The 47,666-nt window shown below is 63.0% G+C and carries 38 protein-coding genes and 2 pseudogenes; 32 read left to right on the top strand and 8 right to left on the bottom strand.

Translation table 11 applies throughout. The features are described 5' to 3' along the window. The 4 genes and pseudogenes from B9A12_RS17405 to B9A12_RS15020 all read left to right on the top strand — a co-directional run. Nucleotides 1–561: pseudogene (locus B9A12_RS17405) on the top strand (hypothetical protein); the annotation flags it as partial. Beyond that, on the top strand, nt 558–965 hold the full coding sequence (locus B9A12_RS15010) for a hypothetical protein (protein WP_084057432.1): 408 nt from the start codon (nt 558–560) through the stop codon (nt 963–965). The pseudogene B9A12_RS17405 and the gene B9A12_RS15010, both read left to right, overlap by 4 nt. Before the next feature lie 421 nt (nt 966–1,386). Further along, nucleotides 1,387–2,973, top strand: coding sequence for a hypothetical protein (locus B9A12_RS17095; protein WP_170920455.1), 1,587 nt, complete (start codon nt 1,387–1,389; stop codon nt 2,971–2,973). 13 nt (nt 2,974–2,986) lie between these two features. After that, nucleotides 2,987–3,214 (top strand): hypothetical protein, encoded by a 228-nt coding sequence (locus B9A12_RS15020; RefSeq protein ID WP_084057430.1) that lies wholly within the window; start codon nt 2,987–2,989, stop codon nt 3,212–3,214. 376 nt (nt 3,215–3,590) lie between these two features. Here B9A12_RS15020 and B9A12_RS15025 read toward each other — a convergent pair whose 3' ends face one another. Then, a complete protein-coding gene (locus tag B9A12_RS15025; protein WP_245802466.1) occupies nt 3,591–3,974 on the bottom strand; it encodes a winged helix-turn-helix domain-containing protein in 384 nt (127 codons plus the stop codon). A 125-nt stretch (nt 3,975–4,099) separates the two neighbouring features. On the opposite strand from B9A12_RS15025, the gene B9A12_RS15030 reads away from it, so the two are divergent. After that, a complete protein-coding gene (locus B9A12_RS15030; RefSeq protein WP_084058922.1) occupies nt 4,100–5,344 on the top strand; it encodes a molybdopterin molybdotransferase MoeA in 1,245 nt (414 codons plus the stop codon). A 106-nt stretch (nt 5,345–5,450) separates the two neighbouring features. Here B9A12_RS15030 and B9A12_RS15035 read toward each other — a convergent pair whose 3' ends face one another. Together B9A12_RS15035 and B9A12_RS15040 are read right to left on the bottom strand one after the other, a co-directional pair. Further along, nucleotides 5,451–6,062 (bottom strand): UpxY family transcription antiterminator, encoded by a 612-nt coding sequence (locus B9A12_RS15035; RefSeq protein ID WP_084058923.1) that lies wholly within the window; start codon nt 6,060–6,062, stop codon nt 5,451–5,453. 340 nt (nt 6,063–6,402) lie between these two features. Next, nucleotides 6,403–9,309, bottom strand: a complete 2,907-nt coding sequence (locus tag B9A12_RS15040; protein WP_084058955.1) for a DEAD/DEAH box helicase — start codon at nt 9,307–9,309, stop codon at nt 6,403–6,405. A 174-nt stretch (nt 9,310–9,483) separates the two neighbouring features. Between B9A12_RS15040 and B9A12_RS15045 the strand changes: the two genes are divergently transcribed. The 8 genes from B9A12_RS15045 (at nt 9,484) to thiD (ending at nt 17,119) form a co-directional block, all read left to right on the top strand. Beyond that, on the top strand, nt 9,484–10,113 hold the full coding sequence (locus tag B9A12_RS15045) for an MBL fold metallo-hydrolase (RefSeq protein ID WP_084058924.1): 630 nt from the start codon (nt 9,484–9,486) through the stop codon (nt 10,111–10,113). A 75-nt stretch (nt 10,114–10,188) separates the two neighbouring features. After that, on the top strand, nt 10,189–11,118 hold the full coding sequence (locus tag B9A12_RS15050; protein ID WP_245802467.1) for a radical SAM protein: 930 nt from the start codon (nt 10,189–10,191) through the stop codon (nt 11,116–11,118). Nucleotides 11,119–11,467: 349 nt separating this feature from the next. Then, the gene (locus tag B9A12_RS15055; protein ID WP_084058926.1) at nt 11,468–12,094 is read left to right on the top strand and encodes a metallophosphoesterase family protein; all 627 of its coding nucleotides are present in this window, start codon (nt 11,468–11,470) and stop codon (nt 12,092–12,094) included. A 51-nt stretch (nt 12,095–12,145) separates the two neighbouring features. After that, nucleotides 12,146–13,228 carry a type IV pilus twitching motility protein PilT gene (locus tag B9A12_RS15060; RefSeq protein WP_084058927.1) on the top strand — a complete coding sequence of 361 codons (1,083 nt, stop codon included), beginning with the start codon at nt 12,146–12,148 and terminating at the stop codon, nt 13,226–13,228. Nucleotides 13,229–13,279: 51 nt separating this feature from the next. Next, nucleotides 13,280–14,449 carry a type IV pilus twitching motility protein PilT gene (locus B9A12_RS15065; RefSeq protein WP_084058928.1) on the top strand — a complete coding sequence of 390 codons (1,170 nt, stop codon included), beginning with the start codon at nt 13,280–13,282 and terminating at the stop codon, nt 14,447–14,449. A 19-nt stretch (nt 14,450–14,468) separates the two neighbouring features. Continuing rightward, nucleotides 14,469–15,128, top strand: a complete 660-nt coding sequence (gene thiE / locus B9A12_RS15070) for a thiamine phosphate synthase (RefSeq protein ID WP_084058929.1) — start codon at nt 14,469–14,471, stop codon at nt 15,126–15,128. A 20-nt stretch (nt 15,129–15,148) separates the two neighbouring features. Then, nucleotides 15,149–16,204, top strand: coding sequence for a thiamine-phosphate kinase (gene thiL / locus B9A12_RS15075; RefSeq protein WP_170920650.1), 1,056 nt, complete (start codon nt 15,149–15,151; stop codon nt 16,202–16,204). Nucleotides 16,205–16,306: 102 nt separating this feature from the next. Further along, the gene (gene thiD / locus B9A12_RS15080; protein WP_084058956.1) at nt 16,307–17,119 is read left to right on the top strand and encodes a bifunctional hydroxymethylpyrimidine kinase/phosphomethylpyrimidine kinase; all 813 of its coding nucleotides are present in this window, start codon (nt 16,307–16,309) and stop codon (nt 17,117–17,119) included. A 300-nt stretch (nt 17,120–17,419) separates the two neighbouring features. On the opposite strand, the gene B9A12_RS15085 is transcribed toward thiD, so the two are convergent. Both B9A12_RS15085 and B9A12_RS15095 read right to left on the bottom strand, forming a co-directional pair. Continuing rightward, complete coding sequence (locus tag B9A12_RS15085; protein ID WP_084058931.1) at nt 17,420–18,277, bottom strand: PAC2 family protein; 858 nt, start codon at nt 18,275–18,277, stop codon at nt 17,420–17,422. Between the two features lie 363 nt (nt 18,278–18,640). Then, nucleotides 18,641–19,393: an HAD family hydrolase gene (locus B9A12_RS15095; RefSeq protein WP_139796673.1), complete on the bottom strand. Its 753-nt coding sequence runs from the start codon at nt 19,391–19,393 to the stop codon at nt 18,641–18,643. 128 nt (nt 19,394–19,521) lie between these two features. Between B9A12_RS15095 and B9A12_RS15100 the strand changes: the two genes are divergently transcribed. From B9A12_RS15100 to cobA, 7 genes are all read left to right on the top strand, one after another. After that, nucleotides 19,522–20,532, top strand: coding sequence for an aminotransferase class IV (locus B9A12_RS15100; protein WP_084058934.1), 1,011 nt, complete (start codon nt 19,522–19,524; stop codon nt 20,530–20,532). 5 nt (nt 20,533–20,537) lie between these two features. Next, nucleotides 20,538–21,170 (top strand): D-sedoheptulose-7-phosphate isomerase, encoded by a 633-nt coding sequence (locus B9A12_RS15105; RefSeq protein ID WP_084058935.1) that lies wholly within the window; start codon nt 20,538–20,540, stop codon nt 21,168–21,170. A gap of 20 nt (nt 21,171–21,190) precedes the next feature. Continuing rightward, nucleotides 21,191–22,186: a GSU2086 family protein gene (locus tag B9A12_RS15110; RefSeq protein ID WP_139796674.1), complete on the top strand. Its 996-nt coding sequence runs from the start codon at nt 21,191–21,193 to the stop codon at nt 22,184–22,186. 9 nt (nt 22,187–22,195) lie between these two features. Beyond that, nucleotides 22,196–22,573, top strand: coding sequence for a cyclophilin-like fold protein (locus tag B9A12_RS15115; RefSeq protein WP_084058937.1), 378 nt, complete (start codon nt 22,196–22,198; stop codon nt 22,571–22,573). 56 nt (nt 22,574–22,629) lie between these two features. Next, on the top strand, nt 22,630–22,866 hold the full coding sequence (locus B9A12_RS15120) for an FmdB family zinc ribbon protein (protein WP_084058938.1): 237 nt from the start codon (nt 22,630–22,632) through the stop codon (nt 22,864–22,866). Nucleotides 22,867–23,016: 150 nt separating this feature from the next. Beyond that, a complete protein-coding gene (gene hemC / locus B9A12_RS15125) occupies nt 23,017–23,946 on the top strand; it encodes a hydroxymethylbilane synthase (RefSeq protein WP_084058939.1) in 930 nt (309 codons plus the stop codon). A gap of 158 nt (nt 23,947–24,104) precedes the next feature. After that, on the top strand, nt 24,105–25,634 hold the full coding sequence (cobA, locus tag B9A12_RS15130; RefSeq protein WP_084058940.1) for a uroporphyrinogen-III C-methyltransferase: 1,530 nt from the start codon (nt 24,105–24,107) through the stop codon (nt 25,632–25,634). A 227-nt stretch (nt 25,635–25,861) separates the two neighbouring features. Here cobA and B9A12_RS15135 read toward each other — a convergent pair whose 3' ends face one another. Genes B9A12_RS15135 through B9A12_RS15145 form a run of 3 tightly spaced genes read right to left on the bottom strand, consistent with a single transcriptional unit; the run spans nt 25,862 to nt 27,863 of the window. Then, the gene (locus B9A12_RS15135; RefSeq protein ID WP_084058941.1) at nt 25,862–26,074 is read right to left on the bottom strand and encodes a hypothetical protein; all 213 of its coding nucleotides are present in this window, start codon (nt 26,072–26,074) and stop codon (nt 25,862–25,864) included. A gap of 25 nt (nt 26,075–26,099) precedes the next feature. Beyond that, nucleotides 26,100–27,068, bottom strand: coding sequence for a calcium/sodium antiporter (locus B9A12_RS15140; RefSeq protein WP_084058942.1), 969 nt, complete (start codon nt 27,066–27,068; stop codon nt 26,100–26,102). A gap of 24 nt (nt 27,069–27,092) precedes the next feature. After that, the gene (locus B9A12_RS15145; RefSeq protein ID WP_084058943.1) at nt 27,093–27,863 is read right to left on the bottom strand and encodes an MlaA family lipoprotein; all 771 of its coding nucleotides are present in this window, start codon (nt 27,861–27,863) and stop codon (nt 27,093–27,095) included. Between the two features lie 191 nt (nt 27,864–28,054). Between B9A12_RS15145 and B9A12_RS15150 the strand changes: the two genes are divergently transcribed. The 12 genes and pseudogenes from B9A12_RS15150 to B9A12_RS17905 form a co-directional block, all read left to right on the top strand. Next, nucleotides 28,055–29,629, top strand: coding sequence for a DUF4301 family protein (locus tag B9A12_RS15150; protein ID WP_084058944.1), 1,575 nt, complete (start codon nt 28,055–28,057; stop codon nt 29,627–29,629). A 33-nt stretch (nt 29,630–29,662) separates the two neighbouring features. Next, nucleotides 29,663–31,186: a sigma-54-dependent Fis family transcriptional regulator gene (locus B9A12_RS15155; protein WP_084058945.1), complete on the top strand. Its 1,524-nt coding sequence runs from the start codon at nt 29,663–29,665 to the stop codon at nt 31,184–31,186. A gap of 13 nt (nt 31,187–31,199) precedes the next feature. Beyond that, a complete protein-coding gene (locus B9A12_RS15160) occupies nt 31,200–32,840 on the top strand; it encodes an NAD+ synthase (RefSeq protein WP_084058946.1) in 1,641 nt (546 codons plus the stop codon). Nucleotides 32,841–32,844: 4 nt separating this feature from the next. Further along, nucleotides 32,845–33,183, top strand: coding sequence for a P-II family nitrogen regulator (locus tag B9A12_RS15165; protein ID WP_084058947.1), 339 nt, complete (start codon nt 32,845–32,847; stop codon nt 33,181–33,183). Between the two features lie 492 nt (nt 33,184–33,675). Beyond that, entirely contained in the window at nt 33,676–36,279 is a 2,604-nt protein-coding gene (gene glnD / locus B9A12_RS15170; protein ID WP_170920651.1) for a [protein-PII] uridylyltransferase, read from the top strand. Nucleotides 36,280–36,631: 352 nt separating this feature from the next. Continuing rightward, on the top strand, nt 36,632–38,044 hold the full coding sequence (gene glnA, locus B9A12_RS15175) for a type I glutamate--ammonia ligase (protein WP_084058949.1): 1,413 nt from the start codon (nt 36,632–36,634) through the stop codon (nt 38,042–38,044). 280 nt (nt 38,045–38,324) lie between these two features. Beyond that, a complete protein-coding gene (locus B9A12_RS15185; RefSeq protein WP_084058951.1) occupies nt 38,325–41,042 on the top strand; it encodes a [protein-PII] uridylyltransferase family protein in 2,718 nt (905 codons plus the stop codon). A gap of 186 nt (nt 41,043–41,228) precedes the next feature. Further along, entirely contained in the window at nt 41,229–42,359 is a 1,131-nt protein-coding gene (locus B9A12_RS15190; protein WP_084058952.1) for a class II glutamine amidotransferase domain-containing protein, read from the top strand. Continuing rightward, nucleotides 42,323–43,957, top strand: a complete 1,635-nt coding sequence (locus B9A12_RS15195; protein ID WP_084058953.1) for a glutamate synthase-related protein — start codon at nt 42,323–42,325, stop codon at nt 43,955–43,957. Before B9A12_RS15190 ends, B9A12_RS15195 begins: the two co-directional genes overlap by 37 nt. 38 nt (nt 43,958–43,995) lie before the next feature. Next, entirely contained in the window at nt 43,996–46,323 is a 2,328-nt protein-coding gene (locus B9A12_RS15200) for an FAD-dependent oxidoreductase (RefSeq protein ID WP_084058957.1), read from the top strand. Between the two features lie 416 nt (nt 46,324–46,739). Further along, complete coding sequence (locus B9A12_RS15205; RefSeq protein ID WP_084058958.1) at nt 46,740–47,048, top strand: Arm DNA-binding domain-containing protein; 309 nt, start codon at nt 46,740–46,742, stop codon at nt 47,046–47,048. A gap of 10 nt (nt 47,049–47,058) precedes the next feature. Continuing rightward, a pseudogene (locus tag B9A12_RS17905) lies at nt 47,059–47,304 on the top strand (hypothetical protein); the annotation flags it as partial. Between the last annotated feature and the right edge of the window lie 362 nt (nt 47,305–47,666).

Genomic DNA, 47,666 nt, shown 5'->3' on the forward strand with positions numbered 1-47,666 from the left:
GGGCCTCACCTACTTATATTAAGCCGGCGGGGCGATACGTTTTCTTTTACATACGAAGACAAAACGGTAGATATAACCATTCCAGAATTTGCTGATGTAAAACTAGCGTTGTTCGCAGCGGTGCGGAACGTCGGGGACTCCATCGACGCCCGCTTCAAGCACGTGTTGATCTTTCCACCCGCTGATCCAGAGCCATTAATAACGGCGTCCATCTTCTTAGAAAAGGCAGGCTCGCCCGCACTTGACCAAGCCTTAATCTCCCCAACTTTTCGGTCTATCCGGCTCGTTTGGAACAAAACTCTCGCTGTCCCGGCGCGCCGGGGCGCCGGTGTTATCCAGGGCACTGTACTTGTGGCGGGCGAACCGGCCCATCGACGGGTAACACTCTTTGATCGGCACACCATGCGACCCTTAGCCATTACCTGGAGCGACCCGACGACGGGAGAATATCGGTTCGACGGGTACGACCCGCGGTTCAATTATCTTGTTGTGTGCGGCGACTACACGCAGTCCTACAACGCAGCCGTTGCCGATTGGGTGCGGCCGGAGGTGTCCGAATGATTGCGCTGAATCCTACTGTGCAGGATGCCATGCTGCAGGCGGTGGCCGATGCCATCGATGCCGGATCGCCCAGCCCCGGGCTCATCCGCATCTACGACGGCACGGCGCCGGACCCTCCCGGAGCCGACGTGACCACGCAGACGCTACTGGCCGAACTGACGTGCAGCCTGCCCTGCGGGACCGTAGCCGATGGGACGCTGACCCTATCGCCCATCGCCGAAGAAGGCAACGCACCCGCCACGGGGACAGCTGGCTGGGCGCGCATCGTGGACGGGGCGGGCGCCTGGGTGGCGGATCTCGACGTGGGCACGACGGGCAGTGGGGCGGCCATCGAGCTGAATGCGGTGGAAATATACCAGGGCGGCATCGTGCGCATCACGCAAGCGACCCTGAGTGCGGTATGAGGCGATGGGCTATGATCTCCAGCTATACCGCCGGCTCCCCGCATCGCTGGACCTGGACCTGGCGGCGCCCACCGGCGGCATCCTGTTGGTCCTCCGCGAGCCGATCCCGGAGACACCGGATTTCCATCTCGGAGCGCAGGACGCACCGCCTCCAGAATTGCGAGTCGGGGCCCTCGCCGCTTCCGTCGGCATGCTGGGAGACTGGATCGGCGCCACAGGCCTGCGAGGCCCATTGCAGGCGGCCGTGCAGGGGATGGCGGCGATCGTCGGGCAGCAGGGAGTCGGCGGGTTCATTGCCGAAGGCGTCCCCACAGGTGTGGCGCCTGCGATCACGGGCGAGTGGGACCCGAACACGTGGCGCGGGCCCGGAACACAGCCCGCCGAGCGATATGCTCCAGGATCGCCCGCGCCGGCAGATCGGGTGGGCATCGCGTGCGGATGGCATTATGGAGCGCCTCGAAAGCCAGCGGCACGGGAGCGATGGCAGGACGCCACGCACTCCTCCTCCGCGGTGCGAGCGCCTCACGTCTATCTATCCCGCACGAGAATCGGGGCAGGCATCTCCTGGGGGGATGGCACGCCGGTCAGTGCCAGGGCGTGGTCAGCCTACGTGGCGGCCTACCGTCGGCATACCGCCCGCGGGGCGGCGTGGGTGGAAGGATCACCGGTGCGGCTCCTGTGGGGCGTGCCGTGGATCCGGCTCTGGCCGCGCCAAAGGGGGTATGAACACCCACACGATGAGGCCACGCGGACGCGTAGGGCCTGGACGTGTCCCTCTGCCTATGGACGCAAGCTCCCCGGCCTGCTGGCCAAATACTGGGCTCCGTGGGAGGAGGCCATGCGGCCCCCTTTTATCTGGCCGCCGCCTGAACCTCCCGAGCCGCCCGTCGAGCCCCCGTTCGTCCCGGACCTCGACCTGGTGCTGGAGTGCCGGCTGCCGGTCCCGCTGTGGGGCCCGGTGGCTTTTGACTTGTGGATCGATACATGCGACCGGGCCCGGCACGCAGGGCTGGAGATCCCCACACATCGGAGGGTTATCGTCGTGGTCCATACCCTGACCATCACCACCATTCCCGACGGCACACCCATTCCGTGCGCGGCCCTGGAAATCACGTCAGACAGAGACTCGTGGTGCTGGCGCTGGCGGGCGACGGTCATCGGTGCGGCGACCGAACTGGCCGAGGAGCAGCGCGAAGTGCTGATATCCATCGATGGGCTATCTTGGTCCGGCATCGTGGAGAGCTCGTCGATGACCCGCAGGCACGGGGCGTCGACCACCACGGTGGGCGGTCGGAGTCTTTCTGCTCAGCTATCCACACCCTACGTGGCGCCCAGGAGCCGCCTGGAGGCCGCGGATCGGACTGCGGTGCAATTGGCGGAGGACGAACTCTATAACACCGGCTGGACGCTGGACTGGCAGACGGTGGACTGGCTCGTTCCTGGCGGTGTCTTCTCGTATGACCGGTTAACGCCCATTGGTGCCCTGGTCCGGATTGCCCAGGCTGTCGGCGCATGTGTGCGGTCCCACACGCAGCAGCAGATACTCACGGTCTATCCCAAGTATCCGGTGCCCACGTGGGATCTGGGTGGCGCCACGCCGGATATCATTATCCCGGGCGATATCATCCTGGAGATGGGGACGCAATGGCGGCCGGAGGCACTCCATCGCGGTGTCTGGGTGGCTGGCAAGACAGCTGGCGTGTCGGTCCGCGTCTATCGCTCCGGAACAGACGGCGCTCCCTATGCCCAGATGGTGGTGGATGACTTGATCACCCATATCGATGCGGCCCGCGAGCGCGGCCGCCAAATCCTATCGGCTGGAGGCAAGCGGGCCGATGTGCGCCTGTCCATGCCCCTCACCACCGACACGGGCCTGATCCTGCCTGGCCACATCGTGGACGTGACCGACCCGGCCATGCGGGGCTATGCCGACGCCATCTCCATCAATGCCTCCAGTGCGCGCGTCATCCAAGCTGTTACGATCGAGCGCGTGGACGAAACACCATAGGGAGGACGTGCACATGGCTAACGTCTGGACGCAATTCCGGCGCCTGCTGCCCAGCGAGGCGCTTCTGGCCGGCCAGGTCACGGCCCACAATTCCGACGGCACCAGCACCATCAGCCTCCCCGACGGGGCCACACTAAGAGCCCTGGGCCAGTCGGTGGCCGTCGGTGCGCGTGCCCTCGTCCGCTCCGGCGAGATCGTCGGCGAGGCCCCCGACCTCCCCACCTACGACGCCGAGGTGTGAGCCCATGCCCACCCCACCCTCTGCCCCTCCCGCCTCCCTCATGATCACCTTGACCCCGTGTACGGCTCCCCTAACTTTCGCATTTTACCTGCAAATGTTTCCCATTTTACATGGCAGCTTACAGCGAAAAGGGGTATGATGAGCTCAGTGAGGGCTACAGTGACTGGTTCCGGGGGTGATGCCGGCAAGTAGTGTAACAGAGCTTCCGCCTGCACCCGCTACCTTTTGCTCAGCCGTGATATGGCGTCGTCACTTTGCCATCTCGTTTTCCTCCTCTCTGTCTGTGTAATTAACGGATCCAGAGGCAAACTATAAATCCGTCTGGAGTTTAGCCCATTAGGTGGGATTTTTTTGCTCTCAAACCGCTCAGTTTAGGCTAGTCTTTCTTTGTCTGGTTTTCCGGCATATCCCGTGTGAAGACGTCTTCGAAGAGGCGGTCGGCGGCGGCTTCGGTGAGCGCCTGGAGGGTGCGGTACCGTTGGGCCAGGGCCTTGGCGAAGGGAGTCAGGTCGGAGCCGCCGCCCCGGCTGCCGCCGATCTTTTTGGTGAGCAAGGGGCGGCCCAGGCGCTGCTCGGTGGCCGGGATCTTTCCCCACACGGCCCGGTAGCTCATCTGCAGTTCCTTGGCGGCGGCCAGGATGGACCCGGCCCGATCGATGGCTTCCAGGATGCGAAGGCGCCCGGCCCCGAAAACCACCTTGCCTTGCTCATCCACGATCCAGATCTTGGATCGCACGGACAGCCTGCCTGTGGGTTTCATTGCTTCTCCTGCATCCATGACTTGCCCACTCCCCCTTGCCTTTTGGCCGGTGGCTCGGTAAAAGCCATCTTCTCACAGCCATGGATGGTGGGTCAATGAAGCCGCCCTTTTAAGGAGATGGAAGCATGCCGGAATTCCTCAAGGTCAAGACCGCCGAAGAGATCCTGGAAGTCATTGAAAACATTGCCCCCTTGTCCGCGCAGACCGTTTCCGTCCAGGAAGCGTCCGGGCGCGTCTTGTCCGAAGAGGTGAAGGCGCCTGAGCCCGTGCCCCACTTCGCCCGTTCCACCATGGACGGTTATGCGGTTCGGGCGCGCGACACTTTTGGAGCCGGCGAGTCCCTGCCGGCCCTTTTGGAGGTGATCGGAGAAGTGGCCATGGGCCAAGGGGCCCAGGTGGCGGTGCGTCCTGGAACGGCCGTGGCCATCCCCACGGGAGGTGCGCTTCCGGAAGGGGCCGACGCGGTGGTCATGGTGGAATACACCCAGCCGCTGGATGAGACCGCCATCGAAGTGACCCGTCCGGTAGCCCCGGGTGACAATGTGCTTGGGATCGGCGATGACGTGGCGGCGGGCGAAAAGGTGTTGGAGCGCGGATGGAAACTGCGGCCCCAGGACGTGGGACTGCTGGCGGCCATGGGTATGGAGGAAGTGCGCGTTTTCCGGCGCCCGCGCGTGGCGGTTGTCTCCACCGGGGATGAGATCGTGCCGCCCGAGACCCGATCTCTTCCGCCGGGAAAGATTCGGGATATCAATACCTATGTGGTGGCCGCCCAGGTGGCGGAGGCGGGCGGCCAGGTGGGAACGGTCCGGGTGGTGGCCGACGACCTGGACGCATTGGAAGCGGTGTGCCGGGAAGCGCTGGCCGGCCACGATGTGGTGATCCTTTCGGGGGGCAGTTCCGTGGGCATTCGCGATTTCACCATCCGGGTGCTGGAACGGTTTCCCGGATCGGAACTGCTGGCCCACGGCGTGGCCATCCGACCCGGAAAGCCCACGATCCTGGCACGGCTGGGGGAAAAGGTCCTGTGGGGCCTGCCGGGGCAGCCGGCATCCGCCATGATCGTCTTCACCGCCTTTGTGCGGCCCAGTCTTTTGCGACTCCAGGGTGTGGAAGGGGTTCAGGAACTGGAAACCAATGTGCGCCGGGCGGAACTGGCCCAAAACATCCCGTCGGTCCATGGACGGGCCGATTACGTGCGGGTGCGGCTGACGCGCCACAAGGGGCGGCTTGCCGCCGAGCCCGTTTTCGGCAAGTCGGCCATGATCAGCACCCTTTCCAAGGCGGACGGCTATGTGATCGTGCCGGAACACGTGGAGGGGCTCGAAGCGGGATCCCTCGTCCACGTCCACCTCTTTTCCACTCCCTGATGGGCGGGATGGATGCGCCAACGGGGGGCACAAACAAACCGTACACCGTAATCCAGAAGCCGAAGTGTGAGAACCGGCCGGCCTGCGGGGGGTCCGGCCCAGGGATTCAGGGCTTTCGGCCGGATTGGGGCGGATCGATCCGAATCACGTCCTCCATGTCCAGCTCCACGCTGGCCGCCTTTTGGATCACGTCCACGTTGATAACCAGCTTGCCCCTTTTGGGGTTGAGGCGCACCAGCAAGCCCACGCACCCCACCAGGGGCCCACGAACCACCTGGACCCAGTCGCCTTCCTTCAGGTACGGATGCACGGTGAGATCCTGGGCTCCGGTCAGCATGGTGCGCAGGGATTCCACCTGATAGGTGGGGATGGGCATGGGCCCGTGCTGGTTTTTCAGGATGTAGACGCTTCCCGGAATCTTGAGGATCTCCACATGGGTGGGGTTGTCCAAGGTCGCATGGACAAAGAGGTAGCCGGGGAAGATGGGCACCTGGATGCGCAGGCGTCGGTCCCGCCGCTTGCTCCACTTTTCCACCAGAGGTAGAAAGCAGTCGATCCGCTTTTTGACCAGCATCTCGGCCACCTTCTTCTCGTGGTTCACCTGGACGTAAAGGGCGTACCAGGCGGCAATGTCTTCGCGGAAGGGCTCCGGCCCTTCGGGGATCTGGACGAGCTTTCCTTCCCTCCGGTTGGTGCCTTTCATATCGGTCGCTGGCATCTTCCTTTGGACTTCCTTCCTTCCCATGCTTGGATGGGGTGGCGCCCGCTCAAAATGGGCCCCTGGGAGCTTGTCCGATAATGGCCTTTCAGCCTCTCGGGAGGTTTCTAACTAGTTGCAATTCCACTGTGCCCTGTGGCCCTTTTGGAGCCTTGGTGGGGCAGGTTCGGAACCGGCCCCTACCGCTTAAAGCCCAAGCCGGCAGCACGGACCCGCCTGGTGGTCCCAACTTTGCGTCCGTACAAGAAGGGAGCAACCTGGGCGTTCTCGGACAGTCTCTTGGCTGCCTATTGTGATGCCTCCCGGCGGAAGGCGTCAAGAGGTGCCCATCCCTTGTGACTCATCCCTTTGCGAGCATCTTTTCCAGGTCCCACGAGGTGACGATCCGAAGCCGGTTTCCGGAACGGTCTTCGTAGATCAGGTAGCCCTTTTCCAGGGCGAACTGGAACAGATCCCGCGTGAGGGCCACGTCTTCCTTGCAATAGTGGATGAGCGGGTCCCAGGCCCCTTGCCGGAACCAGCGAACGGCCTGGAGGCCGTCGGCGGTCTTTCGGCGTCCCAGGGTCTTTTCGCCCAGGTGGTCCAGGCTCAGGCGAAAGCCCAGCTGGGCGTGCACGGCTTCCAGGATGTCGAAGGTGGGGAGGCGTTTGAGCGGATAGGGCGTGTAGGCCTGCAGGACGCCGTAATCGAATCGCTTGATGTTGAACCCCACCACCAGGTCCAACTCCTGGAGCCGTTCGATGAGTTTCGGAATGTCTTCTTCCCGGTACACGTGGAAGTCTCCGGACCGGGAATCGTAGAGGACGGCCACAGAGACGCGCATCAGGTGCTTGTTGCGCCAGCCTCCCACTTCCTGGGCGAGACGTTGGGTTTCCAGGTCCAGGTACCCGATGGCGGGGCTCGGCGGTTCCGGATCGGGTTCCGCTTCCCGGGGCGGCAGCTCCAGGGCCTCCTCCACCGTTCCGGAAAGGTCTTCGTCAAACAGGGGCCGGCGTCCCAGCAGGTATTCGAGCACCCGGATGCAGGCCCCCTTGTCCAGCGGGGTGTTTCCCGCCCCGCACTTGGGCGAATGGATGCAGGCGGGGCATCCTTCTTCACAGGAACAGCCTTCCACCAGCTCCAGGGTCTTTTCCAGAAGCGAGTCCACCATCCGGTAGCCGCAGGCTGCCAGGCCGATGCCGCCCGGATGGCCGTCGTAGATGAAGACGGCGCTCTTTTGGAGCTGGGGATGGAAGGGGATGGAGATGCCCCCGATGTCGTTTCGGTCGCTGAGGGCGAAGAGGGGGAACATGCTGATGGCGGCGTGTTCCATGGCGTGAATACCGCCCATGAAGTGCAGGTCCGCCCGGCGGATCTTGTCCACGATGGCCTCTTCGATTTCCAGCCAGAAGCCCACGGTCTCGAAGACCTGCTCCGGCAGGTCCAAGGGCGTGAAATCCAGCACCTCTTGGGTAAAGAGGCGTTTTTTTTCGTAGCCGGTGATCTTTTCCCGCACCCGCAGGCGGCCCAAGCGAGCCACGAAGTTGGCGCAGGGCTTGGACGCCAGCACTTCCAGGATTTCCGTCTCCTTTTCGCTCTTCACCCACGTAAAGTAATCGGCGTCCTTGAGGCGGGCGTGGACCACCCGCTTTTCCAGGTCCAGGGATTCCACCACGTAGGTCTGTCCCCTGTGGAAATAGACGGCCCCCGGGTGGCATTCCTTGAGGGCCCTGATCCCCTCGTTGGTGCCCAGAGGAACCCAGCTCCCCTTCTTGGATGGGGCGGGGGCGAGGATGGTATAGGACGGCCCCACGCTGCGGATGTCCACGTGGCGATGCGGTCGGGCGGAGGGGGAAAACCACCGCGTGCCGTCTTCCGACTGCAGAAGCGCTCCCCGGCGCGTCAGTTCCTCCAGAGCCCGGCGCCTCGTCTCCGGCCACGCGTCCACTTCCTGGCGGGTCAGGGGAAGTTCCGCCGAAGCGCACGGAAGATGGGCCTGCACGATGGCCTCGTTTTCCGGGTCCACCACGGCTGTTTCATACCGACTTGCCAGCAGGACCTCCGGATGATGCACGATGTACTGGTCCAGGGCGTCGGGCTGGGGTATGAGGATGATGGCGCTTTCCCGGCCGCTTCTCCCAACGCGTCCCCCCCGCTGCCACGTGGTCATGACCGTACCCGGGTAGCCCACCAGGATGCACACGTCCAGGCCGCCGATGTCGATGCCCATCTCCAGAGCGCTGGTGGAAACCACTCCGGCCATGCGTCCGGAAGCCAGCGCCTGCTCGATGTGACGCCGCTCGCTGGGCAGGAACCCGGCCCGGTAGGAACTCACCCGCGGGGCCAGGTCCGGCGCCGAACGGCTCAGGGCCATGTGCACCAGTTCGGTCATGCGCCGGGACTGGGTGAAGACGATGGTCTTGAGACCCCGACGGAGGGCCAGGGTGGCGATGCGCGCCGCCAGGCCCGACAGGGACGCCTCCGATTCCATGAAAACGAAGTGGCGCTTGGGGCGGGGGGACGCGGCTTCGTTCACCACCTGGGCGGGGCGCTCCATGAGCCGCTCGGCCAGTTCCGCCGGGTTGGCGATGGTGGCCGAAAGGAAGATGAATCGGGGCTCGGATCCGTAATGGCGGCAGATGCGCTGCAGGCGGCGAAGGATTTGGGCCACGTGGCTTCCGAAGATGCCCCGGTAGGTGTGCATCTCGTCCACCACCACGTGGCGCAGCGTGCGCCAGAAGGATTCCCATTTGTCATGGTAGGCCAGCAAGGCGTAGTGGAGCATGTCCGGGTTGGTGACCAGCACGTGGGGGGGGGCCTTGCGGATCTTGGCCCGCTGATGGGACGAGGTGTCCCCGTCGTAGACCTGGGCGGTGAAGGGAACCTGGCTGGGCACCGCCTGGAAGAACCGGTGGAGGGTTTCCAGCTGGTCGCGGCTCAGCGCCTTGATGGGAAAAAGGTAGAGCGCGTGGCCCGCGGGATCCTCCAAGAGCGATTCGGCCACGGCCAGATTGTAGACGAGCGATTTGCCGCTGGCCGTGGGCGTGGCCACCACCACGTCCCGCCCGTCCCGGATCGCTTCCAGGGCCTTTGTTTGATGGCTGTAGAGACGCCGGATGCCCAGCGACTCCAGCGCCTGGGTCAAGGCGGTCGGCAGAGGTCGCGCCAGGCGGCCGTAGCGGGGCTTTTGGGAGGGGATGACACTGTGGTGAGCCACCCGGGCGGTTTTCCAATCGCGGGTGAGGAGCGTATGGAGAAATGGATTCATGGATGTGGAGTCACTGACCTCGTGGAGAAACCGGCTCCGCCCCTGGGCCATGAATCCGCAACGTTGACAGGGTGGAAAGGGGCCGGTTAGGTCTCTACAATCAAGGGATTTCCGTTTCTTTCATCGCCACCTGCCCGGGCCCGTTCGGGGGCCTCAGGGCGTAAGGAGGGAGCCATGAACCTGCAAGACGTACTGCCACGGATCCACTGGCTCGGCCATGATAGCTTTCGCATCGATGGAAGTAAAGTTGTCTACTTTGATCCCTACGAGCTCTCCACCGCCGTCCCGGCCGACATGATCTTCATCAGCCACGAACACTTCGATCACTGTTCGCCGTCGGACGTGGACCGGATCCGAAAGGATTCGACGGTGATCGTGACCGACCAGGCCTCGGCCAAGAAGCTTTCCGGGGATGTGCGGGTCGTCCGGCCGGGCGATCGGCTGGAGGTGAACGGGGTGGACGTGGAGGTGCTTCCCGCCTACAACACCACGAAGAAATTCCACCCCAAGACGGCGGGCATGCTGGCCTTTGTGGTCACGTTGGACGGGGTGCGCTACTACCATGCGGGCGACACCGACTTCATTGAGGAGATGGAGGGCCTGGAGGTGGATGTGGCCTTCCTGCCCGTGTCGGGAAAGTACGTGATGGACGCAGACGAGGCGGTGCTGGCCGCCCGGGCCATCCGTCCCAAGGTGGCCATCCCCATGCACTACGGGGCCATTGTGGGATCCAGGGAGGATGCCGAAAGATTCCAGAAGGCCTTGGAAGGCCAGGTGCCGGTGGTGATTCTGGAAAAGGAATGAGGCGGGTGCCGGGGGAAAGGGACACGGGATAAGGGCGGAAGGGGCAACCTCTAGCGCAGTGAAGGACCGATGATCATGGAACCGCTCTACCTGGAGGCGTACCGGTCGGGACGGCTGAAAAGAAGGGCCGAAAGGGCGCTGGGCTGGCTGAAAAAGTGCGTCCTGTGCCCCAGGCTGTGCCGCGTCAATCGTCTGGCGGACGAACGCGGCACGTGCCGCACGGGCCGTTATGCCGTTCTGGCCAGCTTTGGGCCGCACTTCGGCGAAGAGGACCCGCTGGTGGGACGAAACGGCTCGGGCACCATCTTCTTCGCCCATTGCAACCTTCTGTGCCTGTTCTGCCAGAATTTCGATATCAGTCACCAGGGCCATGGGGTCCCGGTGGGTCCGGAACAGCTTGCGGACGTCATGGTGGAGCTTCAAGAGCGGGGGTGTCACAACATCAATTTGGTCACCCCCACCCATGTGCTTGCCCAGATCCTGGAAGCCATGCCCCTGGCGGTGGAAAAGGGGCTGCGGGTGCCTCTGGTCTACAACTGCGGGGGTTACGAGCGGGTTGCGGCCCTGAGGCTTCTGGAGGGCATCGTGGACATCTACATGCCCGATTTCAAGTTCTGGGATCCTTCGGTGGCTCAAAGGCTGTGCGATGCGGCCGACTATCCCGAGAGGGCCCGGCAGGCCCTGCTGGAGATGCACCGTCAGGTGGGGGAGTTGAGACTGGATCCATCGGGGATCGCCCAGCGCGGGCTTCTGGTGCGCCATTTGGTCATGCCGGAAGGCATGGCGGGAACGGAAGCCATTTGTCGCTTTATTTCCAGAAGGATTTCGCCGAATACCTATGTGAACATCATGGACCAATATCGACCGTGCGGGCGGGCGCGGGAGGTGCCCGCCTTGACACGGCCGCTCACGGCCCGGGAATACGAGGAGGCCATGGAGAGCGCACGGCGGGCGGGCCTGCACCGGCTGGACCGGAGGCGTCCCCGGTTCATGGTCTGGCCGTAGAAGGCTGTCCGAAAACGCCCCGGTTGCTTTCTTGTTGGACGGGCGAAACCATGGGGCCTCAGCCGGGGCCGTGCCGCCGGCCTGGCTATGCCGCAGCCGGGGCGGGTTCCAAACCGTCCCCACCAAGGCTGTCTGAGAATTCAAAAAGCACCGGGGGCCAGTGGAATTTCAACGGGTCGGAAAGCCAGAAAACAGCCATTGGCGGACAGGCCCCGTAGAAGGATGGTCGGGAAGTGACGGATGGGGCAGGGGGGGATGCGAAGCAGTGAAGTTGTGACCCCTTACCACGCAGCACTCCCTTTGCCTCGCACGCGGTGACGAACACGGATCACGGATCACGGACTGAGACATGAAGATTTACGCCATCGGCGATATCCACGGCATGCTTTCCAAGCTGGAACGCCTCCTGGATCGGATTCCCTTCCGGCCGGAAGAAGACACCCTGGTCTTTCTGGGCGACTATGTGGACCGGGGGCCCGATTCCCGGCAGGTGGTGGACCGGGTGCTGGATCTGATCGATCAGGGACTGCGGGTGGTTTGCCTGCGGGGAAACCATGAACTCATGATGGCTCACTACCTGGAGGGTCGGGATGTGAACTTCTTCCTTCTGAACGGCGGCGCCTCCACCGTCCACAGCTACAAGGTGGGCCACAACGGGCGGTGCCGGATGCCGGACCGTCACGTGGCATTTGTACAAACCCTCAAGAGATTTTACGAAACGGACGATTACCTCTTTGTCCATGCCGGGTTCCGCCCGGGGATCGCCCTGGAGGATCAGCGCGACGAGGACATCTACTGGATCCGAAACGATTTCATCCTTTCGGATTACGATTTCGGCAAGACGGTCATCTTCGGGCACACGCCTTTCCGGGAACCCTATGTGGATGCACGCAAGATCGGGATCGACACTGGAGCGGTCTACGGCAACAAGCTGACCTGCGTCTGTTTGCCCGATTTGGTCTTTTACAGCGTCTGAAGAGTCCTTGCGTCGAGCGTCGACGCACGACACATTCGGGGAGGAGTTCCGATGGCGAAGATCGACGCCTTTTTTAAGCTCATGCACGATCAGAAGGCATCCGACTTGCACCTCATTTCCGGCCAACAGCCGGTGCTGCGCATCCGGGGCGATTTGGAGCGCGTGAAATACAAGGTGTTGGACGACGACGAACTGCGTTCCATGCTCTACGAGATCACACCGGAGGACAAGATCAAGGTCTTTGAAGAGACGGGGGATCTGGACTTTTCCTACGAAATTGCAGGCCTGGGACGGTACCGCGCCAATTTTTTCATGCAAAAGAACGGCATCGGAGCGGTCTTTCGCGAGATTCCCGATGAAATCCTATCCGTGCAGCAGCTGGGACTGCCTCCCGTCATCGCCAAGCTGGCCATGCTGCCCCGGGGTCTGGTGTTGGTGACCGGCCCCACGGGAAGCGGTAAATCCACCACCTTGGCGGCGGTCATCGACGAGGCCAACCGCAAGCGCAAGGACCACATCATCACCATCGAAGATCCCATCGAATTCGTGCACAAGAGCAAAAATTGCGTGATCAACCACCGGGAGGTGGGAACCCACACCAGGACCTTTTCCAGCGCCCTTCGGGCCGCGCTGCGTGAGGACCCGGACATCATCCTGGTGGGTGAAATGCGCGATCTGGAGACCATCCGGCTGGCCATGGAAGCGGCCGCCACAGGCCACCTGGTCTTTTCCACCCTGCACACCACCAGTGCGGCCAAGACCGTGGACCGCATCATCGAGGTCTTTCCCACGGGCGAACAGGCTCAGATCCGCTCCACCCTGGCCGACGGTCTGCGGGCGGTGGTGTCCCAGGCGCTCTTCAAGCGCGTGGACGTGAAGGGGCGGATCGCTGTGCTGGAAATCATGATCGCCACCCACGCCGTGAGGGCCCTCATCCGCGAAGGAAAAACCCACCAGATCCCCTCGGCCATTCAAACGGGAAAGAAATACGGCATGCAGACCTTGGACGACGGCATCATGGAACACCTGCGCGCCGGGCGCATCAGCCCCAGCGAGGCCTACATGAAGTGCGTGGACAAGGAAAAATTCAAGCCGTTCCTCACGGAGCCGCCCGTGGATTTTACCGAAGTGTAAGGGCCGCCCCAGGATGTTGCGTCACGGGTAAGGAGGGAAAGAGAGGGTTTCATGAAGAGGAAGGACCTGAACATCATCCTGCATCGGCTTCTGGATGAGCACCCCAACCTGTCGGATATCAACTTCACGGTGGGAAAGCCCATCCAGGCGGAAGTGGACGGGGTGCTTCGGCCGTCGTGTGCGGAGTTGGAAGTGGGCCTGCTCACCGCGTTTCACACGGAACACATCGCCCTCGCCCTCATCGGCCCCGACCGGCGCCTCATCCGCGATCTGCTGGACACGGGCTCCTGCGACCTGTCCTATTCCCTGGACGGTCGAGCCCGCTTCCGCGTCAATGTCTTCAGTCAGCGCGGCCACTATTCGGTGGTCATGCGCGTGTTGCCGTCCCGGGTGCCCACCATCGAGGAACTGGATCTGCCGCCGGTCTTCAAACAGATTGCGGAGGAAAAAAACGGGATCGTCTTCGTCACGGGCGCCACGGGAAGCGGTAAGTCCACCAGTCTGGCCGCCATGCTCCATCAAATCAACCGCACCAAGTCCGTCCATGTGGTCACCCTGGAGGATCCGGTGGAATTCGTCCACCCGCAGCTTCAAGCCACCTTCAACCAGCGCGAGCTGGGTCTGGACTTCGACAGCTACGCCAACGGACTCCGGGCGGCCCTGCGCCAGGCGCCCAAGGTGATCCTGGTGGGAGAGATGCGCGACCGGGAGACGGTGGAGATCGGCTTGAGCGCCGCGGAAACCGGCCACCTGGTGCTCACCACCCTGCACACCATCGATGCCTCCCACACCATCAACCGCGTGGTGGGCATGTTCGAGCTGGAAGAGGAGCGCCTCATACGCATCCGTTTGGCCGACGCCATGCGCTGGACGGTGAGTCAGCGGCTGCTGCCCAAGGTGGGGGGCGGACGGGTGGCGGCCTTCGAAATCATGGGCAACAACCTCCGGGTGCGCGAAGCGGTGCTGCACGGGGAAAGTGAAGGGAAGACCTTTTACGAGATGATGCAGCAGGCCCGCCCCTTCGGATGGACCACCTTCGACGACTCCATCCTGGACCTGTATGAACGGGGTCTTGTCACGGAAGAGACGGCTCTGGGCTATGCGTCCAACAAGGCGGTGGTCAAACGCGGGATCGATCGGATAAAGTCCCAGCGTGGAGAAAAGACGACCGACATCGAGGGGCTCCGGATCGACCAGGAGTATTCGCGAAAGATCACCTGAGCTCCACGTGGGGGGCGCTATGGCGGCAGAAAAGGAAGCGGTGGACTGGTCCGTCTACGTGGTGACCGATTCGCGTTGCACCGGTGGGCGGCCGCTCGCCCGAGTGGTGGAGGCGGCCCTTCGGGGCGGGGCGGGCGTGGTCCAATATCGGGAGAAGCAGGCCGGCACCCGGACCATGGTCCGGGAAGCGGCGGCGTTGCTGGAAATGTGCCAGGCCTACGGGGCCTCCTTTTTTGTGAACGACCGCATCGACGTGGCACTGGCGGTGGGGGCCCACGGGGTGCACCTGGGCCAGGACGACATGCCGATCGCCGAGGCGCGCCGGCTGCTCGGTCCCCGGCGGATCATCGGGGTGACGGTGCACAACGCCGAGGAAATCCGAAGGGCGGAGGCCGAGGGGGCCGATGTGTTGTCCATCGCTCCCGTCTTTGCCACTGCCACCAAGCCGGATCATCAAACGCCCTTGGGCCTGGACGGGCTGAGGCGCCTGGCGGCCCTGTGCCGCGGCCCCGTGGTGGCCATCGCCGGTATCACCGTGGAACGTGCACCCGATGTGATCCGGGCCGGCGTGGACGGCGTGTGCGTGGTTTCCGCCGTCATGGCCGCGCCCGACCCGGAAGCGGCCACGCGGGAACTGCGGCGGCGGGTGGAAGAGGCCAAGGCGGAGCGCGCGCAATGAAGCAGAGTCCAGGAGCCGACATGCCAGGTGGGGCCACACCAACCGAGACCCTTGGGGATGTGGGAGAGTTCGGCCTGATCCAGCGGATCCGGCGCCTCTTTCCCGGAACAGAGCCCACCGTGGTCCACGGGATCGGGGACGATGTGGCGGTGGTGCGCACGGATTCCGACCATCTGCTTCTGGTCACCTGCGACTGCCAGATCGAAGGGGTTCACTTTCTGCGGCATGCGCTGAATTTCTGGGACCTGGGATGGCGCGCCGCCTCCGTCAATTTGAGTGACCTGGCGGCCATGGGGGGCGAGCCCCTGTGGGCCGTGGTGTCTCTCATGGCGCCCGCGGAACTGCCCGTGAAGGCCGTGGAGGATCTCTACCGGGGTATGGCCGATGCCCTGCGCCCCTGGCAAGCCACCGTGGTGGGCGGGAACACGGCCCGCCATCCGGATCGACTGGTGGTGGACGTCACCCTCTTGGGCCGAGCGAGGCCGGATGGAATCGTCACCCGCGATGGTGCCCGTCCCGGAGACGTGATCGTGGTGACCGGGACCCTGGGCGGGGCCCGGGCTGGTTTGGAATGGGCCCGGGGGCGGGTGGCTGGGGACGCCCCCGAGGTGCGCAAGCAGGCCATGGCCAGGTATCGAACTCCCCGGGCCCGTGTGGCGGAAGGAAAGGCCCTGGCCGCCACCGGCCGGGTGCGGGCCATGCTGGATGTGAGCGACGGCCTTCTGGGGGATCTGAGACACTTGTGCCAGGCGAGCGGCGTGGGCGCGCTGGTGGAAGCGGCCTGCATACCGGTCGATCCCTGCTGTCGGCAGACGGCGCTTAGCGTGGGGGCCGATCCCCTGGAATGGGCGCTGCGGGGCGGGGAAGACTATGAGCTCCTCTTTTCCGTGGATCGTCAAGGAGGGGTGGGCCAGGTGATGGAGGCGCTTGGGGCGGTATCGGATGTGGCGTTTGCGGTGATCGGCTGGATCGTTCCCCGCGAGGCGGGAATCCAGGTGGTCTTCCCCGACGGAACCAGGCGGTCCCTAACGGCCGAAGGCGGCTGGGACCATTTTGGTTCGCGCCCTGACAAATGAACGGGGTAGGGGACCTTGCTTGGATCCCTCCACCCCTTCCTGGTACCCTTTTTCCTGCTTCTTTTCACCTTTCAAGGTATCAACGGAACACGAGGTACGGCCATGGCCATTCCAAGAGCGCTGACCATTGCAGGGTCCGATTCCGGCGGAGGGGCCGGTATCCAGGCGGATCTCAAGACCTTTTCCGCATTGGGCGTGTTCGGCATGAGCGCCCTGACGGCCATCACGGCACAGAACACCGTGGGTGTCCAGGCAGTGGTGGAACTGGAGCCCGATTTCGTTTCGACCCAGATCCGGGCCGTGGTGGAGGATATCGGCGTGGATGCCGTGAAGACGGGAATGCTTTCCAGTGCCCGCATCATCCACCGGGTGGCCCGGGACGTGGTCGAACTGGGCCTGGAAAAGCTGGTGGTGGATCCCGTCATGGTGGCCAAAAGCGGCGATCCACTGCTCCAGCCCGACGCCCGGGACACCCTGATTCGGGAACTTCTGCCCTTGTCTTTGGTGGTGACGCCCAACCTGCACGAAGCCTCCGTGCTGGTGGGGTTTACGGTCCAGGACCGCCGGTCCATGGAGGAGGCCGCCAAGGCCATCAAGGCTTTCGGGCCCACCTATGTGCTGGTCAAAGGGGGACACCTTGAGGGAGATCCCATGGACCTGCTCTACGACGGAAAGGAATTCGTGGCGTTCCAGAACGAACGCTTCGACACGCCCCACACCCACGGCACCGGGTGTACGTTCGCGTCGGCCGTGGCGGCCGGTCTGGCCAAAGGCCTTTCAGTTCCCGAGGCCGTGGCCCAGGCCAAAAGCTATATCACGGGGGCCATCGAGCGGGGGCTGGCCATCGGCCGGGGGCACGGACCCGTCCACCATTTCTATCGGCTGTACGATCTGGCCGGCTGGTCCTTCGAGTGACACTGCACGGCCCTTCCGATCTTGTCCGAGACCGGCATTCCAGCGCAAGATGCCGGGAGACTTCCCTTGCCTTCCTAGCCACGGGGCATGATCCCCGCGGCTACGGGTCATGGCACCCCCCTGAAGTGGCAGGCAATATCCTTTGATCCACACCCCGTCCGGGGCTCTCCCACGGCCCCCGAGGCCGGTGCCCCGGGGAAAGGATCTTCGGTGTCCCGTGCCTTCTTTGGGGACGCCCCTGCGGTGCGTTCCTGCCGGTGGTGTCCACCGTGTCGTCTTGGTTCGAGGACCCGGGCGGTGTCAGCGCCCTTTGTTTTTGGGCGGGGACTTCTTTTGGAAGCGATCCAGGCGGATCACCTGCGCGGAGCCTCGAGAACGTTCGGGGGGAGGGACCGGTTCACCCTTTTTCAACGCCTTGATCTGCTGAGCCAGGTCCGAATCCTGGGAGAGCATCTTTTCGATTTCCCTCTCCTGGTCCTTCCAGGCGGTCAGAAGATGGCTCAAATCCCAGCGACGTTCCAAAAAATCGCCCAGGATCTCCATGAGGCGGTGCAGCAGCAATCCGTGGGGTTCCTTCAGGTAGAAGGGCACGTGGGCCCACAGATTCACGGCCCGAATCTTCAGGTGGGGGGCGGCCTCCAGGATGGCGGCGTGGATGGAGCTGGGCCCCTCGTATTCACCGGTGTGACAGCCCCAGGCCTGGATCTGGTTGTAGCCCTGCGCGTCGTGGGCCAGGCCGGAGATGCAGATTTCGTCGTAGAAGATGTGGTCGTAGAGGCTTCCCAGGAGCACCAGTTCCCGGACGCCCCATTCTTTGAGCTTCTCCAGGAGCTGCATGCTGAAGCGGCGCCAGCCGATGGTGGGTTCGGGGCCAACGCCCCAAAGGAACGGAGGCTTGGAATCGTCGGACGGCATGAAGATCCTCATCTGGGGCCATTCCAAGCGCTGGATCTGCCCGTGCCGGATGACCACGTGGGGGCGCTGCTCCGACGTGTGCCAGAAACCCTCCAGATCCCACACGGCCGCCCGAACACAAGGATGCTGGCGGCGGATTTCCTCCAGGATCTTGGAAGAGAGCCCGCCGGCGTCGGGCCACCCCATGAAGCTGATCACCGCCTTTGGGGCGTGTATTTTCGGTGCCAATGGGGTTGTCTCCATGACCACTTCATCCTTTCTCCAGGACCGAGAAGGGCGCTCCGGTCCGAGATGCCGGGAAATCTTTATTGACTGGCTCGCTGGGGAACTCGAACCCCGCGGCCAAGGGCCATCCTCATTCTGGGAAATGGCCGGCAGCACGGCCCCGGCTGGTGGTCCCAACCTTCCGTCCACCCAAGAAGGGAGCGCCCTGGGCGTCCTCGCACAAGCTCCTCAAGGGTTGTGCCACCCAAAACGGGTTCATCCTCAGCGTTTTGATGCATCCTCCCGGGATCGTGCCCGACGGGGATTTTATGGGCTGAAGGCCTTTTTGGAAAGGCCTTCCCACAAGGTGCCCGGTCACATGGGGATCCGCCGGGGCATGGTTCATGGCGACCGCCGGGGGCTTTCACTCCGCTTTTCGATGAGCTTGAGACGGCGCAGTTCCTGCCAAAGCGTGGCACAGTCCCGGAAGACCCAATGGGGTCCCGCCGCCTTGAGCTCATCGGTGCCCACGCGGCCGGTGGCCACCGCCGCCGTCAGGGTTCCCGCTCGACGCCCCGTCTCGATGTCCAGCGGGTGGTCCCCCACCATGAGGGCGCGAGCGCTTTCCACGCCCAGTCGGGAAAGGGCTTTTTTCAAATGTTCCGGGTGGGGCTTGACTTTGTCCACATGATCCCGGGCCAGGAAACAAGGACACAAGCGGTGGATGTCCGGAAAAACATGGCGGACGGCCCGGCTGCAGTTGCGGGTGATGATGGCCGCGGGCACGCCCCAGGCTTGCAGGTCCCGGAGGATGGATCGGGTGTAGGGAAAGAGCTTGCCCCGTTGCGCGGCTTCCATCTCCATGTCCACCACCAGTTCCAGGGCCTCCCTGCGGAATGCTTCGCCGGCGCCGTTGGCCCCGGGCATTTCCCGGGTCAGGTGTTCGATCCATTCCAGGGCGGGCATGGATGCGGGGGCGGGTCGGCGATGAAGATGCGTTTCGGCCAGTACCGCGATCCGCTCCTTCATGATGGAAAAGTCCAGATGCAACTCCGCCAGGGTGCCGTCGAAGTCGAAGACAAGGGCCTGAATCATGCCAAGTGTGTCCTTTCTCTCCGCCTCTTCCAGGGTGCGTATCGTCTTACCATCGTCCAAGATGCTCTCCCAAGGACAAAATCCCGGATGGCGGCTTGCACATACGGGATCGCTTGTCTATTTTTAGGCGTTCTTTGGGATCGGCCGGGGCGGTCGATGTTTTCGGGGCCACGAAAAGGGAGGACAAGATGGGTGAGCACGTACCGCTGCTCGATTTCGATGCCGCCGTGGATCGACTGGCGCAAAGACAAGAGCCGTACCATACCAACTACCTGGCCATGTATTCTTCGTGGCTCGGGGGCATCCTCACCGATCCGCGCCTGATGGTCATCCCCGTGGACGATCACCTGGTACACCGCGGAGATGGTATCTTCGAGGCCTTCAAGTGTGTGGACGGCTTTCTCTATCTGTTGGACCGGCATTTGGACCGGTTGGAGCGATCCTGCGCCATCGCGCAGCTCACCTGGCCGGTGGACCGCCCCCGCCTGGAGGAGCTCATCAAGCAGACCGTTCGGGCTTCGGGAAAGCGGGAATGCCTGGTGCGGCTTTTCCTGTCGCGGGGCCCCGGTGGATTCACCACGGATCCCTACGAGTGTCCCGCGAGCCAGCTCTATATTGTCATCACGCGCCTGAAACACGCTCCGGAGGAAAAACTCACCCAGGGCGTCACCCTCAAGAGCAGCCATATTCCCATCAAGAAGTCCTATTTTGCCAGTGTGAAGAGTTGCAATTACCTGCCCAATGTGCTCATGACCAAGGAAGCCCGGGATGCGGGCGTGGACTTCACCGTGTCCATCGACGAAAAGGGCTTGCTGGGCGAAGGCGCCACGGAAAACGTGGGCATCGTGACCCGGGACAACCGATTTCTGGTGCCTCGGTTTGACCGCATTCTGCGGGGCACCACGGTGACGCGCATGCTGGAGCTGGCCGGTAACCTGGTGGAGCAAGGGGAGCTGGCCCAGGCGGCGGAGGCCGACATCCGGCCGGAAGATGCGTACCAGGCCGCGGAGGTGATGACCTTCGGGACCACCTTCAATGTGCTGCCCGTGGTTCAATACGACGGGAACCCCATCGGCGACGGGGTGCCGGGGCCCTGGTTCCGCCGCTTCCGGGACCTGCTGGTTCAGGATATCCGGTCCGGGGAGGGGGTGCGCACTCCGGTCTGGGACGAGCCGGAACCCACCCAAACCACAGGATGACGACCATGAGTCCATCGAAAGAGCGTCTTCTGGATCGAGTGGATCGGGCCTTCGGCCAGTCTCTGGCGGCCGTCGAGGGGCTGTGGCGCTCCCAGGGGCCGGTGATTGTGGAGATGGCCCAGACGGTGGCCGCCGCCTTCAAGGCCCATCGGCGTCTCTACCTTTTCGGCAACGGCGGGAGCGCCGCGGATGCCCAGCACCTGGCGGCGGAATGCATCAACCGGTTCCAGATGGAACGGGCTCCCCTGCCGGCGATAGCGCTGACGGTGGACACCTCGGTGCTGACCAGCATCGCCAACGACTATGATTTCAACGACGTCTTTCTCAAGCAGATTCAGGCGCTGGGGGAGGCCGGTGACGTGGCCTTGGGGCTGAGCACCAGCGGGCGTTCGGAAAACGTTCTGCGGGCTCTGCGCTGGGCCCGGGAACACGGCCTGCACACCCTGGGTTTTGCCGGCAGGGACAAGACGGACATGGACATCTATTGCGACCGGATCCTTCACGTGCCGTCGCCTGTGACCGCACGGGTCCAGGAGGGCCATATCGCCGCCGGACATGTTCTGTGTGAGCTCATGGAGGTGCTCCTTTTCGGAACCGATGGGCGCCGACCGGAAGCCTCCGATCCGGGTGCCGTCTGATGGGAGGAGAAACGAAAAGAATGGAGCCCCTTTCCCTGGAAGCCATCCGCACCACCAGCCTTTTCGATCGGCCCAGCAAGGTGGCGGCCCGGGATCTGGCAAAGCCGTGGGTCGCCGGCGGGCGCCTGAAGGATTTTCTCGCGTGTCTGCCGGCCCAGCTGGCGGCCAAGGATCTGGTGGAAGCCGTGCAGGCCGTGGCCGATGCCGTCTGGGACGGCCGCACCGTGCTCCTGGGCATGGGCGCACATCCCATCAAGGTGGGGCTGGCCCCGGTGATCATCGATGCCATGGAATCGGGAATCCTCAAGGGGGTGGCCCTGAACGGGGCCGGGGTGATCCATGACGTGGAGATGGCTCTGGCGGGAAAGACCTCGGAAGACGTGGGGGCGCACCTGTCCTTGGGCCGGTTCGGCATGGCGCGGGAGACGGCGGAGTTCATCAACGGGGCGGTGAGCCGGCCGGGAAATGTGGGCCGGGTGGGCTTCGGCGAAGCCGTGGGCCGGGCTTTGCTGGAGGCCGATCCTCCCTATGCCCGTTTCAGTATCCTTTCGGCGGCGGCGCGGTTGGGGATCCCGGTAACGGTGCACGTGGCCATGGGCACGGACATCATCCACATGCACCCGTCCATGGACGGTGCCGCGGCGGGGGCCGCCAGCCACTTGGATTTCAGGATCTTCTGCCGCCTGGTCTCCAACTTGCGCAAGGGCGTGTACATCAACTTGGGATCGGCGGTGGTGCTTCCGGAAGTCTTCCTCAAGGCGGTGAGTGTGGCCGCCAATCTGGGATACGACCTTTCCGGTCTCACCACCCTCAACATGGACTTCATGCGCCACTATCGGCCCCAGGTGAACGTGGTGGAGCGGCCCACGGCGGGAAAAGGGCGGGGGTTCAGCCTGGTGGGCCACCACGAGATCCTCTTTCCCCTCTTTTGCGCGGCGCTCAAAGAGGCGCTGGCCGACAAAGGGGGTCCCGCCCCGGCGGGTGCCCCGCCGGATTCCACCGGAGAAGCATCGTAGGAGGACGCCATGGCGACCAAGATCCGTATCCAAGCCCCCGGCATCACGATGGACGCTCTGTTGAACGATTCCCCCACGGCCCGGCGCATTGCGGAGGCGCTGCCCCTGGAGGCGGAAGCCAATACCTGGGGGGAAGAGATCTACTTTGCCGTTCCCGTGACCGAATCGCTGGCCGAGGACGCGCGGGAAGTGGTGGAACGGGGCGAGTTGGGCTACTGGCCCACGGGGAAGGCCTTTTGCATCTTTTTCGGTCCCACCCCGGCGAGCCGCGGAGACGAGATCCGTGCGGCCAGCGCCGTCAATGTGGTGGGCCGGGTGTGCGGCGATCCCGGGCTCTTCAAGTCGGTGCGGGACGGAGACCTTGTTCGGATTGCCCTGGCGTCTTAAGATAGGAGCGCGCCCTCCCGGGGCCGCACAATCTATTGGAGCGAGGTGAAACGATCATGCCCATTTACGAATTCGAATGTTCCCAATGTTCCGAGAAGTTTGAGTATCTTGTCTTTCGAAGCGATGAGCCGGTTTCCTGTCCGGCGTGCGGTTCTCAGGATGCCCAGCGGGTCATGTCCGTCTGCGGATTCAAGAGCGGAGGGGACAAGGGGGCGGCGAGCAGCCGCATGGGTTCCGCCGGGGCCTCGTCGTGTTCCGGCTGTGCCGGCGGCAGCTGCGCCACGTGCCACTAAATGGTGAGGCGCGGTCCGTGATTCCTTGGACCGGGCGGGAGGACCGCCCGACGAGCGGCCAGCCGCGGACCGGGGAAAGAATCACAGCGCTGGCCGGGAAATGAGTGTTGGGCCGGTGGGCAGGGCCTTGGCCAGGGAGGAAGAGGATTCGTGGGCGAGACGCTTGTTATTGGCACGCGCGGGAGCCTTCTGGCTCTCAGACAGAGTGAGATGATCAAGGAGCTCCTGGAGGCCCGCTGGCCCGATCTTCACGTGAGCCTGGAAGTCATCAAGACCACCGGAGACAGAATCCTGGACGTGCCTTTGGCCAAAGTGGGGGGGAAGGGGCTTTTCGTCAAGGAGATCGAAGAGGCCCTGATGGGAGGTCGGGTGGATCTGGCTGTCCACAGCATGAAGGACGTGCCGGCCCAATTGCCCGCCCCCTTGGACCTGGCTGTGGTGCCCGCCCGGGAGGATCCCCGGGATGTGCTGGTTTCACAGCGTTTCGAAAGCCTGGATGACCTGCCCCACGGGGCGGTGGTGGGGACCAGCAGCCTTCGACGGGCGGCCCAGCTTCTCGTCCTTCGCCCCGATTTGTGTATCGAGAATCTACGCGGCAATCTGGACACGCGTCTTCGCAAGGTTCGGGAAGGCGCCTACGATGCCGTGGTGCTGGCCGCGGCCGGGCTCCACCGCATGGGCTGGCAGGATCGTATCACGGCCTACCTGGATCCAGAGCGCTTTGTTCCGGCCATTGGTCAAGGGGCTCTGGGCTTGGAAATCCGAAAGGACGATGATCGGGTTCGCGCCCTGCTGGAGCCCCTCCACGATGCATCCACCGCGCGGGCCGTGGCGGCGGAGCGGGCGTTTTTGCACACCCTGGAAGGGGGTTGCCAGGTACCCATTGCGGGCCACGCCGTGATGAGTAAAGACGGTGTGGTGCTGACGGGCCTGGTGGCGTCCCTGGATGGACGGACGGTTTATCGGGAGTCGGCCGGAGCGCCGCTCGGATCGGAAGAGGCCCTGGGAAACGATCTGGCCCGGCGGCTTCTGGATGCGGGGGCGCGCGAGATCCTGGATGCGATCTACAGCGCCTCCTGAGGATCATGGCACGGTTCACCTCCCCCATGGATGAAACGGGCCGCCCTGCAAGGGACTTGGGGGCGGGATCCGATCCAGCGGCCATGGGAATTGCGGCCGAGGCCGCTTCTCCAGGCATCATGAACGCTGATCTTTCATAGGGAGATCGTGAGGACGACGTGAAAAAGGGAAAAGTCTATCTGGTGGGCGCAGGACCCGGGGATCCGGGTCTTTTTACGTTGCGGGGAGTGGAAGTGCTCCGAAAGGCCGAAGTGGTGGTCTACGACTTTTTGGCCAATGAGGAGTTGCTGGCTTTCGCTCCGGCCCACGCCGAAAGGATTTACGTGGGCAAGAAGGGAGGCGACCACACCCTGAGCCAGGAAGGGATCAACCGGCTCCTGGTGGAAAAGGGGCGGCACCATGTGGTGGTGCGCCTCAAGGGCGGCGATCCTTTCGTGTTCGGACGTGGAGGGGAAGAGGCTCAGGAGCTGGTGGCGGCCGGGATCGATTTTGAGGTGGTGCCCGGGGTGAGCGCCGCGGTGGCCGTTCCCGCCTATGCTGGGATTCCCTTGTCTCATCGGGACCATACGGCGTCCATGGCCTTCATCACCGGCCATGAGCGGGCCGATTCCCAGGAATCCAAAATCGACTGGTCCAAGCTGGCCACGGCCGTGGGAACCCTGGTCTTCTTCATGGGGGTGAAGAACTTGCCGGAGATCACGGCGCGTCTCATGGAATATGGTCGCTCCCCGGAAACCCCCGTGGCGGTGATCCGTTGGGGCACCACGCCGGAACAGCGCACGGTGACGGGAACGCTTCGGGACGTGGCGGACCGGGTGCGGGACGCGGGCCTGAAGCCGCCTGCGCTCATTGTGGTGGGCGAGGTGGTGCGACTCCGGGATCAGCTCAACTGGTTTGAACGTCGCCCGCTGTTCGGGCGCACCGTCGTGGTGACACGTGCCCGGGAGCAGGCCAGTGATTTCAAGAAGCTTCTGGAAGAGAAGGGCGCCCGGTGTGTGGAGTTTCCCACCATCCGGATCGTTCCACCGGCAAGCTGGGAGCCCTTGGATCGGGCTCTGGCCGAGCTCCAGACCTACGACTGGGTGATCTTTACCAGTGTGAACGGAGTGCGCCTCTTCATGGACCGCCTCCAGGAGACGGGGAGGGACGTGCGCGCTCTCGCCGGGTTGAAACTGGCCGCCATCGGGCCCAAGACGGCCCAAGCCCTGAAAGCACGGGGCCTGCGGCTGGACGTGGTTCCCGGTGAATACCGGGCGGAAGGCATCCTGCAGGCCATGGGCGCCCAATCGGTCCAGGGGGCGCGTGTTCTTCTCCCCCGCGCCAAGGTGGCCCGTGAGGTCCTTCCGGAAACGCTCCGCCAATGGGGCGCTCACGTGGACGTGGTGCCCGCCTACGAAACGGTGCTGCCCCAAGAGGGATCCGACGCGGTGGCCGAGATGCTCCGGGAGGGCCGTGTGGACGTGGTCACCTTCACCTCGTCGTCCACCGTGACCAACTTGATCCAGGTGCTGGCTGCCCACGATCCGGTGCAACTGTTGCAAAAGACCACCGTGGCCTGCATCGGCCCTGTTACCGCCGACACGGCCCGCGCTCATGGGATTGAGGTGCAGGTGGTGGCCGAGGAGTACACCCTTACCGGCCTGGTCAACGCCCTGTGCGACCACCTGGCGGGTCAGAAGGCTGTCTGACAATGGCCTCTCGGTCTTTTTGGCCTTTCTTCTACTGTGCCATGTGATGTTTTTTTTGAGCTTTCTGGGGGCGGATTCGGAACCCGCCCCGCCTCCCGCAAGACCAGGCCCGTAGCGCGGGCGGGTCTGGGAGTTCCACCTTTGCGTTCGCACAAGAAGGGATGAACCTGGGCGTTCCCGGACAAGCTCTGGAGGGGCGGGCTTCAGGATGTGCCGGCCGCAGGTCTTCATGGTTCATGGTGTTGCTTCAGCCAGCGGCCCAGAACCGGGTAGCGTTCACCCAAACGGGTCAGGAATCGGGCCACCCAGGGGATTTCTTTTCCCAGCAGCAAGAACCCCAACGCAAGGAAGAGGGCTCCCTGGAGCACGGGCAGAAAGAGGCCCACCACACCCAGTACCAGCAGGAGGCAGCCGGCGAGGATCCGAACCGTTTTCTTCATGTTCCGTTGAACTCCGCGCGGCGTGTCAGTGGACGAACAGGTAGGTCATGTAGGCCAGATATCCCGCGGCCAGGGCCCCGCCTTCCAGGCGGTTGACCCTCCCCTGACGGCCGGCCTTCCAGGACCGGCATACGGGCCAGAGCAAGAAGGTGGCCAGCAGCATGACCGGAAAGTCCCGGTGGAAGGCTTCCGAGGAGACCCGCAGCGGAACAAGGGTCGCCGGGATCCCCAGGATGGCCAGCGTATTGAATAGGTTGGACCCCACCACGTTGCCCACCGCGATGTCGTCTTCCTTCTTGATGGCCCCCGCCACGGAAGTGGCCAATTCCGGAAGGCTCGTTCCCAGGGCCACCAGGGTGAGTCCAATCACCAGTTCGCTCACGCCGAAGGCCCGCGCCATGCCCACACCGCCCCAGACCAGCAGGCGGCTTCCCACGCTGAGACACACAAGGCCCATCACGAGATAGGTCACGGGCCTGCCAAGGCCTTCCTTTTGGGCGGGTTCAGGCGTCTCGCTCGCCTCCGACACCAACTTGTCCACATGGCCCTGTTTGGCCGATTGAACCATCCACCCCAGAAACAGGGCCATGGCACCCAGCAAGATCAGTCCCTCGAACCGGCTGAAGACGCCGTCCTTGGCCATGAGCCAGGCCAGTACGGACACGGCCACCAGGGCCGGATATTCGCGGTGGATCAGGGAGGACTGAATCAGGAGGGGACGAAAGAGGGAGGCGGTTCCAAGGATCAGGCAAATGTTGGCCACGTTGCTTCCCACCACGTTTCCCACGGCCACGTCCGGGTGCCCCATGAAGGTGGCCGTCACGGCGATGAGCAGCTCCGGAAGCGACGTGCCGAAGGAGACCACGGTGAGTCCCACGATGAGCGGGGAGATCCCCAAACGGCGGGCCAGCCGGGCCGCACCCTCCACAAATCGGTCCGCTCCCCACATGAGTCCACAGATGCCGGCCAAGGCGGCCGCGCCGTACAAAATCATGGGACTCCGTTGCCCTCCCTTCCGCTACTCCTGCACCTGTTTGTGCCGATAGCTGATGTAGGCATCGCGCAGGGCCACGTAGGGATCGAGAGCGGACGCCTTGAGGTCTTCATATTCGCCCAGGCGCAAAGAGGTGCGGTTCACCACCTTAACGGCCTTCACTCCCACGTAGACGCCGGCGGGCGGATAGAGATAGGAGGTGGGATCCAGGAAGATATCGCCCCCGAAGCCCAGGGTGTCGCGGATCGAGGAGGGGCCGAACAGGGGCCAATTGATGTAGATGCCGTGGCCCATGCCATAGACTCCCAGGGTCTGGCCGAAGTCTTCGTCGTAGGCCTTGAGGCCGAATTCCTGTTCTGCCGGATCGAACATACCTCCGGCTCCCAGGGTGGAATTGAGGGCGAAGCGGGCTATCTCCACACCGCATCGTTTGATCTTGCCCTGCAGCAGGTTGTTCACGATGCGCACGGGCGCCAGGATGTTGTCATAGGCGTTTCGAATGGCGATGCGCACCCCCGGCGGCAGAATCGTTCCGTACACCTTGGCCACAGGCTTGAGGACCCAGAAGTAGAGCTTGTCGTTGAAGTGGAAAAAGAAACGGTTCATGGGCTCCAGGGGATCCGCCACCGTCACGGTTTCCTCGGCGAAGGGGTCGTGGAATTCATCGGTGGCCGCCCACGCGTCGGTCGCCCCAACACCGGGAACCCAAGGGATCGCCAGGATGGCCGCCAAAACCGCACCCATCAGCCACAACGCCGCACCCCTGATCTTCGTGCCGTGTATGTCCTTGCGCATCGCTTTCCTCCATCTCAGGTCGCGTATGAGGATCGGGAAACCTCATGTAACGCGGTTTCCCCTGGGTTTGTCAACCGGATAACGCGCCCGGCCTTTCTGCGCCGGGTCGGTTTGTGGTATGTGTGAACGCCACCAGAACCCGGCTCACAGACCCCAGGGCTTGGAGGATGGAAACGACGGAGGCCGACGGTATGGATCGCTTTTCTTTTTCCCAGCAGGACCGGAACCAGTTGGCGGAAGTGGGGATCTCCACGGAAGAAGTGCAGCGACAGTTGGAACTCTTCGCCCGACAGGACACCTTTTGGGATCTCCATCGACCCTGCACCCTGGGCGACGGGATCCTGACGGTGGACGGCGCCTTGGAAAAGCAATGCCTGGAGGCCTATCACAAGGCGTCCCGGAACGGACGGTATCTTAAATTCGTGCCCGCCTCCGGTGCCGCCACCCGCATGTTTCAGGCCCTGTTTGCTGTGCTGAACGAAGACCCCGTCCCCCGCCTGGAACGGCTCCAAGAGCGGGCGGATGGGGGGGACGAGGCCGCCCGCAGTGCCGTGCGTTTTGTAAAGGAGGCCCAGCGGTTTGCGTTTTATGAGGCCTGGAAGGCCCGGACGGAAAGCCAGGGCTGCAGGCTGGATCAGGCCTTGAAGGCGGGGGACTTGGAACGGCCCCTTCGTCTTCTGCTCACGGAAGAGGGCCTGGGGCTGGGGCGCCTTCCCAAGGCGCTCATCCCCTTTCACCGCTATGACGACCACGTGCGCACGGCCCTGGAAGAGCACCTGGTGGAGGCGGCCCACTATGTGCGGAACGCCCATGGGGCCTGCCGGCTCCATTTCACCGTGAGTCCGGAACACGAGGATCTCTTTCGGGAGCATGTGGACCGGGTGCGTCCGGTCCACGAAGGACGCCTGAATACACAATATGCCATGGGCTTTTCTCATCAAAGCCCTTCCACCCATACCATCGCCGTGGATGAGCACAACCGACCTTTCCGGGATGCGCAAGGCCGCCTGGTCTTCCGGCCTGCGGGCCATGGAGCGCTCTTGGGAAACCTTTCCGGGTTGGACGGGGACCTGGTTTACATCAAAAACATCGACAACGTGGTGCCCGATCACCTGAAAGGGGAGACCCTTCGGTGGAAGCGCATCCTGGGAGGCCTGGCGGTGCTCATCCAGCAGCAGGTGCACGCGCACATCAAGCGACTGCGGGCCGTTGGATCCCGAAACGCCGTGGAAGACGCCCGCCGCTTCGTCCAGGAAACCTTTGGGGAGGCGGGCTCCGCCGTCGGCGGCTCCCTTTCGGCCCAACGGGATCTGATCCTGGACGCCCTGGATCGGCCCATGCGGGTGTGCGGCATGGTGCGCAACGTGGGCGAGCCGGGCGGCGGCCCCTTCTGGGTGCGCAACGCCGACGGAAGGATTCGGATGCAGATCGTGGAAAAGGCCCAAGTGAATATGGACGATCCCGCACAGCGGGCCATCTGGAGCCGATCCACGCACTTCAACCCCGTGGATTTGGTCTGCGCCCTTCGCGATCCGGACGGCAAGCCCTACGATCTCCAAAGATATGTGGATCCCAACGCGGTGATCATCACCAGGAAATCCCTGGAGGGCAGGCCGCTCAAGGCACTGGAGCTTCCCGGCCTGTGGAACGGGTCCATGGCCTTTTGGAATACGCTGTTTGTCCAGGTGCCCACAATCACCTTCAATCCGGTCAAGACGGTACTGGATCTCTTGCGGTCGGAACACCAGCCGCGGGGTCGCCCTTAGAAAACGAGCACGAGATTCCTCTCAAAGGGGCCCATGAACGAAAAATACTCACTGGAAGAGCTGGAGGCGCTCCACGAGATCGCCCGAACCCTGGCCAGGCCCGACGACATCAAGGAACAACTGCAGGGCGTGCTGGCGGTTTTGAGCGATCGGCTTGGCATGGAACGGGGCATGGTTTCCATCCTGGATGCCCGCACGGGTGAGGCCTGGCTGGACGTGGCGCACGGAGTGGATGTGCGCGCCGGGAGCGTCATCTACCGGCCCGGTGAAGGAATCACGGGCAAGGTGGCCCAGACCGGCCGGCCACTGGCCATTGCCAACCTGGGCGAAGAGACGCACTTTCTGGACCGAACGGGCGCTCGCAAGAAGCTGGACCGCAAGGAACTGGCCTTTCTGTGTGTGCCCATCTTCCACCAAGGACGGGTGGTGGGGGTCCTTTCCGCGGACAAGCTGAGTCGGGACGTGGCGGACCTGAGCCGCGAGGTGGCGCTGCTGGGGGCCGTGGCGGAACTGCTGGGCAAGGTGGTCCATTACCGGGCGGTAGCGGAGGAAAACCGGAGGCTCAGGCACCTACTGGCCGAAGCCCGGCGGCCCAAGACCCGAATCCTGGGCCGTTCCAAGGTGATCCGTGACGTGCTTCGACTGATCGACCAGGTGGCGGATACCAACACCACCGTCCTCATCCACGGGGAAACCGGTACGGGAAAGGAACTGGTGGCCCAGGCCATCCACGAGAACAGTCGCCGCAGCAAGGGCCCCCTGGTTCGGGTCAACTGCGCCGCCATGCCCGACACGCTGCTGGAAAGCGAGCTGTTCGGCCACGAACGGGGAGCCTTCACAGGGGCGGTCACCCGGCGGCGGGGACGCTTTGAAGAAGCCCAGGGGGGGACCATCTTCCTGGACGAGGTGGGAGAGCTCTCGCCGGTGGCTCAGGCGAAGCTGCTCCGCGTGCTCCAGGAACGAGAGTTCCAGCCCCTGGGCTCGTCGCGTACCGTGAAGGTGGACGTGCGGGTGGTGGCGGCCACCAACCGGGACTTGGACCAAGAGGTGGCCAAGGGCCGGTTTCGCTCGGATCTCTACTACCGCCTCAATGTCTTTCCCATCTTCCTGCCTCCCCTCCGGGACCGAGGCCCCGACATCTTGCTGTTGGCCGATTATTTCGTGGTGAAGTACGCGGAGCAGTTCGGCAAATCGGTCGAGCGCATTTCCACGCCCGCCATCGACCTGCTCATGGCCTACCATTGGCCGGGCAACGTTCGTGAGCTCGAAAATTGCATGGAAAGGGCGGTGGTGCTCGCTTCCGGCGGGGCCATCGAGGCCCGTCATCTGCCGCCCACGCTGCAGATGAAGCCTGTGGAACTGCGTTCCCGGTCCCGGGGAAAACTGGAAGCGCTGGTGGGGGCCTATGAACGCGATCTCATCGTGGAGGCCCTGAAGGACACCAAGGGCAATCAGTCCCAGGCGGCCCGGCTGTTGGGTACCACCAAACGGGTCATCCAGTACAAGGTGCGAAAGTACGGGATCGATCCCCAGCGATTCCGGAACCGGTCCGTTTGAGGAGAAAAGCACCGTGAAGATCGCCCTGATCCAAATGAACGCCACCGTGGGGGATTTCGCCGGTAATGCGGCCAAGATACGGCAAGGAGTGCAGGCAGCCCGGTCGCGCGGGGCGGACCTGGCGGTCTTTCCGGAGATGGCCCTGGTGGGCTACCCGCCCCGGGATCTGCTGGACCGGCGCGGCTTTGTGGATAAGAGCCTGCGTTATTGGGATGAAATCGCCGAAACGAGCCGGGGAATGGCGGTTCTGTGCGGAGCCGTGGTCCCCAATCCGGAGCCGTATGGAAAACCCTTTCACAACGCGGCCCTCTGGTTCGAGGACGGCTCCCTGCGCCACATGGTCCACAAGCGCCTTCTGCCGTCTTACGATGTTTTTGACGAGGAGCGCTACTTCGAGCCGGGCGGTGAGCCCGGTGTGGTCACTTACCGGCAAAAACGGATCGGCGTTTCGGTCTGCGAAGATGTCTGGACCCGGCCGGATTATTTGCCCCGGCCGCTGTACCGCGTGGATCCGGTGTTGGATCTGCACGCGGCGGGCATGGAAATACTCATCAACATCGCTGCGTCCCCCTACCACGTGGGCAAGGCCCCTTGGGTGGGCGGCCTGCTGCGCGATCATGCGCTTCGGTTCTCTGTGCCCGTGATCTATGTCAACCAAGTGGGTGGCAATGACGAACTCATCTTCCAAGGCCACAGCATGGCGTGGGGGGCGGATGGAGCCCTGTTGGCCTGTGGGGCTGACTTCAAAGAAGACGTGGTGTTGCTGGATTTGGAAGATCCCCGCCCGATCTCCCAACCGCCTCCCGAGGAGGCCACGGCCGAAGTGCTGGAAGCTCTCGTGCTGGGCCTCCGGGATTATGCGGAAAAGTGCGGTTTTCGAGATGTGGTCCTGGGATTGAGCGGAGGGATCGATTCCGCGGTGGTCGCTTGCATTGCCCGGCTGGCCCTGGGGGCGGAGCACGTGATGGCCGTGGCGCTTCCGGGGCCCTACAACGCGCCGGAAAGCCTCGAAGACGCCCGCGAGCTGGCAGCCAGGCTGGGGGTCTCCTTTGCCGTGGTGCCCATCCATAATCTGTTCCGATCGGCACGGGAAGCCCTACAGCCTCTCTTCGGAGATCGGAAACCGGACGTGACCGAAGAAAACATCCAGGCGCGGCTGCGCGGCCTGCTCCTCATGGCCCTTTCCAACAAGTTTGAACGCCTGGTGCTCAACACCGGCAACAAATCGGAGCTGGCCGTGGGGTATTGCACCCTGTACGGCGACATGAACGGAGGCTTGTCTGTTCTGGGGGATGTGCCCAAAACCTTGGTCTACCGCCTGGCCAATCACATCAATCAGCGCTACGGTTGGATTCCGAAACGCATCATCGCACGCCCCCCTTCGGCCGAACTGAGACCAGACCAGAAGGATCAAGACAGTCTGCCCCCATACCCGCTGTTGGATGCCATCCTAACGGCTTACGTGGAAGAGCGCCGCTCCTTTGAGGAGATCTGCTCCGAGGGCCATGACCCGGAGGTGGTGCGTTGGGTGCTGCGGCGGGTGAACGGGAATGAATACAAACGATGGCAGGCCCCCCCGGTGCTGAGGGTGACGACCAAGGCCTTCGGATCCGGGCGGCGATGCCCCATAGCCCATCGATACCGAGAGGAATGATGCCATGAAGAAGGTGGAAGCGATCATCAAGCCGTTCAAGCTGGACGATGTGAAGGAGCGACTGACGGACCTGGGCATCAAGGGCATGACGGTGACGGAGGTGCGCGGATTCGGCCGTCAGAAGGGCCATACGGAGATCTATCGAGGGGCGGAGTACGTGGTGGACTTCCTGCCCAAGATCAAGGTGGAGGTCGTGGTGGGCGACGACCGGGTGGGTGAAGTGGTGGAGGCCATCTGCGAGGCGGCCCGCACGGGCAAGATCGGAGACGGCAAGGTCTTTGTGGTTCCGGTGGAAGAGTGCATCCGGATTCGCACCGGGGAACGGGGGGAGCAAGCGGTCTAGAAGCCTGTGCCACAATGGCCTTTCAGCCTTTTGGTGGGTTCTAACGGGCCGAAATGCCACGGTGCCCGGTGGCTCTTGGGGAGTCGTAGGGGCGAACCTGGGCGTTCTCAGGTAGTCTTTGGAAAGCTGTGGCAAAGTGACCTCTTGGATACACAACCACCTGATCGCACACCTTGCGGCAGGAGCGAACGGCCGGGTTTTTCCTGGAGAAAGCCGTCGCAAAGCCTTCCGGGCGGCGGGAGGGATCTTGCGTGCAGTCCTTGGCCATCCTGTCCGCACACGGGCCGAGCGGTCGTTTTGGGATAAGCTCACAGGAGCTGGTCCCAACTTCGGCGTTCTTACGCAGGTGGGAACCCATCCTGTAAATCGCGGATTCCGGCATCCCGTTCGAACCGGGGACAGGGTGTGCGCCGATGATGCAAAGACGTAGGGGTTTCTGACCGCCAGAGTCCCAACATGGTCACCCGCTCGATCCCGAAAAGGGGAGCTTCCATGGATTTGAATGCATCCGCCGCGGTCTTTTCCCGCCTCAGATCGCTCCGGGAAGAATTCGCCGGCCTGTGCCATCGGGATGTGCCCGGTGTCACGGCCGCTCAAACCTATGCCCTTCGAGTGTTGGAGGCCCTAAAGGACGCCGTGGGACCCCGGGTCCAGTCTTCCGAGGGATGGTTCCTGGCGGCCGTGGGCGGTCTGGGCCGCGGGCAGTTGAGCTTCGTTTCCGACCTGGATCTTCTCTTTCTCTACAAGCGCCGGCTTCCCCGGCGCATGGAGGCCGTCGTGCGCGACGTGGTCTACGGCCTGTGGGATTGCCAATTCGAGGTGGGCCATGGCACCCTTTCCCGCACGGCCCTGAAAAGACTCATGGCCGAGGATTTCAGCGCCCAGACCACGAACCTGGAAGCCCGGTTCATCGCCGGGGATGCAGCCTTTTTTGATGCCTGGCGGGACGACTTGCTGGGATCCTTCGGCGTGCGCAAGCGGTCCCGGTTCCTGGAGCGCCTCCGAGAATTCCGAGCGCGCAGGGCGGATCAATATGGAGAGAGCACCTATCTGCTGGAGCCCCACGTCAAAGAGGGGCCGGGGGGTCTTAGAGACCTGCAGGCCATCCGCTGGATCGGCATGGTTTTCTTGGGGAATCCGGGCTTGGATCGGATGGTGGGCGAAGGGTGGTTGTCTTCGGAAGAAGCCCTGTGGCTGGAGAAGGCGGAGGATTTCCTGTGGCGGGTCCGCCTGCAGCTCCACCAGGCCAACGGGCGCCGTCAGGACCAGCTGCTCCTGGCCGATCAAGAAGACCTGGCCTACCGACTGGGTTTTCTGGACGGCAGCGAAGGATCTGCGGTGGAGGCCTTCATGCGCCTCTATTACAGGCACACCGCCCGTGTGCGCCGCATTGCCGCTTTCCTGGTGGACCGCCTGGAACACGACAAAGAGCGTCGGAGTCGGCGGCGCCGACGCAAGAAGATCCTTCCGGGGCCTCTCCTCTTGGAAGGGGACCATCTCTTCTTCGTGGAGCCGGAGCGGATACCCCAGGATCCAGGCATCATGATGACCCTCTTTTGGGAAGCGGCCCGAAATGATGCCCACTTTCACCATCGAACCGGCCAGATTGTCCGCCGGAACCTGCCCCACGTGACCGATGCGCTCCGAACGGACCCTGATGTGGTGGAGCGCTTCTTTTCCATCCTGCTCCACCCCCGAAAGGCCTTCGCGATCCTCAAGGTCATGATGGAGACCGGGTTCCTGCAGACCTTCCTGCCGGAGTTGGCCCCGGTGCGCTACCGGGTCCAACACGATGTGTACCATCTGTACACGGTGGATGAGCACCTGCTGCGCACCGTGCTGGAGCTCCACCGGCTGGAGGCGGACCAGGAGTCCCTGGCGCCCCAGGTCCGGCTGGCTCCCCTCTTTTCCCAGATCCGCCACAAACGGGTGCTCTACCTGGCGGGCTTGGTCCATGATATGGGCAAAGGCGCCGGCAAGAACCACTCGGTCCGGGGAGCCCACATGTGCCGGGACCTGGCCGTCCGGTTGGGGCTGGACGCCGAAGAACGGGATCTGCTGGAATTCCTCGTGCGCCATCACCTTCTGCTGGCCGAAACGGCCCTCAAAAGGGATTTGAGTGACGAAAAGCCCATCCTTCGGTGCGCCATGCGCGTGGCGGACCGTGAGCGTCTGCGCCTGCTCTATCTGCTCACGGTGGCCGATTCCCGGGCCACGGGCCCCGGCGCCTGGAACACGTGGCGTGCCTCCCTGCTCCATGAGCTTTTCGTCAAGGTGGATCGCGCCTTGGAGCGGGGAGACTGGAAGCCGGAAGATGCGCAAGCCCGCGCCGAAGCCGTGCAGCGGGCGGTGCTGGAGCGCTGCGACCAGGCCCTCCGGGCACGGATGGAGCGCTGGCTCGACAGCCTTTCCCTGCGATACCTTCTTTCCCAGGACCCGGAGGACATCCTTCGCCATTTCCACATGGAAGCGCGGGTGCCGGAAGAGCCGCTGGTCCTCCAGGCCCGCCCCCTGGAAGAGGAACTGTGGCAGGTGACCGTGGCCTGTCCGGATCGGCCCGGGCTCTTCGCCACCATCACAGGCGTGTTGTGGCTTCATGGATGCAACATCTTGTCGGCGGATATTTTTACTCGTGCGCGGGGAATCGCCCTGGATGTGCTCACCGTGGAAAACATTCCGGATCCCCTGCACCCGGATGAGGTCTGGCAGGGGGTGTCCCGGGATCTGGAGCTGTGCGTCGAGAACCCGGACCGGCTGCAGGCCCTGGTTGAACGCTACCAGCCCCGGATTCCTAGGAAAAAAGCGGCGGTGCCGCGCAAGAAGGACCGGGTGGTCCTGGACGAAAGCGCATCGGATTTCTACACGGTCATCGAAGTCTACACCTGGGACCGGCCCGGCGTTCTGCACGCTGTCACCCGCACCCTGTTCGAACTGGGCATCACCATCCAGCTGGCCAAGATCTCAACGCCCGGGGCCCAGGTGGTGGACGTCTTCTACGTGACGAACCTGGAGGGGGAAAAGATCCTGGATCCCGAGCGCCACCAGGAGATTGAGGCCCGCCTGCTCGACTGTCTCGTGCAGTGGCCCATGGTGTGATACAAAAATGTTCCACAGGGTGCCGGCTCCCCCAGGGGCCGGGCGTCCCGGCTTCCTCCGGGACGTTGGAGGAAGGCCCGGCGGAGGATGGCCCGGGGGATCCGCAAAATAGTACAAAATGGTTCCGACCCAGAGCCTTGGGGCCAGGACGGTACAATTTTGTTCCCTCCCATGGGCATGCACGGATGGCAGCGACGCACGATGGAAGGAACGGGGAGAAAAAAAGACCGCGCGGGTGCTCTCTTTTCCTTCGCTTTGTAAAAAACAACGTGCCCATTGGCCAAAAAATTGCCTGTATTCCATCTTCGTGACGCAGGCACCCTATCCCCACAATGACTAAGGAGGACGTTTCATGACCCCGAAGGAAGTACTGGCTTACGCAAAAGAAAACGGTGCCCAGATGGTGGACTTTCGGTTCCTGGACTTTCCCGGCATCTGGCAGCACTTCACCGTCCCCATCAGTGAGTTTGACGAAACCAGCTTCGAAGAAGGCTACGGCTTCGACGGGTCCAGCATTCGCGGCTGGGCGCCCATCAACGCCAGCGATATGCTGGTGGTTCCCGATCCGGAAACGGCCGTCATGGATCCCTTCTTCAAGGTGCCCACGCTCACGGTGATCTGCAACATCGTGGATCCCGTCACCAAGGAAAAGTACAGCCGCGACCCGCGCCACATCGCCCAGAAGGCGGCGGAGTATCTCAAGTTCACCGGCATCGGGGATACGGCCTATATCGGCCCGGAGGCGGAATTTTTCATCTTCGACGACATCCGTTACGACAGCGCGGCACAGTTCGCGTACTTCTTCGTGGATTCCGTGGAAGGCATTTGGAACTCGGGCCGGGAGGAGAATCCCAACCTGGGCTACAAGCCGCGCCACAAGGAAGGCTACTTCCCGGTTCCGCCCACCGATTCCCAGCAGGATCTGCGCACCGAGATGGTGCTCAAGATGCAGCAAGTGGGCATTTCGGTGGAATGCCAGCACCACGAGGTGGCCACGGCGGGGCAGGCGGAGATCGACATGCGCTTCGCTCCCCTCGTCAAAATGGGTGACCAGCTCATGTGGTTCAAGTACATCATCAAGAACGTGGCTCGCAGCCACGGCAAGACCGTCACCTTCATGCCCAAGCCCATCTTTGGGGACAACGGATCGGGCATGCACACCCATCTGAGCATCTGGAAGGACGGCCAGCCGCTCTTTGCCGGCGACAAATATGCGGGCCTGAGCGATACGGCGCTCTACGCGGTGGGAGGCATCCTCAAGCACGCCGCGGCCCTGTGCGCCTTCACCAATCCCACCACCAACTCCTACAAACGCCTGGTGCCCGGTTACGAAGCCCCCGTGAACCTGGCCTATTCCAGCCGCAACCGGAGCGCTTCCATCCGGATTCCCATGTATTCGCCCTCGCCCAAGGCCAAGCGGATCGAGGTGCGCTTCCCGGATCCTTCCTGCAACGGGTATCTGGCCTTCAGCGCCCTGCTCATGGCGGCCCTGGACGGTATCGAAAACCGGATCGACCCCGGCGAGCCTTTGGATAAGGACATCTATTCACTGTCCCCGGAGGAATTGGCCGATGTGCCCTCCACCCCGGGGTCCCTGGAGGAGGCCCTCAAGGCCCTGGAAGCGGACCATGAGTTTCTGCTCAAGGGCGACGTCTTCACCCAGGACGTGATCGATACCTGGATCGAATACAAGCGCTCCCAGGAAGTGGATGCGGTGCGCCTGCGGCCCCATCCCTACGAGTTCATGCTCTACTACGACATCTAAGGACCTGTCCCCCAATGGCTTTTCGGCCTTTGGGGGGATTTCTACCTGGTTGAATCCCCCTGGGCCCTGCGGTTCTTTGGGCGTTCCCACGCCGTAGGGGCGGGTTCGGAACCCGCCCCTACGGCCGCAAGGCCAGGCCGGCAGCGCGGGACTCCGACCCGCATGGAAAGCGGGCGAGACGCCCGCGTTCCTCAGGAAAAAAGAATTCCGGACCGCCTCCTTGCCAGGCGAACCGGAAACGGACCCTGCCCCCACGGCTACGGATCACGGTCTTCCATCCATGGAAAAGGAACTGGAACGGATTCATCATGCCTCGGCCTATCTGTCGACCCTCCTTCGCCGCCAGGACTATCGAACATGGCTTTGGGATGCCAAGAACCTGTGGCGCCGCTACGGCGTGACGGAACTCTTTCGGGACCTGTCCCAGGATCTGGACCGGGCGTCCTCCTTTCACGACGTGCTGCGGTGCTATCGATCCTTCAAGCAGCGCCATTTCCTCCGCATCGGCGGTCGGGATCTGCTGGGCTGGGCGGATCTGGAAGAAACCACGGGGCAGATCTCGGATCTGGCCCAAGTCTGTCTTCAGGTGGGCCTGGAATGGCTCAAGGGGCATCCCCACACCTGGGTTCCCGAGGCGCAGCGGGAATCGGCCCCGGCCCTTCTGCGCTCCATGTCGGTGGTGGTGCTGGGCCTGGGAAAGCTGGGCGGCCGGGAGCTCAATTACGTCTCCGATGTGGATCTGCTCTTTCTTCGTCAGGAGGTCTCTTTCGATGAAAGCGAGTCCGCGGACGCTTCCCGGTTGACCGCGCTCCTTTGCCAGAAGCTCGTTCAATTGCTGGCCGATCCGGTGGAGGGGGACCGGGTCTTCCATGTGGATCTGCGCCTGCGGCCCCAGGGAAAGGACGGGGAGCTGGTCCCCACGGCCGGAGGTGCCGCCTATCACTATCTGCTCCAGGGAAAGGCCTGGGAGCGGCAGATGCTTCTCAAGGCGCGTCCCGTCGCCGGGGATCGGGGACTGGGGGCGTCTTTTCTCAAGGAAATCCGCCCCTTCGTTTTCCGCCGTTTTCTGGACTTCCAGGCCCTGGATGAACTCAAGGCCATGCGGGACCGGATCCTGTTCGAGGGCGTTTCCCGAACGTCCAGGCGGGGCTTCGATGTGAAACTGGGCACGGGCGGGATCCGGGAGGTGGAATTCCTGGTCCAGTCCTTTCAGCTCATTTACGGGGGGCGTCACCCGCAACTGGAAGAACCCAACACACTGAAGGCCTTGCGGCGATTGCAGGAGCTGGATTTGCTGCCGTCCGGGGCGGCCCGCGAGCTTCAAGACGCCTATGTGTTTTTGCGCCGGGTGGAGCACTGGGTCCAGCTGGACCAGAACCGGCAGACGCAGGAGCTTCCCGCCTCGGACGAAGGCAGACGACGTCTGGCCTCGGCTCTCGGCTTCCAGGGACATTGGGATCGGTTCCTGCTCACCTTGCAAGGTCACTGCCGCGTGGTGCATCAACACTTCACGGCGCTCTTTTCCGGGCCGGACCAAGCGGACTCGGAGACCGAATCCGTCGACGGCGCTGCGGACGGGATTGGCGATCTGAGATCCTGGTTGGAGCGGCAGGTCCCGTCTCTTGCGGCTTTTCCCGGTTCGTTCGTCCGCGGGGTGGAGGAAGGGGTCCTTCCGTATGTGGAAGCCGTGGACGACGCATTGCGCCAGACAATGGCGGCCCGAGTGGATCGCTACCTGGCCCAGGTGTGCCGCCGACCGGGCCTTCAAAAGTTTCTTGCCGCCCAAACCCGCTGGGTTCCCGTCATCATGGGGGCCGTGGCCCGCTGCAAGCTGGTGGCGGACATGCTGGAACACCAGCCCGGCCTGGTGGAGACCTTGGCCCAATGGGACGACCGGGCCGTCTCTCACGAGCACTGGCGCTCCTCGGCCCGATCCATCCTGGTGCGCACCACCGCCTATGATGAAACCTTCGAATGGCTTCGGCGCCTCAAGAACGAACGCCTCCTCATGGTGGCCTTGGAAGATCTCAGTGGAACGTGGTCGCACCCGCAAGTGGAGGCGGCCCTGTCGGATCTGGCCGACTTCGTGATTCAGGAGACCCTCCATACCGTTTGCGCCGCCGTGGAGCTTTCCGACCAGACGCCCTTGGCGGTCCTGGCCCTGGGCAAGCTGGGCAGCCGGGAAATGGACTACCTGTCGGACCTGGATCTCATGTTCGTTTACGAGCCCTTGGAAGGGGAGGCGCCGGACCAGATCCCCATGCCCGTGGTGAGGCTCATGCATCGGTTCATGCGCATGCTCACCACTCCTTTGCAGGAAGGGCCCGGCTACCAGGTGGACGCCCGCCTGCGGCCCACGGGCACCTATGGCCCTCTGGCGGTCACCCGGGCCAATTGGGAGGACTATTACGCCAACCGGGCGGATATCTGGGAAATCCAAGCGCTCCTTCGCCTGCGGGCCGTGGCGGGACCCCGGAAACTCCAAAGGGAATTGATGCAACAGGCCGCGGATCTTTGCTACCAGCCCAGAAGGAAGGAGTCCGTGTGGCCGCGCCTGGCGGAGTTGCGCCGACGCATGGAAGAAGAAAGAACCTCGGAAAAGAAGGATGTGGTGGATCTCAAACTGGGCCCCGGCGGGATGGCCGATGTGGAGTTTTTGGTCCAGGGGGCGCAGCTGCTTTACGGCCACGCCAAGGAAGAGCTGCGGCGGGCCAATGTGCGCGAGGCACTTGCCGAGGCGGCCCGAAGGGTCTTGGAAGATGAGGAGACGGCACACAAGCTCACGGCCGCCTTCCAGGTGCTCCGATCCTTGGAGCACCGGCTGCACCTCATGACCCACCTGGGCGGGGGACGGATCAGCCGCGCCCAGTTGGAACACCTGGTGCGTTTGCGGCTGTGGCCCCCGCCCGGGCTTCCCCTGAGGCTGGATACCTGGGAGGATCTCCTGGCCCTGCGGCGCTTCGTCCGCCGCCAGTGGCAGGTGGTGTGCCGAAAATGAGAGGTTGACAGAGCCTCGCATTTCTGTCACAGAAGCATTCCCTCCAAACAACGGCGTTTGGATCCCCGATTCGAACAATGCGGTTCGAAAAGGCCCATCACGGGAAGTGGTGGGCCTTTTTTGCCCTCTGACATCCTTCAAGCGCCAAAAATGATTTGGTGACGCCAAACAAGGAGTGCCGTAACCATGTGCCGCCTATTTGCTTTGACGAGCACGGAACCCCAGTCGCCCATGAGGGCCATCGAGGCGTTGGACGTCATGCGCGAAGGCCACGACGGCTCCGGCGTGGGCCTCTTTTTGAGCGACCTGGGCGGGCCGTGGGAGGAGCTGGACGGGGCGCCGATCCTGTCGGGCATCTTTTCCAACGAAGGCCTCAAGAGACTGGACCGGTTCATGATGGATATCGGCTTCATGACCAAATACAAACTGTCCATCAAGGTCCCCAAGAGTCCCCCGCCGGGGGTGCCCAAACGCGATATTTATCTGATCCGCGCCTACGAACTGCCGGAAGAGTGGGAGGATTTGAGCCGGGATGAGATCGATTTTCGGCTCATGAAGATCCGTCTCCAGTTGCGTCAGATGGGCCAGGAAAATGAGGACATGATCGTCTTCAGTTTCTGGCCGGACTGCATCATGATCAAGGAAATCGGGGATCCCCTGACCGTGGCGGAATACCTCCAGCTGGATCGCAAGGAGCTGCGGGCGCGCATCATTTTGGCCCAGGGACGCCAGAACACCAATTACGCGATCAATCTCTATGCCTGCCATCCCTTCTTCATCCAGGGCATCGCCACCATGACCAACGGTGAGAACACGGCCTTTGTGCCCATCCGGGATTTTTTGTCGTCCAGGGGATTTGCGGGATACATGGGCTATCAGTCGGACTCGGAGGTTTTCACCCACATCATGCACTACACCCTGAACATGCTGGGTCTGGACGTGCCCTACTACAAGCACATCATCACGCCGCTCCAGGACCATGATCTGGAGGACCATCCCAACGGGGACTTTCTGAGGCACCTGAAGCACAGCTGCCGGCGTCTTGTCATCGACGGCCCCAACTGCGTCATCGGTTGTCTGCCCGATAAGCGGGTTTTCATGGTTCAGGACCGCAAGAAGCTTCGTCCGGGCGTGGTGGGCGGAAAGCCCGGCCTGTTCGCCCTGTCTTCGGAGATATGCGGCCTGGACGCTATCATCCCCGATCGGGACAAGTCCTCGGATTTTCAACCCATGCACCTGGATACGGTGATCATCGGTCCGGATCGCCAGGAGGTTCAGATATGTTCTCAGAAGGATACATTGCCCCCCATTCACTGAGTGTCAGGGATCTGCCCTGGCAGATCCATTGGAGCCTGGACAAATGCACCCTATGCGGGCGCTGCACCACGGTATGCCCCGTGCACGCCATCGAGCTGGGCGTGTTTCGAAAGCGGATCGTGGAGACCCCCATGGGTCTGGCCCGGCGGCCGGCAAACGTCTTCAAGGTCTTTTACGGGATCCGCCAAAAGACGGATCCGGCCTATGCCTGCATCGGCTGTGGCATGTGCAATCTGGTCTGTCCCAACGGGGCCATCATGCCGTACCGGACGGACGAAGCGGACAAGCTGCGCTTTCACATCAACCGGGGCGGCCAGCCACGACGCCGTGGCGGCCGGCGGAACGTGCGGGGGGGCATCCTGGACCGGATCAAGTTCATCCGCATCTCCATGCTCACCGACCCGGCCCTGGATGCCGGACGCCACGAATTTGAGCTGCGAACGCTCCTGGGGCGGGTTCTTCCCCCGGAAGAAAACCTGCGCCTGCTGAAGGAAGAGGGCTGGATTCCCCCGGTGCGCGAGATCTACCCGCTCATCATCGGCGGCATGTCCTTTGGCGCCCTGTCGCCCAACATGTGGGAAGGCCTCCAGATGGGGGTGGCCTATCTCAACGAAGAGCTGGGCATGCCCGTGCGCATGTGCACGGGCGAAGGCGGCTGTCCGCCGCGGCTTCTGCGCTCGCGCTTTCTCAAGTACGTCATCTTGCAGATTGCCAGCGGCTACTTCGGCTGGGACGAGATCATCCACTCCATTCCGGACATGAAGGAAGATCCGTGTGCGGTGGAGATCAAGTACGGCCAGGGGGCCAAGCCCGGCGACGGCGGGCTGCTCATGTGGTACAAGGTGAACAAGCTCATCGCCGCCATTCGCGGCGTGCCTCCCGGTGTGAGCCTGCCCAGCCCGCCCACCCATCAGACCAAGTACTCCATCGAAGAGGCCGTGGCCAAGATGATCCAGTCCATGTACATGGCCTGGGGATTCCGGGTGCCGGTCTATCCCAAGATCTCGGGTACGAGCACGGCCTTGGCGGTGCTGAACAACCTGACCCGCAATCCGTACGCGGCGGCCCTGGCCATCGACGGAGAGGACGGCGGAACCGGGGCGGCCTACAATGTGTCCATGGACCACATGGGCCATCCCATCGCGTCCAACATCCGGGACTGCTACCTGAACCTGGCCAAGCTGGGCAAGCAGAACGAGATCCCGCTCTTTGCCGGCGGCGGCATCGGAAAGAACGGAAACCTGGCGGCCAACGCGGCGGCGCTCATCATGCTGGGTGCCAGCGGAGTGCAGAGCGGAAAATACATCATGCAGGCCGCCGCCGGGTGCCTGGGCTCCGAATCGGACCGCTGCAACGTGTGCAACATCGGGGTGTGTCCCAAAGGCATCACCTCCCAGGATCCGCGGCTCTACCGGCGGCTGGATCCCGAGAAGGTGGCCGAGCGGGTGGTGGACCTCTTTTTGAGCTTCGATACGGAACTGAAGAAGATCGTGGCTCCGCTGGGGCGCTCCACATCGCTTCCCATCGGTATGTCGGACGCGCTGGGCATCGATGATGCCGCCGCGGCCCAACGGCTTCAAATCAAGTACGTGGTTTAACGGACAGCAGACGAGGGGACACGTCCATGCAACAGACCATGGCACGAGAATCCTATTGGATATCCGGAAAGGAACAGGGACGTCGTCTGGAATCGCGCATTCTGGAAGAGCGGATCCAGAAGGCGGTGGCCCGAGGGCATCGGATCCTGGAAGTGGAGGCCTTCGGCCAGCACGGGATCGGGGGCCGGCTGTGGAAGGCCGGAGACGACCGGGTGTTGGTCAAGGTCCACGGCTCCCCGGGCCAGCGCGTGGGGGCCATGGGCTTTCCCAACACCACGGTGGAAATCCTGGGGCCCGCCTCGGATGATGTGGGCTGGCTGAACGCGGGTGCGGAGATCGTCGTCCACGGCCATGCGGGCAATGGGGTGGCCAACGCCATGGCCCAGGGCAGGATCTACGTGGCGGGCAACATCGGCGCCCGCGGCATGACCATGACCAAGCACAACCCCCGTTTCGATCCCCCCGAACTGTGGGTGCTGGGCTCGGTGGGGGACTACTTCGCCGAGTTCATGGCGGGCGGCGTGGCCGTCATCTGCGGCCACCAGCCCCAGGACCCGAACAATGTGCTGGGATACCGGCCCTGTGTGGGCATGGTGGGCGGGCAGATCTTTTTCCGGGGCCCCCATGGCGGGTTCAGCCAGGCGGATGCCAAGCTGGTGCCCTTGAGCGACGAGGACTGGCACTGGCTGGTGAAGAACCTGCAGGTGTTTCTGGAAAAAATCGGAAAGCCCGAGTTGTTTCAACGGTTTGCCGACCGTAAGGAATGGCAGCTCCTGGCGGCCCGCAGTCCCCAGGAGAAGGCGGCGGCGCCACGGCGATCCATGAGCGCGTTCCGCGCGGAGGTCTGGGACAAGGAGCTGGGTCAAGGCGGACTCATCGGGGACCTGACCGATCTGGACCGGAGTCCCATCCCGCTCATCGTGACGGGAGATCTTCGCCGGTATGTGCCCGTGTGGGAGAACCAAAAGTACGCGCCGCCCTGCCAGGCCAGCTGCCCCACGGGGATTCCCGTCCATGAGCGCTGGCGCCTGGTTCGCGAAGGCCGCGTGGACGAGGCCGTGGACATGGCCCTGGCCTACACACCCTTTCCCGCCACGGTCTGCGGCTACTTGTGTCCCAATTTGTGCATGGAAGCGTGCACACGCCAGAGTCTCAAGATGCCCGCCGTGGATGTGACCCAGCTGGGCAAGGCGAGCCTCAAGGCCAAGCTGCCGGAACTGCCCCCGCTTTCCGGAAAGAAGATCGCCGTCATCGGCGGCGGCCCCGCCGGCCTTTCCATCGCTTGGCAGCTGCGCCGAATGGGTCATGAAGCGGTCATCTATGATCGCAATCCCATGCTGGGCGGCAAGATCACCGATGCCATCCCCGGCACGCGCATTCCCCGGGAGGTGGTGGAGGCGGAACTGGAACGGCTCCGCAAGGCCCTGCCCCATGTGCACTTGCAGCAGGACCTGCAACGGGAGGACGTGGAGCGGCTCAAAGGAGACTACGATTTCATCGTGGTGGCCGCCGGGGCCCAGAAGCCTCGAGTCCTTCCCGTGCCCGGCAAAGAGCGGCTCATTCCCGCTCTGGACTTTCTGCGAAAGAGCAAGAAGGGGCAGATCCAGGTGGGCCGGCAGGTGGTGGTCATTGGCGCCGGCAACGTGGGCTGCGACGTGGCCACGGAAGCCCACCGGCTGGGCGCCGAGAAGATCACGCTCATCGACATCCAGGAGCCGGCTTCCTTTGGCAAGGAACGTGAGGCGGCCCAAGCCGTCGGTGCCATCTTCCGATGGCCCTGTTTCACCAAGGCCGTGACGGAAGAGGGGGTGGAGCTCACCACCGGGGAGGTGATTCCCGCCGATACGGTGGTCATCTCCATCGGGGATCAGCCGGACCTGGATTTCCTTCCCGATACGGTGGAAACGGAGCGGGGCTTCATCCGGGTGGACGAGAACTTCCAGACCACCGATCCCCAGATCTTTGCCGTCGGCGATGCGGTCCGTCTGGGACTGCTGACCGATGCCATCGGTGCCGGCAGGCGAGCCGCCCAGGTGATGGACGACATCTTGAACGGGCGCCGTCCCCGGGGCGATGCCACGACCATGATCGACAAGAGCCGGGTCAAGCTGGAATATTTCGATCCCAGGCTCATGGCCTTCGACGGCTTGGATCAATGTGGGGAGGCCTGTGCTTCGTGCGGTTCCTGCCGCGATTGCGGGATCTGCGTGGAGATCTGCCCCCAGGCGGCGATTCGCCGGGTGGGCGAGGACAACGGCTCATTCCAACTGGTGGTGGATCCCGACCGCTGCATCGGGTGCGGGTTTTGTGCCGGCGCGTGCCCCTGCGGCATCTGGAATCTGGTGGAAAACGACCCCCTGGGTTGATGCCGGTGCGCGCTGAATGACCCAGGAAGGGGGCGGCTCGTGGGGGCGCCACGGGCCGGCCCCCCGGGCTGGAAGCTTGTTAAAGGCCGGTCTTTCAGCCCTTTTGGGGGGTGTGTAACGAGTTGAAATCCCACGGTGCTCCGTGGTGTTTTTTGAGCTTTGTAGGGGGCGGGTTTGCAACCCGCCCCAGGCACCACACATCAGTTCAACAAATCCTAACAGGCCCATAACCTATTGACAAATAAGCTTTACCCTGGTTTTTGCGTTTCCTTCAGTTTAAGGAAATCCATTGACATCCGGGGAGATCATGGGGTATTTTGCGGTGCCTTAGGGGTGAATCTCCGCTTATGTGCCTCCAAATACCCCCGCTTCCGACCCAATAGATTGAAATGTTTATGCAATTTAGAGGTGCCGTGATGCGCCTGACTGACACCAAAGTTCGGAATCTCAAGCCAAGGGAAAAGCCCTACAAAGTTCATAATGGCGGCGGCCTTTACCTGCAAGTCACCCCGGCACGCGGCAAGCTGTGGCGCCTCAAGTACCGCTTCGAGGGCAAAGAAAAAACCCTCTCTATCGTAAAATACCCGTTGGTATTCCTGTCCGAGGGCAGGGAGAAAGCCAGGCAGGCCAACAAACGCTGGATCAGGGCGTCGGTGCCCCCCAGAATGGGTTCCGAATCCATGCTCGTCAGTCCACCCAATCACACTTCACTGATTCAGGAGTAATTATGGCACTGCCGCTGTCATTGGAGATAACGTATATATCGGACCCAATGTTAATATCGTAGAAAATGTAACTATTGGGAATAATTCTACAATAGGTGCAGGGAGCGTTGTGACCAAGGACGTTCCTGAAAATTCAACAGTGGCTGGAGTTCCTGCAAAAGTAATATCCTATAAGGAACCAGGAAGATTTGTAAATAGACGATGGAAGTTATCGGATAACAATAAAATCCAGCGGACGCAAAAAGCGCGCCGCTGATTTAAACGTTAGTCTGATAAACAGTATGCGTACACTTTAGGAAAAACGATGAAAACGATTGTCCTGAATCAGTGAGATTTGATTGGGTGGACTGACGTGCATGGCTTCGGAACCCATTTTGAGGGTCACCGACGCCCCAGTTCAGCCACTTTTTCGGGTCATTGCCTTTTCAAGGACTGAAAAGCCCTCATGACGATGCCATCTCAGACATTTTTGGACACACCTCACCCCTTATGGCCGAAGGAGCTTTCAGGCTTTTGCGGCGGCGATCCCTACGCTGGACAAAATTTGAGATAAACACTTCGAAAAGCGTGAAAAGCGGGACAATGCCGACCGAACTGCAGCTTCAGCCGACGACCGCT

The organism is Desulfacinum hydrothermale DSM 13146, assembly GCF_900176285.1.
In the GTDB taxonomy this organism is placed as follows: Bacteria; Desulfobacterota; Syntrophobacteria; order Syntrophobacterales; family DSM-9756; genus Desulfacinum; species Desulfacinum hydrothermale.

Bases quoted from the DNA above. Each gene is read 5' to 3' on its own strand.
- B9A12_RS15135 (WP_084058941.1), bottom strand. From the start codon at position 26,074: ATGAAGAAAACGGTTCGGATCCTCGCCGGCTGCCTCCTGCTGGTACTG.
- B9A12_RS15140 (WP_084058942.1), bottom strand. From the start codon at position 27,068: ATGATTTTGTACGGCGCGGCCGCCTTGGCCGGCATCTGTGGACTCATG.
- B9A12_RS15100 (WP_084058934.1), top strand. From the start codon at position 19,522: ATGGGTGAGCACGTACCGCTGCTCGATTTCGATGCCGCCGTGGATCGA.
- B9A12_RS15060 (WP_084058927.1), top strand. From the start codon at position 12,146: ATGGCGAAGATCGACGCCTTTTTTAAGCTCATGCACGATCAGAAGGCA.
- B9A12_RS15155 (WP_084058945.1), top strand. From the start codon at position 29,663: ATGAACGAAAAATACTCACTGGAAGAGCTGGAGGCGCTCCACGAGATC.
- B9A12_RS15110 (WP_139796674.1), top strand. From the start codon at position 21,191: ATGGAGCCCCTTTCCCTGGAAGCCATCCGCACCACCAGCCTTTTCGAT.
- B9A12_RS15040 (WP_084058955.1), bottom strand. From the start codon at position 9,309: ATGAATCCATTTCTCCATACGCTCCTCACCCGCGATTGGAAAACCGCC.
- B9A12_RS15200 (WP_084058957.1), top strand. From the start codon at position 43,996: ATGGCACGAGAATCCTATTGGATATCCGGAAAGGAACAGGGACGTCGT.
- B9A12_RS15120 (WP_084058938.1), top strand. From the start codon at position 22,630: ATGCCCATTTACGAATTCGAATGTTCCCAATGTTCCGAGAAGTTTGAG.
- B9A12_RS15205 (WP_084058958.1), top strand. From the start codon at position 46,740: ATGCGCCTGACTGACACCAAAGTTCGGAATCTCAAGCCAAGGGAAAAG.
- B9A12_RS15115 (WP_084058937.1), top strand. From the start codon at position 22,196: ATGGCGACCAAGATCCGTATCCAAGCCCCCGGCATCACGATGGACGCT.
- glnA (WP_084058949.1), top strand. From the start codon at position 36,632: ATGACCCCGAAGGAAGTACTGGCTTACGCAAAAGAAAACGGTGCCCAG.
- glnD (WP_170920651.1), top strand. From the start codon at position 33,676: ATGGATTTGAATGCATCCGCCGCGGTCTTTTCCCGCCTCAGATCGCTC.
- B9A12_RS15150 (WP_084058944.1), top strand. From the start codon at position 28,055: ATGGATCGCTTTTCTTTTTCCCAGCAGGACCGGAACCAGTTGGCGGAA.
- B9A12_RS15010 (WP_084057432.1), top strand. From the start codon at position 558: ATGATTGCGCTGAATCCTACTGTGCAGGATGCCATGCTGCAGGCGGTG.
- B9A12_RS15185 (WP_084058951.1), top strand. From the start codon at position 38,325: ATGGAAAAGGAACTGGAACGGATTCATCATGCCTCGGCCTATCTGTCG.
- B9A12_RS15165 (WP_084058947.1), top strand. From the start codon at position 32,845: ATGAAGAAGGTGGAAGCGATCATCAAGCCGTTCAAGCTGGACGATGTG.
- thiE (WP_084058929.1), top strand. From the start codon at position 14,469: ATGGCGGCAGAAAAGGAAGCGGTGGACTGGTCCGTCTACGTGGTGACC.
- B9A12_RS15025 (WP_245802466.1), bottom strand. From the start codon at position 3,974: ATGAAACCCACAGGCAGGCTGTCCGTGCGATCCAAGATCTGGATCGTG.
- B9A12_RS15145 (WP_084058943.1), bottom strand. From the start codon at position 27,863: ATGCGCAAGGACATACACGGCACGAAGATCAGGGGTGCGGCGTTGTGG.
- B9A12_RS15020 (WP_084057430.1), top strand. From the start codon at position 2,987: ATGGCTAACGTCTGGACGCAATTCCGGCGCCTGCTGCCCAGCGAGGCG.
- B9A12_RS15195 (WP_084058953.1), top strand. From the start codon at position 42,323: ATGTTCTCAGAAGGATACATTGCCCCCCATTCACTGAGTGTCAGGGAT.
- B9A12_RS15190 (WP_084058952.1), top strand. From the start codon at position 41,229: ATGTGCCGCCTATTTGCTTTGACGAGCACGGAACCCCAGTCGCCCATG.
- B9A12_RS15035 (WP_084058923.1), bottom strand. From the start codon at position 6,062: ATGCCAGCGACCGATATGAAAGGCACCAACCGGAGGGAAGGAAAGCTC.
- B9A12_RS15065 (WP_084058928.1), top strand. From the start codon at position 13,280: ATGAAGAGGAAGGACCTGAACATCATCCTGCATCGGCTTCTGGATGAG.
- B9A12_RS15105 (WP_084058935.1), top strand. From the start codon at position 20,538: ATGAGTCCATCGAAAGAGCGTCTTCTGGATCGAGTGGATCGGGCCTTC.
- B9A12_RS15055 (WP_084058926.1), top strand. From the start codon at position 11,468: ATGAAGATTTACGCCATCGGCGATATCCACGGCATGCTTTCCAAGCTG.
- B9A12_RS15085 (WP_084058931.1), bottom strand. From the start codon at position 18,277: ATGGAGACAACCCCATTGGCACCGAAAATACACGCCCCAAAGGCGGTG.
- thiL (WP_170920650.1), top strand. From the start codon at position 15,149: ATGCCAGGTGGGGCCACACCAACCGAGACCCTTGGGGATGTGGGAGAG.
- B9A12_RS15050 (WP_245802467.1), top strand. From the start codon at position 10,189: ATGGAACCGCTCTACCTGGAGGCGTACCGGTCGGGACGGCTGAAAAGA.
- thiD (WP_084058956.1), top strand. From the start codon at position 16,307: ATGGCCATTCCAAGAGCGCTGACCATTGCAGGGTCCGATTCCGGCGGA.
- B9A12_RS15030 (WP_084058922.1), top strand. From the start codon at position 4,100: ATGCCGGAATTCCTCAAGGTCAAGACCGCCGAAGAGATCCTGGAAGTC.
- B9A12_RS15045 (WP_084058924.1), top strand. From the start codon at position 9,484: ATGAACCTGCAAGACGTACTGCCACGGATCCACTGGCTCGGCCATGAT.